Source organism: Chlorogloeopsis sp. ULAP02 (assembly GCF_038404745.2).
In the GTDB taxonomy this organism is placed as follows: Bacteria; Cyanobacteriota; Cyanobacteriia; order Cyanobacteriales; family Nostocaceae; genus Chlorogloeopsis.
Genome location: NZ_JAYKTT020000017.1, coordinates 173015 through 228221, shown reverse-complemented (window position 1 = coordinate 228221; position 55207 = coordinate 173015). Strand labels below are relative to the sequence as shown.

Below are 55207 nucleotides of genomic sequence, written 5' to 3'. Positions count from 1 at the left end.
ATATTTAAATGCATTTTTATTGAAAAGTTTTGATTGTAGATAGGATGAATATTAAAATAAACGGGCGAGTGCCAAAAATATATTGAGCTAGCAGAGCAGTTTGAGCAATTGTTAGTCATTTGCGTGCGAAATTTAACAATAAAATATGATTTTGGACTATCAGTTAGAAGTAGTGAGTTTTATTTGTAACTTGTAACTCCTAACTTCTAAACTAAATTTATGAGCAGTATTTATCCACCCTTAGAAACCGAACGTCTCATTCTCCGAGAGTTTGTAGAGTCAGATTGGCAGGCAGTGCATATCTACGCCTCCGATCCAGCTGTTGTGCGTTATCTACCATTTGGCCCCAATACAGAAGAAGATACCAAAAATTTTTTGCAAGCAGAAGTGAAAATGCGGCGCAAAAAATTGCGTCAGCATTTTGCTTTTGCAGTTACTTTAAAAGCAAACAAACAAGTAATTGGCTCTTGTCGCATTTCCATCACCAACCCAGACAAGCGAGAAGCCTCGATCGGATTCTGCTTGGCTAAAGAATTCTGGGGAAAAGGATATGCAACCGAATTGGGAAGCAAACTCCTAGAATTTGGTTTTAAGCAATTAAATTTACATCGAATTTTTGCAATCTGCGATCCGCAAAACAAAGCTTCAATGCGAGTTTTAATAAAAATTTGTATGCGGCAGGAAGGATATCTGCGAGAGTATGAATTAATTAAAGGTCAATGGCGAGATGCTTTATTATTTGCCATTTTGGAGCGGGAAATGATGCAGATACAATTTCTTAGTCTTGCGTAGGTTGAAGGGTTGCGCTCGCTCCACTTTGGTTAAAAAAAGAGGCTATGCATTGTTGCTACTACTGTGGGGTTACTGTAATCAGCGTCCTTCATTTCATGTGGGGCATTTTTATGCATCTCTTGACGTTTTAGCTCGTACCGTACTTTTGCAAACTTATTGTCCAATCTGTCAACACCTTGGGAGAAATGTATTTACCCCGATCCTTAATGAGTTTATCAGCCATTGCGATCGCTTCTATTACTGTTTTGTGTTCAGTCTCTACCATCTCACCTAATAATCGCAATGTACGGGTATAGGCGATGCGGTATGCTTTACAAGTTTCAACAACTAGCCCGTCATCACTAGCACAAACAAGCAACTGATGACGGGCAATGGCAATTGTAGATCGGTCTGCGACACTCAGAAGAGGTTCTTTGATGCCAAATTCTAGAAAACTGGCAAACATCTCTTCTGTGGAAAGAGCCAGAGGCATTAAGTATTGTTTAGCAGCTTGACGAGTAGGGAGTTCCAGTTGATCTGAGTCTATCAATTCCTGGGCAATGTATAACGGACTATAGTATTGTTGTAGCCACTCCCACTCTTTCAGCCAGTAAAAATCAATGAGTGCTGTTGCGTCAAGAATTGTTCCATTAAGCGACTGCATAAACCTCATTTTCTTGACGACGCACCCGCAGTTTTTCAACAGTTAAATTGAGAAGCTCTGCTGCTTTCATTTCTGAAATCTTGCCCAATTTTAAGGACTGCCAAATTAGAAATTCATAACGTTCATTTTCTGGATAATCCTCCGCAGCCAGTGCAGGTGGTAGTTCCATTGAATTTTGCAAAGATGCACCATCATGTTGCTTTTTATAAATTGCATATATTTTGGCTTTCTCTTTAGCAAAATCAATAATTCCCATTTCTGCTAAACGGTTCAAGATGACTAAGTAACTCACCCGGAAATGCCGCTTAAGTTTGACAATATCTTGGGTAAGTGTATACATTCGTTCAAAATCAGCTTGGGGAACAAGTAGATGACTAGCAAAGTAATTTGCTACTTTTTCTCGTGCTTTTTCTTCTTCTTTGGTTCCCTCCTCAATTAGAGTGTCTTGGTAGTCAACTCGGTGGAAGATTAGGTGTCCAATTTCATGCGCCAGCGTAAATAATTGACGTTCAATGGTGATGTTATAGGTATTTACCAAAACAAAAGCACCTTCAATATCACTACAAGCACTCAAACCAAAGAAACCTTTGATAGGAATTGACTGACGTAAAACTTTTAAGCCGATTTCTTCGACAGATTGAAACAGGTTAGCAATGGGAGCATCTCCCAATCCCAAACGGTGGCGAAACTGAGCAGCAATTGCTTGAATGCGTTTTTCATTGCCTTCTACTTGATGGCAAGGTGTACTTTCTGGCGTGTAGCTCGGTAAGCCAACCGCTTGTTCTAGGGTGTTGTAAGTTTGCAGCATTCGTAACACTTGGGCTACAAACTGGGCATTTTTGAGGCACTGCGTTGGGCGGGTTTCCCGACTTGAAGCAAGTGCCGTGTCAAAGGAAAGATGAGCGCGGAACCGGAAATTGGGTAGTCCTTCGCTTTGCGATCGTAGTAAATCATCGAGTGCAACACCCAAAACACGAGCCAGAGCAGAGAGGATTTTGCTGTCTGGTAAAGTTTTGGCGTTCTCGTAGTTATTGATGCTTTGGCGAGTTACCCCGGCTTGTTCTGCAAGTTGCTCTTGAGACAAGCCTAGACTTTTACGGTAGCGGATCAGGTTCGCAGCAATGATCTCTTTCATGGCTGATTCTTTAGAGCGATCGCTAGAGGTATCAAAAAAATGTCAAACTTGTTGACAATATTATTTATAATTATACTAGAAAATGTAAAAAGACTTTTACATCTGTCTTAAGGAGGTGATAAAGATATGGCAAAAAATACAGGCAAAGGTTATCGCCGTGGTGCTGTGGACAACCGTAGCCAAACTTACAACCCTGTGACCGAACAATGGGTGAAGCGTGATGCTGAAACCGGACGGTTTATGGATGTAAAGCAGAACGGAGAACCTTTTAAAGGTGTTCGTAAGGAAGATTAATACTAAAATTGGGTTCAATCGTGGAGACAACTAATTTTGTCAATGCGTAAGTCCTATTTCATAAGGGTGGGTTGTTCAGGAGACGTTGCGTAGAATTAGCCAACGAGTTATGAGATTCACGCTGATATGTTACGGTTCTAAAAACCTCCATAATTGGAATTAAGCAGCGTTTAGCATCTTCATAACCGCGCTTTTTTAGTTCGGCAATGCGTTCATAACTAAAATCTAAAAAGGTATCAATTTTGCCAATTATCGGAGTATCAGACTTTTCAATTCTCTCTTTGGGTCTAATTTCAATTACAGTTTGTTCAGGAAAGTCATGGCGGCTCCAAGCAGCACCATTATTTAAGTGAATTACAATGACGTTTTTGCAACCACGTTTTGCCAAAGCTCTCAAAGGTACATTATCAGCCAAACCACCATCTACATAGGATTGTCCATTAACTTCCCGACTGGGAAATGCTAGGGGAAGGGCAGCACTAGCCAGAAGTAATTTGTAAACTGTTTCATCATCAGTACAATCCTGAATACAAAGCCAGTGAGCATCTGTGCCAGTACGAGCGCGTATAAAATCAACTAACCAGTCGTAACCCAAACCGGGTATTTTCAAAGAGGGAAAGACCGTTACCCATAACTCAATCCCACGCCGTATTTCATCAGGATTAACAGCTTCTCGTAACAGTTGCTCAATTGGAGCAGGATCAAAAATAGCACTTGAATTTTGCATTAAACCCTCTGCTGCAAGAAAATCAATTAGCCATGCCCGCAGTGTTGGTGTAAAGGTTTGAGCAGTGTAGCTAAGAGTGCGGAGAACAGTACCCGTATTTGGGCGTAAAATTTCTGCTTTACCTAACTGTTCCCAAAGTTGGATCAGACGTTGAACAGCGTAAGGGAAAGGATGATAGCCTGAAAGAGCAGCACCATTGAGAGCGCCAATGCTAGTTCCGGCAATAATTTGGGGTTCTAGTCCTATTTCGGCAATATATTGAAGAGCGCCTGCTTGATATGCTCCTTTAGCACCACCGCCTGTAAGTACAAGTCCAAGTTGAGGATTAGCTGATTTCATATCTATTTTGTCTGTGCAATTTTAATGGGTTGGTAAAACTTATAGATAGAAAAATTCCCAAATTTGCATCAATAATTTAACTGAAATAGCTGAAACTGCTCCTGCAATACTAAAACTAAAAATCAATTTCAGGATGAAGATATGTTTTCTAGCTTCAATCTCACCTAGCTGGGCAATGTTTTCTTGCAACTCAATAGCAAGCCAGATAATGACGAAGCTAATGGCAATAAAATCATCTATAAACCCAATAATTGGAATAAAGTCTGGTAAAAAATCTTCAGGAACAATGAAATAAAAACACAAACCTAGTGCTAATGTTAATGGAAACCAAATAGATTCTGGTTGTCGAGACCATTGAACTAAAGCTTGGTATTTAGACCTAATGTTATTTATTTGTTTCCAATTATTTCTATTTAAAGCAAAACTTAATATTCTTACTGTTCTATTGAACTGACTATAACGAAGTGTTTTTGGGTAAGATTTAATTTTCAAAGATACATATTTCATTAAAGTGTAGGAATCTACTTTTACTGCCCAATGCAAAAAATATATTTGCCAAAATGCGATGCTCTCAAACAGTGCGACATCTTGGATTTGTGACCCTATCTTTTTGATTTGTTTCTGACTTTTTTTATTAATTTTATCATCATTAACTGTTGTATCTTCGGATAAACCAATTTTTGGTTCAATCTGCTGTATTATTTTCTCTGTAAAAGACTGATTTTCTGAATTACGATATAGCCTTTTTCTAATAGCGGTTAATTTCATATTCTTTTAAAGATATTATTTTTTACACAAAACATATTTTTTAGTTAACTATTAGCAATTATTGATATACAATCATTGGCAGTTTCTTCCACCACAGCAGTAATAAACTCCCGTGCATCAGTGGTACGAGAAATAGTGTCAATTTGGGCACGGCATAGTTCTAATGCGCTTTGTGCTGGTTTACTCGGTCTAGCTTCTGTTGGTAGAGTAGCTAATTCCAATGTTGTACCAATAACAAACAAATGTGGTGTATTTACTAAGCGTTGCTGTGGAACTGAGCGAATTTCCAGTAAGGCTGCTATTAATTCCTGATTATCCTTTGTCATTGCCAGCCAGGATTGATCTAATAAATCACTAAGGCTAAAGAAATTATTAGGAAGCTGTTTACTTATGGCAATAATTTTATTAACTAATAGCTGACGATAACGCTTTGTATCGCCAGTTTCTAGTTCATACATCACCACAGAACTACTAAAAACTTCCCGTGCTAACAAGGCAACTTGCACAGCCCAAGGTAATTTAGTATAAGTTTGTCCAGCAGCCCAAGCGGTAACAATATGATCTAAATCTTCATGAGCAGCCACCCGCACTTCTAGCTGACGCATTCGCGCTTCTAAATTGTTGAGTCTAATGCTTACTTGTTCCGCTAATTGATTTAATTGGTTGCTGAGTTCAAAAAGTGCTTCTTCTTGCTTTTGTAACCTTTGTTTTTGATTGCGGATAGCATCACGCGCTTCTAGCAAAGAATTTTGAGTCACTTCCAAAGCAACTTGACTAATGCGAAGTGAATCAGTTAGTTCTAGTACCCATTTGTAAAGTGCTTCTTGACCTGCAATGAAATTTCCATCTAACAGTAATCTGCGTTTATTATCGCTACCGTCAACTTTATCAAATAATTGACCAAACCAACTGCGATTTTTGCGATAGCGGATGATATCTTTGCTAACTTGAATGCCATTAATTAGGTCAATTAAGGCTTTATCACCAACTACAGGTACTTGACGCTGGAGTTCTTCTAGATAGGGAATAGATGGAGTAGGGATATAATTTGATTTGTGTTTATCAGTAAAATTAATCATTTTCTTGCATTAATTGATTTGCTTTATCTTGTTGGCTCTCTAATTTTTTTCTCAATTCTTGAGCTTTCTCAGCCAAATCATCAATTTCTGCCCTGTTTTCCTTTTGTTTAGCTAAAGATAAATCTTGATCTTGTAATGCTTGTTCCAAATTATTTTGATAATTTATTAGATAATTTTCTAATTGTTTGACAAAGGATTTAATGCGATAATTAAAATCCTTTTCAAGGTACTTACTAATTTGATTTTCTGTCTCTTGTATTTTAGCTTCTGTTGCACTATTGAACTGAACAACTGTTTTTTCTAGTGATACTATATAACGTTTTTCTTTTTCTTCTGTATATTTTTTACCGAATAGTGAACGGAAAAAGTTAATTACTGTTTTAATAACGTCAAAAGTTGGGTGTTCTTCAATAGGATCTGTTATTAGCATGTCCAAATTATTTCTGAAATTTTCCGATAATAAAGGTGGTAAACAAAGCTCTATAGAAAAAGCTTGATTTAATCTCTTACGGGCATTCTCAATCACTCCTTTTGTATTGTTTCTTAATGAATCATGTAATTTTTTTTGACTACTATGAATTTCTGCTTCTATTTCTTTTATAGTTTTTTCTAGTAATATTTCTACTATTTGTTTGGCTTCTACTACCAATTGTTCTGCGAAATCTTCAGCTTCTTGTTTAGTTTTAAATTCCAATTCATTCCTGTTACGCAATGCTACTTTATACCTTAAAAGATGAGAAATTGATTTAGGAAAAATTTCCAATCCATCTACAATAGGTATGGCTATATTTTCTAGCAATAATTTTCTAAAAGCTATATCCAGTTGTTCAATTAGCTTAAAAACAATTTTAAATGGATTAGAGTGATTAGCTTCATTGACTCGTTTTGCTATTCCATCAAGAAAGTAGTATTCAATAGATCTAGCTGTTTTGTGATTCAAATCTTTTAATTTTAAATTTAATTTATGATGTAATTCTTCTTTAATTGATTCTAATTCTGACTTTAAATCCTTTAATCTTTTTTTTAGAGTAACTAAATCACGATTTAAAGACTCAATTTCACGTTTTATTTTTCCTGCATCTTGATTGATAGCACTACTTCTAAGTTGCACGTCATTATTTAGTTCTGAAAGTCTGCGACGAGCAATTGTTAGTGCAGATATCATACATCTTGGAGCAGCTTCTGCCATTAGTGCTGAAATTGCACCATTTAAAAATGGATCAAAGCCAGACACTTCTTCCCAAAGATACTTAGCTTCGTCTTGTAAATTGTCTATACTTGCCTTCTTAAGTTTTGCTTCCCATCTGCTACCAAGGGCTTCTTGAGCAAGTGCTTTTGCTGTTTTCATCTCGGCAACATCAATACCTGGTTTCTGCTGTAATTCCAGCAAAAAATTAGCCGAAGTAAATGCACGTCTGGCAGAAATTTCAAAGACATGGTTTTTATCACCCTCATCACCAATACCAAATTCCGCAGCAACAAACTGCTGCACCTGTTCTGAAGTCATATCACCTTCACGGCGTTGATCAACTTTGTTAATCAACACATACAAATTATCTTTACCGCGTAATTCAATTACTTTCTGAACGTCTTTTTTAACTTTCTCTGCAGCTTCATTTTTTAACTGAGTAAAGTCAAGAACAATCAACACTATTGAACTTTTACGAAGCTGTTCTGCTACTACAATCCCTAACTGGAGATTTTCTCCCGCCTCGTTTGGCCCCGGTGTATCGACAATTACTAAATTACCAAGTTCCGGCTGTTGTTCTGCTTTTTGTAAACGCCAAAATGGAGTGTATATTCTAGGAGCATCCGTCAAGTATTGTATCGGGTTTGCATTTGGGTTTAGAATACTGCACAGGCGAACAATATCATTTAAAAAAGTTAAAGTATGAATGATATTTTCACGCCCTTCACTCTTTTCAGGAATTAACTTGCTTACAGGTTGTTGAATTTGTTCTGGCATTTCTGCTAAATGTGGGTACTGAGCAAGCTTTTTTTGCACTCGCTCCATCCCTGAAGTTTTAATCTTATGACACAAAGATAACAGTGTTTCTTGAAAAACTGATAATACTTCGGGACTCAGATATAAAATTGGTTCAGTCAGTTCTGCATTTAAAATAATCTCTGTGGGAAGCGTCGTCATCGCAGAGTTTCGACTTGGCAAAATCTCTTGTCCGATAATGGCGTTTACAATAGTAGATTTACCTGCCTTCATCGGTGCAACAATTGCCATTCTCAACTCAAGATTTTGCACCTTTTTTGCTTCGTCGCTAATTTGTTGCTGATACTGTGTATACTTATTTTCAACGCCATCAGTACCTAAAACTGAACTAGCGCGATACATCAATTTACTAATTTCTTCTAACAGTTCGACAACATCTTTTTGCAAGTCCCGCACATTTGGCTTCAGTACCTCAGCAACCATGTGTTTCTACTCCGCAAATCTTTAATTCACTTATGTTGATTCTGGCTTAATAGAAACATAAGAGGTTCAGTAAAAACACTATTTAGGTTGTTTTTGTAAGCGGTAGAACGTGGAAACTGGAAATGCCTACTCAATTTAAATACCTGGGTACTCAATTTCTTCCAAATGAAATTTGTACCCAGGTATCGGTATATTGAAATTATTTACGTAAATCACACAACTCTCTAAACCAACACAGGTTTGAGCATCTCTTGTGCGGAAATATTCGATTTTCCTTGCTGATATTCCTCCAGCGTAAACGCATCCACTTGAATAGCATCATTACGAGCAATCTCTGCCTCGCACAAAAGTTCAGCCTCTTGGGAACTAATTACTCCCGCCTCTAGTGCTGCTGCAATTAGGCGTTCGGGTTTTTGCTGCGGTAGCTTACCAGCATTGCTCGCTGCTTTGATGGTTTTGAGAATTGACTCGGCTTGGGATGACAACATAAAAGCGTGTTCCAAACGTCCCAATGCTTCATCCACAGTGGTAGGAACATATATACCTGCGGTAAGTCTGTCGCGGCGCTGCCCTGGAGTTTGAAGGCTGCGGGCAACTTCACTGCCAAGCTGATCGGAGGGCAGAGTACCAATGGGATTTAGTCGCCACCACCAAGCGATCGGCCCTTGGAATAAGCTACCGAGTACAGGTATGGGCATATTATTGAAAATACCCTCGAATCCCTGCTGAATTTGAGCAAAGGTATATTGCATTGCCCAGTCAACAAAGGGCAAGTCTTCTGATAAAGATCCTTCCGCCTCGAATCGACGCAGAGTAGCAGTTCCTAGATACATCCACGACAAAATATCAGCAAACCTTCCCGTCAGCTTTTCTCGCCGCTTCAGCGTGCCACCAAAACAGAATAAGGCAACATCAGTGAGAACAGCAAAGGTAGCAGATGCCCACTCTAGTTTGCGGTAATATTTAGCTGTCGCTCCTTTGACGGGAGAACTAGCCAAATACCCACGGGAAATACTGAGAAGACTAGCTCGAAAAGCATTACGTATAGTTAGCCCGATGTGATTCCAGAATACTTGGTCAAAGGCATTGACATCCGACTGATTGAGAGCGGCAATTTCCGAATATACATAGGGATGACAGCGAATCGCTCCCTGACCGAAAATCATCATTGTGCGAGTGAGAATATTTGCCCCTTCGACGGTAATAGAAATTGGTGTAGCTGTATAAATATTTGCCAATAGATTTCTCGGCCCGCGACAAATTCCCGCGCCTCCTTGAATGTCCATGCCGTCATTGATAATTTTGCGAGACAGTTCTGTTAGGTTATACTTGGCGATCGCAGAAATTACTGCTGGCTGTTCGCCTTTGTCTACCGCACCACAGGTATAGGTGCGAGCCGCTTCCATCAGATATGTTAAACCGCCAATCCGCGCCAAAGGTTCTTCAACACCTTCAAAACGACCTATCGGTAAACCAAACTGTTGCCGCACTATCGAATGAGCACCTGTCACTCTTGCTACCAGTTTGGCAACTCCTGCACAACTAGCCGGGAAGCTGATGCCTCGACCTGCTGCTAAGGATTGCATGAGCATCTTCCAGCCCTGTCCCGCCTGTTCCACACCGCCAATAATTTGGTCTATAGGAATGACTACATCATGTCCTTCCGTAGGCGAATTGTAAAAAGGCACACCCATCGGGTCGTGACGCTTCCCTAGAATAACGCCAGGTGTTTTGGTATGAATTAAAGCACAGGTAATACCTACATCTTCGCCCTTACCTAAAAGATTTTCGGGATCTCGCAGTCTAAAAGCTAGCCCTAACAGAGTAGCGATCGCACCCAGAGTAATGTATCTTTTCTTCCAATTTAACCGCAGATAAAGCTTGCCATCTTCACCCTTAAACACCACCCCTTCAGACTTGATACTTGCCGCATCCGAACCCGCATTCGGTTCAGTCAAGGCAAAACAGGGAATTTCTTCTCCTCTAGCTAGGCGTGGCAAATAATGATTTTTCTGTTCGGGTGTACCGTAACGCAGTAATAATTTAGCAGGCCCCAAAGAGTTTGTTACACCAACGGTAGCGATATGAGTAAAAGAACGGGATGCCAACTTTGTCATGACGTTACTGTAAGCGAAGTTGGAAAAGCCTAAACCACCGTACTCTTTAGGAATCATCATCCCCAAGAAGCGCTCTTGTTTGAGATAGTCCCAAACTTCAGGTGGTAAATCCTTGCGGCGATAAATTTCCCAATCGCTTACCATCCGGCAAACTTGTTCAACTGGCCCGTCCAGAAATGCTTGCAGTTCTGGTGTAACTTGAGGATAAGGTTCGCTTCTAATCCTTTGAAAATTAGGCTTACCAGAAAAGAACTCGCCATCCACCCAAACATTTCCCGCTTCAATTGCTGCCCGTTCAGTATCAGAAATTTTCGGTAATATATTGAATGCTTTTATACCTTTAATTAAAGGAGATGTGAGGAGCGATCGCCTCAGAATTGGCACATTCAAAATCGCAATTACTACACCAAACAATACCCAAACCCAAACAGGTGCTTGCCATGCTGCCAACACTACCGCAAAATAGAGCGACCACATCCACAACGGAACACCGATGTAGCCCAGTAAAAGTAATAAAATAGACGCGGTGACGCGGAGAAACAAAGACGCGGGGAAGGATTGTAGGTAATCTGGTACAAGGAAAAGAAGAATCATAGCTTTATCCCAACTCGTTTCGTAGGCAGGTAAATACAGTGATTAAGGCTGACACGGTGAGTTTAAAGTACACAGGGATGCAGTGATATCTTCCCTCACCGCGTCCCACTGTCTCCGCGTCTTCCTAAACCCTGTGAGATGACAAATTCTCAAACACCGCCGCTGCTCCCATTCCACCACCAACGCACATCGTCACGAGTCCGTAACGAACACCGCGCCGTTTCATTTCGTGGAGGATAGTAGCTGTCAGCTTCGCACCCGTGCAACCCAAAGGATGACCGAGAGCGATCGCCCCACCATTTACATTTACAATCTCCTGATTCAGACCAAGTTTGTGAATTACGGCTAGACTTTGGGCGGCAAAGGCTTCATTGAGTTCAATCAATCCGATATCATCCAAAGTTAAACCCACCTGCTTCAGCACCTTTGGCACTGCCTCTACAGGGCCGATACCCATAATTTCTGGAGCTACACCAGCCACCGCATACCCTAACATTCGTCCCAGAGGCTCGATGCCGAGTTCCTTGACCATGCGATCGCTCATCAGCACCGTTGCCGCCGCACCATCTGACATTTGCGAAGAAGTACCAGCCGTAACTGTGCCACCAATACGAAACGCAGGTTGCAACTTAGCTAGAGCTGCCAAGCTGGTATCGGGACGCGGCCCTTCATCGACCTGGAAAACCTTCTCTACCAACTGCGTTTTGCCATCTATGTATAAAGTTTCTCGTACTTGTAGAGGCACAATTTCTTCAGCAAACCGATTTTGTCCAATTGCAGCTAAGGCTTTTTGATGCGATCGCAAGGCAAAGGCATCTTGATCCTCACGGGAAATGTGGTACTGCTGTGCCACGTTTTCTGCCGTAATGCCCATCGTCGAGTAGGCTTGGGGATTCTCTGCCATCATCTCTGGGTTAGGAGCTAAATAATGGCCTCCCATCGGAATCAAGCTCATGGATTCGGCTCCACCCGCAACCATCACGTCTGCTTGCCCTGTCATAATCGCCTGGTTTGCCATCGCAATGGTTTGGAGTCCGGAGGCGCAGAAGCGGTTAACCGTGCTACCTGGTACAGAGTCCGGTAAGCCTGCTCGCTGGGCTATAACTCGCCCCAAATTAAATCCTTGTTCAGCTTCCGGAAAAGCACAGCCAAAGATGACATCATCAATGCGATCTGGATCGAGACCTTTGACTTGTTCAATAGCGGCTTTAGTTGCAACTGCTCCCATATCATCAGAGCGCAGATTACGTAGCGTGCCGCGTGGGGCTTTGCCAACAGCAGTTCTAACGCTGCTTACAATGTAGGCTTCTTTCATGTTTTCTCACCAAGTTTTGAATATTTTTAGGGATATGAACCACAAAGGACACAAAGAACACAAAGAATTCTCACTTTGCGGCGGACACTTGACTCAAGTTGGGAAACCCTTACTTTCGCTTATCCGCTACCTACTTCTATCCGCTCCGCGTCTACGGCAGTGTCCTCCTCTTTGCGCTCTTTGTGCTCTTTGTGGTTCGTTGTTATATTAATTTCGCAGCGGTTTCTTCGTCTTAAGCATATGCATAATCCGCTCTTGAGTCTTGGATTGCTGCAATAGTGGTAAAAACTTCTCTCGCTCCAGCTGCAATAGGTAATCTTCATCAACTAAAGCAGGTGCGCTTAATTCCCCACCAGTCATGACATAGGCTAGGTTTTCAGCGAGATAGCGATCGTATTCACTGATGAAACCTCCTTGCTGCATGATGTAGGCAGCTTGTTCCAGCATTGCCTGCGCCGGACGCCCCAGCACCATAATTGCGTTGCGATTTGGGGGTGGCGTGTAGCCTGTTTTTTCCAGACACACCACTTCTTGTTTGGCAACATCCAACCGCCGATCTGCATTCATCACAATTTTGGTTTTGGGTGAGAGGAAACCCAATTCCTGCGCTTCGTAAGCACTATTAGAAACTTTTGCCATGCCAACGGTTTCAAAAGCTTGGCGTAAGAAAGGCTGAATATGTTGGGGTGATTCGCTTGCTGCCCGCTCGGCTGCCCAAGTCACCATCCGCATAATACCACCTGCGCCCGGAATCAGACCGACGCTGAGTTCTACTAACCCAATATAGGATTCGGCTGCTGCGACAACGTGCGGACAAGCCATTACTAATTCACAGCCACCTCCCAAAGCGCGTCCAACAACCGCGGCAACAATGGGTTTGGGGAAATATTGAATCCGTTGTAGCAGTGACTGATACTTGACGATGAGGTTGGCGATCGCTTGGAAATTTCCCGTCTGTGCCAGCATTCCCATCTCTGCCAAATTTGCCCCAGCTGAGAAATTCGCACTGTCGTTGCCAATTACCAATCCTCGAAATTCGCTCTTTTCAAGGAGATCTAGCACCTCATTGAAGCCATTTACCACCTGCAAGCTTAAGGTATTACCTTTAGAGCGAAACTCGTACAAAACTACCCCATCTCCCAAATCCAGCAACGCCGCCTCTGAATTTTGCCACAGCGTCCTTTCTGGATCTGCTTTTAACACCGTCAAGTTAATTTCATCAACTTTACCTGTCTGTGAAATTACACCTTCATAGAAAACAGATTCCCTACCTGCGGAAGCCGCTTCACGTCTACTGCCCTCTGCCTTCTGCCTCCTGCCTTCCTCTTCCACCCACTCCGGCACCGGAATACTAGCAGCTTTCATATCTGCCAGCACAGTTTCAAATCCAAGCGCATCCCAAATTTCAAAGGGGCCAAGTTCCCAGCCAAATCCCCAGCGCATAGCCTTATCAATATCGGCAGGACTGTCAGCAATTTCGGGAATGCGACGAGCACTGTATGCCAAAATATTTAAGGTTAATTGCCGGAAGAAATCACCTGCACGACCAGGATGTTGATAGAGAATGTGTAGGCGTTTCTTTAAATCGTGAATTTGACTGAGTGCCTCAATATCCCCCAAGTTCATCGGTTTAGCTGGTTCATAAGCCAATGTTCCTGGATTGATAGAGAGAATTTCTTTGCCTTGCTTCTTGTAAAATCCTTGACCTGTTTTTACACCTAACGACCCTGTTTCTACGAGCTTGCGAAGTAGCTGGGGAACGCGGAAAATCTCACGGCTTTCATCTTGGGGAATCGCTGGATAGAGGTTGTCCGCTACATACATCATTGTATCTAATCCCACTAAGTCCGCAGTCCGGAATGTTGCTGACTTTGGTCGTCCCACCAGCGTTCCCGTGAGAGTATCAATTTCTTCAATAGTGTATCCTTGCTCGGTCAATGCCCGCAAACCTAGCATAGTTACATACATCCCGATGCGATTGGCAATAAAGTTAGGAGTGTCTTTTGCTACTACTACTCCTTTGCCTAGATATAGTTCGCCAAACCATTGCATCCTGTTTATTACTTCGGTTGCAGTATTTTTTGTTGGAATAAGTTCAAGTAATTTCAGATAGCGTGGAGGGTTAAAAAAGTGAGTTCCTAAAAACCTTTTGTGGAAAGATTCAGAGCGTCCTTGAGCAATTGCGTTGATGGGCAATCCACTAGTATTTGTAGACACCACTGTATCATCCCGGATAACTTCTTCAACCCGTGCCATCAACTGCTGCTTGATAGCCAGATTTTCTACTACTGCTTCAATTACCCAATCAACATCTGCAATCCTGTGAAAATGCTCGTCAAAATTGCCCAGAATTACCCGACGGGCAGTTTTTTCTGTAAACAAGATTGGTGGAGACTGTTTTAAAGCTTTTTTGAATGCTGTTTCGACTATTTCGTTTTTATTGCTCGTTTTAGCAGGTATATCCAATAGATGTACAGTCAACCCTGCATTAGCGAGGTGAGCGGCAATTTGGGTTCCCATTATCCCCGCACCGAGAACGGCAGCTGTGCGGAACGGCTTAAACATAGTTCCTAAACCCTCCTTATATATTTAGAGATTGCGCGAATGCGGGGCATGAAGCCTGAGGTATAGAAGGACAGGAAGATAAAAGGTTATCCTGTTCATCTGTATTCCCAGTTTTGGCATCTTCGTGTCTTGGCGTCCCCGTGTCTACCCTCCGAGAAGTCGCTGGCGCGTCTTCATAGATGGCATCAATTTCTTTGGCAAAAGCTTCCACTACTTTTGCGCGTTGTACTTGTTGATTGGGTGCGAGCAACCCATTTTCAACTGTGAGGGTAGCATTAATGAGCTGGAATCGCTTCACAGTTGACCAGTAAGGTAAATGACAGTTAGCTTCCTCAACCAATGCTTTATACATGGCGATAATACATGGATGGTTGAGCAACGCATCTGGTGGTAAATCTATGCCAATGGTGAGAGCGTAGGAATGCAGGTTATCTAGATTGGGAAAAATTAGCATGGCGCAGAATTTACGCTCTGCTCCAACAGCAACTGCTTTGGCAACTAGAGGAGATTGTTCTAGCTTGGTTTCAATTGGTTGTGGTGTGACGTATTTACCTGTGGAGAGTTTGAATCGGCTTTTCTTGAGTCCTGTAATCTTGAGAAAACCATCGGCTGTAAACTCTCCTAAGTCGCCTGTGTGCAACCAGCCGTTTACATCAATCAATTTTTGAGTGGCTTCAGGGTTTTTGTAGTAGCCTTGAGTGATGTAAGGACTTTTGGTAAGAATTTCTCCATCGGCGGCGATCGCTATCTCCACTCCTGCTAAAGGCACACCTACTGTTCCGGCACGATTGAATCTTCCCCGGTTACAGGTAAGCGCGGAACTTGTCTCAGTTAAACCATAACCTTGCAGAATAGTCACTCCTGCTGCGGCAAACAAGTTTGCTATCTCTGCTTTTAAGGCAGCACCACCACAAATCAAGTATTTGACTCGACCTCCAAATACCAATCGCCATTGCCAGAACACAAGCTTATCTGCCAACTTCAGCATCAAAGCATATCTTCCTTTTGGTGGATTTCCTAGTTCGTACTGTTTGGCAAGGTTTAGCGCCCAAGTGTAGATGCGCTCTTGAAATGCCATCTCACGGAATCTAGATCCAGAGACAGAGATACGTAAAGGTGGGAACTTCCAACGCAGGGAAGATAAACGAAATCTCTGCATTTTTGGCTGTTCCCTGCGTAGCATCTGAGTTGCAAAAGTGAGGATGCGCGACAGCACGTTATGCTTAACTTCTGTTTGTGTTGCTAGCTTGGTTTGCCTAGTCCCTTCTTCCAAAATCTTGTTGTAGACTCTCTCCAATAACAGTGGTACCGTGGCGAATAACGTCGGTTTCACTTCTTTGAGATGTTTGATTACTCGGTGAGGGGTAGTTAGGTAAATGCTATGCCCATAGCTCATATGTCCGTATAGGAAAACGCGAGCAAAAACGTGCGTCAAGGGCAGATACGAAAGTGCAACCTCCTTTGCACCAAATTCTAGATCGGGAATGCCAGTAAACATGGAGAGTGCATCGCCAGAAAGGTTTTCATGGGTTAGCATTACTCCCTGCGGATCTCCCATCACTCCAGGGATATAGATAATAGTGGCTAAGTCATCTGCTGCTAGTTGGGAGCGCAGTTGCTGGTGTTTGCTTTGTGAATTTAAAGTCCGTCCTTTGGCACGAAGTTCCCAGAGGGAAAAAACTGGGATGTGTTGAGGACATTCAGGGCATATTTGCTCTAGATTTTGATGCTGCTGCCAATTACTCGGAACATCAGCAACTATCACTGCCTTCAGCTGGGGTGTATCTCCCAGGTAAGGTATGACTTGAGAGAGCAAGTCTAAATTAGCAATAATCAATACCTTGGCTTGTGAGTGCCGCAAAATAAAAATAATGTTTTCGAGCGTCTGGGTAAGGTCAATCGGCACATCCACCAAACCAGCCATTAGACAACCCATATCAACTATGCAGAAGTTGACATCGCCATGCATCAATAGGGCGATGACATCACCTTTCTCTAGCACTAAATCTAACAACGAGAGTGACACTTCACGAGCAGCGCTTTGAAATTCCTGATTGGATAGGGGTTGCCAACCTTTTTCCGTCCATTCGTTCAAGGCTTGAGCATTGAAGTAGCGATCGCACGCCTCATCTAGTAAAGAAGGTAATGTACGCCCCAACAATATTTCTCCAGAGTTGGGAGGAGCTTTATAAGTTTGATCTGAGCATAACATTTTGCCTTAAAAGAGCTTGAAACTCTTTCCCTTGCTAATAGTGTTTTTTTAATTATCAGTTAGTTATTTCCTGAAATTTTCCGTTTTGGTTGTTAGTAATTCAAGAAAAATAACTAAACAGCAAAAAATCAGCCGTTATTCCAAGAATAATGTATTTGCTAAAGTAAACTCATACATTTAAAGGTATAAATTTACTTCGCTTATAGGATTTCAAAGGCTCTCAAATTTAGCTAGATAAAATTATCCAAGGATATTTTGTTAAGCTCACATACAAGGATTAGGTATTTAATCTGGATGCTGCCTTTTGATACCTAAGTTCTGATTCTTGCCCAGCCTTTTCTTTAAATATGGTATCTATCCGATGACAGGACTAGAATTTTTTGAGACTTCGGTTTTGTCACACCTAAATGTTTTACAATTTTGTACAAAGTACATAATATTAATTTAGATCATGGTGGGGATCAAGATCCACTTTTGTATCTTTTTCGCAAAAATAAAGTTGTATATTCATAGTTTCCGGTTGCAAAGAGGCAACTTTTATTTGACAAGCTACTGGCTGATGGTTTGTTCCTGCATTCAAATGTCGTTCGAGCCAATTTCCTAAGTCTGCCAATACATCTTGATAGTTGAGGTCTAAATGGAGATCGTGATAGTCTCCCGGATAAACATGACATTCTTTGTCTGGAAAGCTCACTTGTTCAAACAAAGCTAAACTACCCTCAGTTGGTGTGATTAGGTCCTCACAGCCATGCAGAATTAACAAAGGAACCTTTAAATCAGACGCATGGCTTTCCACCCAATTTTTGGCTGCGAAAAATTCTGTAGCCAGTCGAGCGCTTCCGTATTCATGCCGCAATGGATCTTGGGCATAGGCAGTTAGCACCTTAGGATCTCGTGAACTCGAACCACGCTTAATGCCAACTTTGAGGCTAAAGCGTGGCCAGATTTGTGAGAGCATAAGCCCTAAAGCAACTTTAAAAGCAGGCACCCTGACTTTACCTAATGCTGGTGCCGTCAATATCAATCCCTGCAAACTTTCCGGAAAGTGCAAGGCGTAGTCTAAAGCGATCACTGCTCCCAGACTATGCCCCCACACAAAGCAAGCACAGTTAATTGCTCGTTCTTGTATTCGCGTTAAAAAGGTATGCAAGTCTTCTCTAAACTCTGTCCAAGCATTGATATGCCCCCGTTGCCCAGGAGAACGTCCATGCCCGCGCAGATCAAAGGCGTATATGGCATAGCCTTGTGGGATTAAGTACTGCACGGCAGTATCGAATAATCCACTATGCGCTCCTAACCCATGTACTATTGCGATGATTGCCTGTACCTGCCCCTCTGGCAGCCAACCTTGATAGTAAAGGTATAGACCTCCTGCTCCTTCAAAAGTTCCTTCAACATGTGTCATTATTAATTCTCCCCAAGTGTATTTTTATTACTAAGGTCTCAACACTCAGTTAGAAATTTACAACTGAATTTATTCTGATTGAAAAATCTATTTTCTGATGCCAGGTAAAGCTATTTGACCACAGTAACTCAAGCTTTCATTAGCTTGATCTAAGCTTTTATGCTTTTACTTTTACTGTGAGTTCTAATAATTAAGCAAATCAAAAAACTTGGTATCAGTAAACAGTGTTCTGAGACCATTAATACCCAATCGGCAGAGCTATGAGGTTTCAGGGGCTTATACTCAAAAGTCTTTATGCATCCAGATTATCTGGTATATATTATATAACTTATTTAGTTTTTTGATAGCATTAGCAACAAATAATATTTTAAGGTTATAATATAAGATTGTTGTTTCGCATATTTATCCTGGTTAACCTACACTTAAAGTCGGAATTAAAAGATATAAATACAACCAGCGGCATACAACTATTGACAGTATTAGTGTATAGGATCTCAAAGATGAGGATGCGATCGCCTAAGCACGACCAACCTTTTAAACGTAGTGATTTTGTATATAGATGAAATTGCAAGATTTATCGTTATCCGACTTTGTTTAAAGAAGTCGGGAAACTGAACATCTGCGACTTGTGAGAATCAATGTGGTGGAGTCCTAAGAATTAGGAATAAAGAAATCTTATACCCAATCACCCATCTCATCAGACTTAAGACATATTTTTTTGAATCGATAAAGATAAATACTACTTCTGGAGCTTGTTTATCTGATACATTTTTGGCAAACCGATCCGAGATTTCAAATCAGAGTGCATTTATTTAATGCTAAAGGTACAAAATCATGCAACACCCTCAAGAAGGGGCGGGGAAAACGTCTCGACGTAATTTTTTGGGCAAGGCATTAACTACAGCCGGAACAGCCATCGCCGCTCCTTCATTGCTGAATCAAGCAACTGTAGCAAAGGACACTGCTCAAGATTCCAAAGGTGATATGAACATAACACTTAAGGTTAATGGAGAACAGAAAACCCTAACGATTGAGCCGCGCGTGACACTTCTGGATGCTCTGCGCGATCGCCTGGCACTAGTAGGTAGCAAAAAGGGCTGCGATCACGGGCAATGCGGAGCTTGTACAGTTCTGATCGATGGGCAGCGAGTTTATTCTTGCTTGACATTGGCAGTCATGCAAGAGGGCAAGGAGATTGTCACTATTGAAGGATTAGCAAAGGGCGATACTCTTCATCCAGTGCAGGCGGCGTTTATTGAGAACGATGCCTTTCAGTGCGGTTATTGCACGCCAGGACAAATTTGTGCCTCTGTTGCTCTCGTCGATGAGATCAAACGGGGCTGTGCTAGTGCTGTAACATCAGATTTAACTCGTCCTCCCCAATTAGCTGAACTTTCTGAGACTGAAATCAAAGAGCGACTAAGTGGTAATCTCTGTCGTTGCAGTGCTTATAACGGCATCGTGGCAGCAGTACAACAGGTAGCCGGACAAAATCCACCATCTCCGGTTGCAGAGGTGATGCTCAATGAACCTAAGGAAATAACCGCATGAACAACTTCACCTATACCCGCGCCACCTCAGTGAAAGATGCGGCTCAACGGGCAACAGCCGATCAAAATGCAATGTTGATTGCAGGCGGTACAAATTTGGTTGACCGTCTCAAAGTATTCTTAGATGAGCCATCACAACTGATTGACATCTCTCGACTACAAATGCAGCGCATCGAACGCACGGCAAATGGTGGTTTGCGCCTGGGAGCTTTGGTGACAAACACAGCAGTAGCCGACTATGCCGATATTCGTCGCGACTACCCGATGCTGTCTCGTGCAATTTTATCTGGGGCATCCCAGCAAATTCGCAACATGGCGACTGTCGGTGGCAATCTTCTACAACGCACTCGCTGTCCTTACTACTACGATACCGCTTTTCCTTGTAACAAACGTCAACCCGGCAGTGGTTGCCCGGCACTAACGGGCATCAACCGGATGCACGCCATCCTGGGAGCCAGTGATCAGTGTTTGGCGGTTCACCCGTCGGATATGTGTGTTGCACTGGCAGCTTTGGATGCTGTGGTGGAGGTGGAAGGAACCAAGGGCAAGCGGCAGATACCTTTCACAGACTTTCATCGCTTACCAGGAAACACGCCGCAGCGAGACACAAACCTGGAGCCGGGTGAGTTAATTACTGCCGTAGTTTTGCCACCGATACCGTTTGCCAAATCAGGAGTTTACCTGAAGTTACGCGATCGCGCTTCCTATGCCTTTGCTTTGATATCTGTAGCAGCTGCCGTTGACTTGGAAGGAGAGCGGATTAAAGATGCCCGCTTGGCAATCGGCGGTGTAGCCCACAAACCTTGGCGTTCTGTAGAGGCAGAAAAATTTTTGATTGGCAAACCAGCCAAAACAGAAACATTTCAACAAGCGGCAGAAATAGCGCTGCGGGGAGCCAAGCCCCTAACACACAACAGTTTCAAAGTTGACATGGCAAAACGGGCAATTCGCCGCGCACTAGCAGTTTCAGCCAAGGGAGGAGGGGTAGCATGAACAAGGTAATTGGTACTGGCGTCAACCGCAAGGATGGGCGGGCAAAGGTTATGGGTACAGCAACCTACGCCGCCGAACATCAAATTCCAGATTTAGTTCACGGTTATCTTGTTACCGCTACCATCGCCAACGGACAAATTAAAAGTATCGATACCCGCGCCGCAGAAAAAGCACCGGGAGTCATCGCGGTTCTCACGCATCAAAATGCGCCCAAGATTTTTAAGCCCAGCAACGACTTCATGAATTCAAAAATCTACGAAGCTCGACTGCCGTTGGCGGATGATCAAGTTCACTACGCAGGGCAAATTATTGGCTTGGTGGTGGCAGATACCTTTGAGCGAGCGCGGGATGCGGCACATTTAGTAAAGGTGGAGTACACTACCCAAAAGCCACTTGTGGATGGTAAAGGGGCTTCTTTTAAGAAGGCTGCGGGTATGTTTGGGGAGGAAATGAAATTTGAGAAGGGCAGTTTTGCAACCGGGAATGCTGCCGCAGAGATAGCAAGTGCAGCAACGAAGGTTGAAGCCACCTACAAGACTTCTACCGAACTGCACGCGCCAATGGAACCTCATGCCACCATTGCCCACTGGCAAGATGCTAACTCACTCACTGTTTACGAGCCGTCTCAGTGGGTGTTGGGAACTCAGCGCACCTATGCAGAACTTTTTGGGCTTCCGACAGAACGAGTGCGAATTATTACACCATTTCTGGGTGGAGCCTTCGGTTCCAAAGCCTTTCCTTGGCCGCACGGCATTCTTTGTGCAGCAGCCGCTCGCAAACTCCAACGTCCGCTCAGAGTCGTCGTCAGCCGACGGCAAATGACAGCGAATACAGGACATCGTTCCGAAACTGAGCAAACTCTCCGTTTGGCAGCAACCGCAGATGGCAACTTGCAAGCGATCGTCCATGAAGTTAAATCTTACACTTCACCTGTAGATGTGTTCACAGAACCTTGTACGAGCATCACACCAGTTATGTATGCCGCGCCAAATCTGCGACTCAATCAGGAATTGGCAGTGATGAACGTTGGCACACCCACCTTCATGCGCGCACCAGGAGAAAATCCTGGAATGTGGGCGCTGGAATCGGCAATGGATGAACTGGCGTGGGCGTTAAAGATAGATCCAGTAGAACTGCGTTTGAAAAACGAAGCCAAACAACACCAGCGTCAAGGGTTGCCATTTTCAGCCAAGCATTTTGCTGAGTGTTTGCGGGTGGGTGCCAAGGAATTTGGCTGGAAAGACAGAGCCAAACAGCCGCGATCGCTGACACGTGATGGCAAACTCATTGGTTGGGGGATGGCGGCGGCAACTTTTCCTGGCTTGCGTGGTAAAGCATCCGTTAAAGTGCGGTTGTTACCAAACGGTACCGCCCACATCCTCACTTCCGGGAACGACATGGGTACTGGCGCATACACAGTTGTAGCTGCCACTGCCGCAGAAGCACTAGGGTTACCCATCGAACAAGTACGGGTAGAACTGGGCGATTCGTTGCTACCGGATGGTGGCATGGCGGGTGGTTCAATGATGACAGCATCCCTTGCCCCAGCAGTGATGTTAGCCTGCCAGGAAGTTCTGAAAACTGCGAAAACTAAGACTGCCCAGGAGGCATTTGCAACTCTGCGTCAGTCTGGGCGAGCAGCTTTTGAAGCGACAGCATCCTCTGCTCCCGGCGCTGAAGCGAAAAAATGGGCATTTCAATCCTGGGGCGCACATTTTTGTGAAGTCAGCGTCGATGAAGAAATTGGACGTCTGCGGGTGACGCGCTGGGTATCGGTGATGGATATCGGGCGAGTTATCAATGCCAAAACAGCAGCTTCTCAGGTGCGGGGTGGGGTAATTATGGGTATTGGGCAAGCTTTAATGGAAGAATGCCACTTCGATCCTAATATTGGTTATCCCGTAGTTTATGACCTCGCCACCTATCACTTTCCCGCCCATGCCGATATTCCTCGCATTGAGGTAGCCTTTGTGGGTGAACCCGATCTCAACTTTAACCCAGTTGGTGCGCGTGGTGTAGGTGAGATTGGAATTACAGGTGTTTCAGCAGCGATCGCCAACGCAGTTTACCATGCCACAGGTAAACGCATCCGCGATTTACCGATTACACCAGAGAAGTTGTTGTAACAACAAAGCGATCGTTTCCACTCTGCGATATTGCAAAAGTGTAGGCGATCGCTTGACACTATTGTTGGACTCGATACCAGAATATTGCCTTGCCCCGATGACAAAGCCCGTAGATGTCAGCACGAAAAGATTAATTAGTCTCGCACCCGACACCTGGGTTAGATGGGTAACACAGATCCCCGATGTTGTAGCTAGTGAAATTCTCAACTCAGAATTTCAATGGATATCCAGAGAAAGTGATGTTTTAATCCGTGCTAACAGTTCTCAATATGGAGAATTTCTGGTTCTTAACGAATTACAATTACGCTATCAATCCCAAATGCCCCGTCGGATGCGTGCATACGCCGCTTTGGCAGAAGAGAAATATAATTTACCAACATACCCTGTACTCATTAATATTCTTCCATCAAGTAACGCAGAAATACCGACAAGTTTCGTCTCAACTATTGCAGGTTTGCGTGCCATTCAAGATTATCGCGTGATAAACCTGTGGGAAGTAGATGTGAATATTGCCTTTGAACAACCGTTAGCATCGTTACTACCATTTGTACCCATCCTCAAAGGTGGAGAGAACGAGTTTATCATTCGAGAAGCATTGCAAGTTCTTCGTGCTGATGAGCAATTAAATCAACTGGAAACTGTTTTGGCGTTTTTTGCTACGTTTGTACTAGATAGTGAATTAGTCCAACAAATCATGAGGTGGGATATGGCCATATTGCGAGAGTCACCCTGGTATCAGGAAATTTTACGTGAGGGAGAAGCACGCGGAGAAGCACGTGGAGAAGCACGCGGAGAAGCACGCGGAGAAGCGCGCGGGCGGAGAGAGGAATTACTTTCAGGTATTGAATTGGCGCTAGAAATTAAGTTTGGCAATACAGGTTTAGAATTAATGCCAATTATTTCTCAGGTCACAGATTTACAAAAATTAAAAGCAATTCAACAAGCTATTAAAACTGCAAAAACTGCTGAGGAATTGCGGCATCTGCTGTAGTACAAATTCTAAAAAATTAATCACTTTTTTGCGAAATTTGATTGCCATGTTTCACTCAATTAGTCAGATCAACTGGTTCATCATCAGATATTCTGACGGTGAGTCAGACTCGGCTTCAAGTTTGCGTTTTCTCATCCTTACTAAGATAAGGAATAAGAATTTGATAGAGACAAAGTCTTTCTTATTTTAAAAATTCACGCATGGTTTCTTTTTCAATGTTTTTAATTCTTGAATTTCACGCTCGTTCTTCGTATTTATAGTTAAATATATATTTAACCTAGCTTAAGTTTTTAGAAGTGGGATTTGGGCGAAATTTAGTAGATAATTCCTCTTAGTTAAAGGTGATTATACGAACGATAAATTAGGAGTAACTGGTGATGAAAGAGCTACAAGCAATTTTAAAAGCATTTGCAGAAAGTCACCAAAATGCTGAACCAGTATTCCTTGCCACGGTTGTAAATGTGAAAGGTTCTAGCTATCGCCAGCCAGGTGCGCGGATGCTGATGACACAAAGTCAAATTGTAGGAACAATCAGCGGTGGTTGTTTGGAAAATGATGTATTTCAGTATACTCGCTCTTCTATGGCAGATGGACAACCAATAGTTGTCACATACGACAATAATGCCGATGAGGATATTGTTTGGGGATTTGGGCTTGGCTGTAATGGAGTGGTGCAAGTCTTGATTGAACGTCTCTATCAAAATGATCCACTTAATCCCTTGGCTATTATTAATCAATGTTTCTGTAACCAGCAACAAGGGATGATTGCAACCGTTTTTGGCGTAGAGGGTGAGGCAAATATTAAGGTTGGAACACGCTTAATTTTAAATCCCGATCATAGTGTAACTACTAATATTGAAGAATCTTTTTTAAAAGTTGCTTTAATCAAAGATGCTCAAGTTAATCTGCAAAATCAACGTTCGAGCGTCATCAAATACCAACTTTCATCAGGCAGTGTTGATGTCTTACTCGAAGTTATTCAGCCAGCCACACGCCTAATCATTTTTGGTGCAGGGCATGACGCTGTACCTGTAGTACAGTTTGCTAAAGCTTTGGGTTGGCACGTAACGATTATTGATTGTCGAGCTAGTGAGGCAACAAAAGAGCGTTTTTCAATGGCTGATGAAGTGTTTATTACCCATCGAGAAATTTTACATAAACAAATATGTGTAGATGAACACACAATTGTCGTGGTGATGACTCATAATTATCTCGACGATTTAGAAATTTTGAAAATTCTTTTGCCATCATCTATAGAATACTTGGGTGTTTTGGGGCCAAAGCATCGGACTGAAAAATTACTTCAAGATTTACGTATTCAAGGAATAAATTACAGCACAGAACATCTACAAAAATTATATGCTCCTGTTGGCATAGATATTGGAGCCGATACACCAGAAGCCATAGCTTTATCCATTATTGCTGAGATGCAAGCAGTGCTGACAAATCGTTGTGGTGGCTTTTTGAGAAACCGCAGCGAACCAATTCATCCACGCCATGAAGTCAAACAAACTGAAATTGAGCAGTTAGAAAAATGCTACTAGCTACCTTGTATCTTGTAGGCAACATATTTGATTTAGCGAAGTTACCATTAACCACTACGCAGAGCGCTGCACAAATCATTATACTTTCAGCAATGCTCTAATACTAACAACCAACAACGATCGCAACTATGACAACAATACCTGTGAAATCATTCGATTTAGAAGCTTTGATTAATTCTGTGCAAGGAATTGAAATTATTACTGATTCTACCCAAGTAGCAAAACTATCTCAAGATTACCATACCTTTAGCCCGGTTCTAGTTCCCAAATTGGCTGGAAAAGTCGGGGATGTAGTCGTGCGCCCTGCTAATGAGCAAGAAGTATTAAAAATAGCTGCAACTTGCGTGAAGTATCGAGTTCCGGTAACTATTCGAGGTGCAGGAACAGGAAATTATGGGCAATGCGTACCGCTGCATGGTGGTGTAATTATCGATATGACGCGCATGCATGAAATCTGCTGGGTAAAGCCGGGAGTAGCGCGAGTTGAAGCTGGGGTGAAATTAGCAGCTCTGGATAAAAAAGCACGGGAAAGTGGCTGGGAAATGCGGATGGCTCCCTCTACCTACCGTACAGCAACAATTGCTGGATTTGTGGCTGGGGGTAGTGGGGGAATTGGATCGATACAGTATGGGTTGTTAGGCGATCGCGGTAATTTGATCGCGCTAAGAGTCGTGACTTTGGAAGATGAACCACGTGTAATTGAGTTGCGTGGCGATGATGTACAAAAGGTAAACCATGCTTGGGGCATTAATGGTATTATCACTGAAGTAGAAATACCACTTGCACCAGCTTATCCTTGGGTAGAGGTAATTCTCACCTTTCCAGAATTTATGGCAGCAGCAAAATTTGGGCAAGCTTTAGCTGATGCCGATGGCATGATCAAAAAAGAAATTGGTATCTTTGCATCCCCGATTCCTCAATACTTTACTCCGCTGCGGCAGTACATTCCTGATGACACTCACGCCGCTTTATTATTAGTTGCAGAACAGAGTTTAGAGTTCTTGCCGGGGTTCGTGCAGCAATACGGTGGCAAAATTACATATCAAAAACAAGCACAGGAAGCTGGAAAAGGTGCGAACTTATTGGAATTTACCTGGAACCATACCACTTTGCACGCTCGCACGGTTGATACTTCTATTACCTACTTACAAAGTATTTTTCCCGCAGATAAAAGTCTGAAACTAGTAGAGCATATGTATCATCATTATGGAGATGAAGTGATGATGCATTTGGAATTCATCCGGGTGAACGGTACAGCCATACCTGCGGCTTTACAACTCGTGCGCTATTCTTCTGAAGAACGCCTAAATGAAATTATCCGCGATCACGAAGAGAAAGGTGTGTTTATTGCCAATCCCCACACCTACATTATTGAAGATGGCGGCAGGAAAGTTATCGATCCGGAGCAGTTAAAGTTTAAGGAGATGGTTGATCCTTATGGGTTGATGAATCCGGGTAAGAGCAAGGCATTGGAATTACAAGTTAAAAATTAAAACAGTAAGGGAGTAACAGAAAATAAATTATCCAATTATGTAGGGGAGGCAAAAAGCGGTGTGGATATTCCTCCCGCTTTATTGCCGTTGGGTTAGACGCACGACAATCTTGGAATTTATGCAAGAACTTGAATGCGTCGTAACCCACCATCGTTTTTGATGTATCACAAATTGGATATTTTTTTAATTGGAAGTCCCTAATCTTCAAGCCCCATTCGCTCTTAGGGTGGGGTTAATTCACAATCCAAAGTTGGTTGGCTATTATTGCGATCGCTGATTAATTCGCTGCTCTAGTTCTTTGCAACTAAGCCTGATTTATCAATTACGGTAGCTGAAATACCCATTGTCTCGTCAAATCATAAGCTGCCTTTATAGGGTGCTTCGTAATATAACATTTACGACAAATCAAAACAGGTACAAAGACGCTAAGGCACTTATATTTATTAACGTGAGCTTCAAAGATACTGTTTTAAAACTTCAACCGTCGCCATTCCAGTCTTCTCCCAACTGAAATTACTTGCCCTGCTGATGGCTGCGGCAGAAAGGCGATCGCGTAATTGGGCATCAGTTGCCAATTTATCCATTGCCTCTGTAATTTCTTCTACCTTGTAGGGATTGACAAGAATTCCAGCATCGCCAGCAACTTCTGGTAGAGAAGAAAGATTCGAGGTAATAACGGGTGTACCGCAAGCCATTGCTTCTAATACAGGCAAACCGAAGCCTTCCCAAAGACTGGGGAAAACAAGAGCGATCGCCCTACTGATGATTTTGGGTAATTCGCGATCGGGAACGTAGTTCAAAAATTTTACTTGCTCGGTTATGCCTAGTTCTTCAACTTGCACTTGCAATAAAGGAGTATAGCGCTTGTCTTTTGGCCCCGCAAGCCACAATTCGCGATCGCGGTGACTCGGTAATGCAGCAAAAGCAGAAATCAGTCTGTGGAGGTTCTTGTAAGGATCGTGTCTACCAATGTAGAGAAAGTAAGGGCGCTGCATTAAGGTGGAGACAACAAGACGCCGAGAATCTCTCTCCCCCTCTCCCCCTCTCCCACTCTCCCACTCCTCCTCTACAAAGGGGCGAAACAGGTTAGCATCATAAGCTAGCAAAATCGGTGTGATTTTCTGAGCAGGAATTTTGTAAAAATCAGTAATGTCTCTAGCAGTAGCTTGAGAATTGCAGATAATATGTTGTGCTTGCCGAAGCACTTCAGGAATGTAGTAGCGTTGGTAAGTAGTTAGCGGTGAGAAGCGTTTAGGAAAGCGTAACGCAATTAAGTCGTGAACCATGACGACAAAACGGCAGTTGGAATAGAGGGGCGCTTCTGGTACTGGGGAAAATATGAGCTTAGATTTGAGCTTTTTATAAATTTTTGGTAGCTGAAACTGCGTCCACAAAATTCTGTCAAAATGTCCTTTAGTTCCTTGAGCAGGAGTAAGATTGCCTGGAATTGAATAGCAGTTAAAGTCAGGGTAATTTTGAGCAGTTAAAAGAGTAGGGTGAAGAGATTTGAAATAAGGGAAAAGATTTTTGGCATAGTTACTTATACCTGTAGGTTGAGAAAAAATAATTGATAAATTAATTAATAATTCGCTCATTTATTCAAACTTAGATTGCCAATAATTTAATACACCATAAATTTTACCTAGTCCAATTTGAGGTTTGATGAATATCAAAACAAAAGCATACAAAATAAGTCTAATTAATCTAAAAATAAAAATTAACTCATTTGTATATCTTTCCAAGGTCAATAAATAACTATAAGTGCTGTGTCTAATTTTTCTAAAAACGTACCTATTAGTAATTGAGGAGGATTCGTGCAATACACCAAATTGTTTAGTGACTGCAATTAAATGTCCTTGCTGGGCATAGCGTTGACAAAAGTCAAAATCTTCATAGTAAAGAAAGTAAGCATGATCAAATATAGGACACTCATAAAATTTTTGCAGATTAACTATCATGCTACAGCCCGAAACCCAATCACAAATAATATAATCTGCGTCTGTATTTGTTGTTAAATCTTGAGTTAGTATAGTTCCTGTTTGAGAAATAAAATTGCCACCTGCAAACCAAACTTTATTTGCAGGGGTATAAATAATAGTACCGAGAATTGAAAGTTCAGGATGAGACTCAAAAAACGGATGAACTTTGTCTAACGCATTTTCTAATAAATAGGCATCTGGATTGACGAGCCAAACAATTGCCTGTGGATCTTGAGCAAAAATAAACTTTAAACCAAGATTGCAAGCACTACCAAAACCTAAATTCTCATTAGCGTTGAAAACAAGTACTGAGTCAGATTTAAGATGACAAATAGAATCATCATCAAGAGAATTATTGATGATAACGGTTTTGTATTTTATATTTGTGCTGGTTGATAGAGAACTGAGTAATTTGGCGATTAGATTTGTAGAATAATAATTGACTGTTAACAAATAAATCACGTTAGCTCGATTTGACAATCATCACCAATCATAAACCGTAAGGCTTTAGGACGACGAGGTGCCACTGTCAATTGCGCCCTTTGTCCAATCACGCTATCAATAATACGTTGATGAATTCCGACAATTTTAGCACCTTCTAAAACCACACTATGCTCAATGTCAGTATCGATAAGTTTACTATTATCGGCAATGCTAGTATAAGGGCCGATAAAGCAGTTTTCTAAATAACAATTTTTCCCGATTACTGCCGGGCCACGAACTGTGCTATTAATCACTTTAGATCCAGTTTCAATTTGGACACGTCCGATCGCCTGACTTTGACTATCGATTTCCCCAAAAATTTCTGTACTTAGGTAAGTATCAAGAATCAAACGATTTGCCTCTAACAGATCGTCTTTTTTGCCAGTATCTAACCACCATCCATCTAATTGGCAGGCTGCAACTTGCTTTTGCTTGTCTATCAGACATTGAATAGCATCAGTAATTTCTAGTTCGCCTCTAGCAGAAGGTTGGATACAGGCGATCGCATCATGAATAATATGCGAAAAGAAATAAACTCCTACCAACGCCAAGTTAGAGGGGGGAATTTTAGGTTTTTCAATTAGCTGTAAAACTCGCCCTGTTTCATCTACTTTGGCGACACCGAAAGCACTAGGATTGCTAACTTCACGCAAGAGAATCAATGCATCCTGTTGTTGAGTAGTAAATTGTTTGAGAAAATAACTGAGGTCGCCTTGTTGAATCAAGTTATCACCCAAGTACATTACAAAAGGCGAATCTCCTAAAAAAGCAAGAGCAACTTTGACAGCGTGGGCAAGCCCGGCAGGTTTATCTTGCAAAATGTAAGTGATTTTTGCTCCGAAGCGATCGCCATTTCCAGTTTTGGCTTTTACCTCTGCACCTGTTTCCGGACTAATGATGATACCAATATCAGTTATTCCTGCGCCTACCATCTCTTCAATGCCATACCACAAAATCGGCTTATTGGCAACAGGTACAAGTTGTTTCGCTCCAGTATAGGTGAGGGGGCGAAGACGAGTGCCTTTACCGCCAGAAAGAATAAGTGCTTTCATAATATAGGTTGGTAGATAGTGGATAGTGGTTAATAGTTAATCGCAATTAACAATTAACTCCCCAAGCATTTTTCTAAGTCTTTGTCGCCAATGTGGCGCATGAGTTCCTAAAATTCCGGCTATTTTGGTACAAGCAAGAACAGAATAGGCAGGGCGACAAGCTGGGGTGGGATATTCGGGAGTTGTGATGGGAATAATGCGCTGAACTTTTAAGGGTAAACCAAGTTGTTGAGCTTCTTCAAAAATGGCAACAGCAAAGTCGTACCAACTGGCAACACCACTGTTGGTATAGTGATAGATACCAGAAATTTCTGAATTCAACTTGGGGATTAACTCGGCTATAGTGTCTGCAATATCTCTTGCCCAAGTGGGGCTGCCAATTTGATCGGCAACAACACGAATTTCTTCTCTTTCTCCTCCCAAACGCAGCATAGTTTTGACAAAATTACTTTTGCCAAAAGCTCCATAAACCCAAGCCGTGCGAAGGATGAGATAGCGATCGCTCTTCTGAATAACAGCTTGCTCTCCTGCTAGTTTAGTTTTGCCGTACACACTCAAAGGGTTAGTCGCATCAGTTTCTTGATAGGGGCGGCAATTATTGCCATCAAAAACGTAATCGGTAGATATATGAATCAGGAAAGCCCCTTGTTTTTCCGCTTCTTCTGCCAGCATCGCTGCTGCCGTCGCATTAATAACTTGGGCTAATTCAGGTTCGCTTTCGGCTTTATCAACAGCTGTATAAGCGGCAGCGTTAACAATAATTTGGGGTTGTTTATCTCTAATTACTTGACGCAGCGTATCGGGTTGACTGAAATCTATCGTCGGTCTTGCAACCGCTACGATATTTCCATATGGTTCTAGAGTTTGCTGTAATTCTTTGCCTACTTGACCGTTGCTGCCGATGAGCAGGATCAATTTACTCATACTGTTCACTTTAAAATTTAACAGTGGCGAACTTAGTAACAATTGCAAAAGTAAAAACAAAACTTTATCGAAAGTTCATAAAAAAAGTCACTATATAGTGTAAACAGTTCAAGTAAATACCTCAGCTTCCTGGAAAGGCTTACCTGCTTTGTCTTTTGCAGATAGGATTGGTTCTGCGGTAAGATGCCAGTCTATCGCTAAGTAGGGATCGTTCCAAAGAATGCACCTTTCATGTTGAGGGGCGTAGTAGTCTGTGGTTTTATAAAGGACTTCGGCAACTTCTGAAAGGACAACAAACCCGTGTGCAAAGCCTGGTGGTATCCAAAGTTGGTGTTTGTTCTGAGCGCTAAGTTCGCAACCCACCCATTGACCAAAAGTAGGAGAGCTTTTTCTAATATCTACCGCTACGTCAAATATACTACCAGTAATTACTCTAACTAATTTGCCTTGTGCTTGCTCGATCTGATAATGTAAACCTCGCAAAACATTTTGTTTAGAGCGAGAATGATTGTCTTGAACAAAGTTAACTATATGACCAGTTATATCAGTAAAATTTTGCCGATTATAACTTTCAAAGAAAAACCCCCGCTCATCCTGAAAGATTTTAGATTCAAGGATGAGAACGTCGGGGATTTTTGTAGGAATAACATTCATACCAATGGTAAATGACTGACTGGTGTATATATCAATATATTGCTGGTTATGAATAAACTAAATATAGGCTAAATATAAGAGTTTTATTTATTTTTTGAGACAACCCGTAGATATGAAGTTTCAACAAAAGTGAGAATCCTGGGAAATCACTTAAAAAAAGTAATTTTAATTTCTAAGTATTTACTATTGTATTTGCTCTTACTAAATCTGAGATAGATTTATAAATTTACCTAATACAAACTATGACAATGCCTTGGTATTGGCGATCGCTACCACTTGAACATCGTACTGGTTCTGATATTTTTGCAGCTCTATTTTGTAATATTTATACACTGGAAATTGCAACTTTACTAGAAAGTCCTTATCCAACACCTACAGATAATCCCCAGCTAGCTAGGTACTCTATCTGTGCAGGTGCTCCCAGATGTGTGAATGGACACCTCCAAATCTGGACACCACCACTGGGTGAAATTTTACCCTTCTTAAATCAATTGCTGAAAATAAGGGGACAAGAGGACACGGAGACACGGAGACACGGAGACAAGGAGAAGGATTTTCTCTCCCACTCTGCCACTCTCCCTCTCTCCCCCTCCTCTTATCTTCCCTTCACTGGTGGTTGGCTGGGTTGGCTAGGTTATGACGTTGCTTGGGAAATAGAACAGCTACCCTACACCAAATCCGATCGCTTGCCATTTCCAGTAGCTTTTTGGTATGAGCCGGAGTGTTTTGCTGTTTTAGATCACTGGGATCAAGTTTTATGGCTAGCTGCCAGTGATGAAGCTGGGCTGGATGAGTTGGAGATGAGGTTGGAGAAGGGGACAGGGGACAGGGGACAGAGAACAGGGGACAGGGGACAGGGGGATGTGATTAATAATTGCTTCCCATCTTTTTCAAGTTTCCAAACTTCTCAAGCGGAATACGAAGCAGCAGTTAACCGTGCGAAAAAATATATTCAAGCCGGGGATATCTTTCAGGCAAATCTCTCGCTTAGATTTGAAGCCCAAACAAATGCTTCCGGTTGGGAAATTTATCGTGCTTTGCAGCAGATTAATCCTTCTCCTTTTGCTTGTTATTTCAAGACGCCTTGGGGAGATATAATTAGCTGTTCACCAGAAAGATTGGTACAATCACAAAGATGTACAGACAAGCATTTTCGCGTCTCTACAAGGCCGATCGCTGGAACGCGATCGCGCGGGATCACCTCAAAACAGGATCAATTACTAGCAGCAGAATTACTTAGCAACATCAAAGAACGTGCCGAACACATCATGCTCGTAGATTTAGAGCGTAATGATTTAGGGCGGGTATGTGAATGGGGAAGTGTCAGCGTTGATGAATTGCTGACAATTGAGCGATATAGTCACGTTATGCATCTTGTCAGTAACATCAAAGGTACTTTAAGAAGTGAACTCAATGCCGTTGATTTAATTCGCGCGATGTTTCCTGGCGGCACAATCACAGGTTGCCCCAAAGTCCGCTGTATGAAAATTATTGAAGAACTAGAACCAGTGCGCCGTAGCTTGTTCTACGGTTCCTGTGGCTATTTAGATTGGCAAGGTAACTTGGACTTAAATATCTTGATCCGGACTTTGCTACTTGCTCCTACTCCTACTTTCAACACTGTATGGGGACAAGTGGGAGCGGGAATTGTCGCAGACAGCGATCCCACGAGAGAATGGCATGAATCTCTGCACAAAGCCCAAGCACAACTCAACGCTCTAGCAAAGGTTTTACATCAAAAGTCTACATTCTGAGCCAATCTCTATTATGCAACTCTCATTGGGGACTGGGTATGAAGATTTCTTTATTCCTAGCCCCTAGTCCCTAGTCCCTAATCCTTAGTCCCCTTTACTCGCAACTAACTCTTGACTGTTGACTGTTAGCTGTTAACTATTGAGTATGAATAAGTATAGACAACAGGAGCAATGGAAAAATCTGAATGGGTAAGTTGTTTGTCAATTTGTGCAACAAAACGGCGGCAATTATGGCAGCATTGGTAGAAGGAAGACAAGGAGAAGATGAGAGTGAAACAGAGGAAGAGTTGACAAATTCTGCTTCCGTATCTCTACCTCCCTAGTTTTCCCGTTGTTACTTGCCCCATGATCACAGTTTAAATCTAGCTGTGCTGGCAATTATGCCTGAGCTACTACCATCTTCAAAACCTAATTGCCAACTGTATCAACATTTTTACCAATGCTATTTTGGCAGAAGTTGGCTTTTATGCATTTTGAGCAAATATTTTAGCTCAATCAAATTTATTAGCCTCACCAATTTTGGCATTCAACTGCGAAAACATATATCTATTATTACCTTCAAGTATTAAATGAATCCAGAAAGCTCAGAAACTTACATAAATCATCCAACTTGGGGTTTGCTCTATAGAATCTGTATGGTGGATGATCGACAGGAATTATTCACTACACTGTATGCTCAACGCCTATTTTTTTTGGTAGCAACTGATGCTAAAGGTTTAAAGTTTCAACCCATAGGACGCACTGAGGCAAGAATGTTATTGGAAAACCGCTTGCGAAATTTACGCCGCACCGGACAAAGCCACGAGTACGATCAGCTTCAAAGTATTTTTCAACGCACCTTCCAATGAGCAGTTCGATTCACGAACGTATTGCTACTGTTAAGGCACAACTACCACCATCAGTTCGATTAATTGCAGTTACTAAGCAAGTACCAACTGATGCAATTCGTGCTGCCTATGCAGCAGGAATTCGAGATTTTGGTGAAAATCGCATTCAAGAAGCGATCGCTAAACAAGCTGAGTTACAAGACTTATCTGATGTTACTTGGCACTTTATCGGGCATTTACAAAGCAACAAAGCTAAAAAAGCCTTAGAAAATTTTAGCTGGCTTCACTCCATGGACAACTTGAAGTTGGCGGGGCGTCTCAACGAGCTAGCACAACAACTAGGTGTGTCTCCTCATGTGTGCCTGCAAGTAAAAATTCTTCCCGATCCCAACAAATCGGGTTGGAGCGTACCTGAACTTTTAACTGACTTATTAACACTAAATCAATACAAAAATTTACATATCCAAGGGTTGATGACGATTACGCCATTAGGGTTGAAGGATGTGGAGATTTTAGATGTGTTCAACCGCACACACGAATTAGCACAAGAAATTAACGAACAGAAATTGTCTCACATTCACATCCATCAACTTTCTATGGGAATGTCAGGCGACTACCAGCTAGCAGTGCAAGCAGGTGCAACAATGGTACGCTTGGGAACTATCTTGTTTGGAGAACGCCCCACGTAAGTACGTGGACATTAAATATACTCCCATAAAAATAAACTCAATGACAAGCGATCGCTTGTCATTTCATATTAAAAAAAATTGCTCTTGTTGCAACCTATCTCCAGGAAAGGTTTCTAGCCCGACTTGAGAATAGGTCATTGAATTAGATATTTGGATCTATCATCTGTGTCTTAACGAATAACTGCTGTTAAATAGCGTGAAAAATAGAGTCAGAATTTTCATTATTTTGTTATGGGCAAATACCTAGACAAGTTAAAAACACATCTTTTTATTTACGTAATAATATGCAACTTCATTGGGAATTGATGGTCTTTACTAGTTAAAGCAAAAAAATCTAAAACATACTGGTTGATCCGTAGACAAATGATTATAGTATTGACAAAAGTAAACATGAAAAAAATTTAGGGGTGCCAGCAACTTTGCATACAAAAATAGTTAGGCTATAATCTTGACTCAATTGTTGCGTGCAGGCTATGTGCAGACGTTATAGGGGGCATCTGTATCATGAGCAATAGCCGTAAAATATGCTACAGACAACCATAAAATTGTTAGACTATCCGCCCTGTGTATGGGCTTAAGGTGGTTGCATCAATTGTTGCCATATCAAAAAAGGTGATTTGCACCAGGAGCGTAAACAAAATGAACAATATCTTTTCCAAATTAAGAGACTTCGTAGGTTTAAACGAACCAGTAGAATATGAGTATTATGAAGAAGAACCTGATGCAGAAACTTATCAAAATCTGTATCAAGAACAAAATCCGCAACAAGTACCTCCAGAAGCTACCAGTCCAAATCGTCGTTGGCGCGAACCTATGGCTACTATGAATCCTGATGTAGCAACAGCTTCTTCAAAAACAATCAGCAATGTTATTGGTATGCCAGGCGCTCTTAACGGTATTTCAGAAGTATTAGTACTAGAACCACGTACATTTGAAGAAATGCCTCAAGCAATTCAAGCTTTACGAGAGCGCAAATCAGTTGTCTTAAATTTGACAATCATGGATCCAGATCAAGCGCAACGGGCAGTCGATTTTGTCGCAGGTGGTACCTACGCTCTCGACGGTCACCAAGAGCGCATAGGTGAAAGTATATTTTTATTCACGCCTAGTTGCGTACAAGTTAGCACCCAGTCAGGTGTTCTACACGAAGTACCTCAACCTCCACTACGTACTCCGCGTCCAGCTAGTGGAAGTGGAAGTGGAAATGCTGCCTGGGGAAATGAACCTAACCGGATGGCACAATAAATTAAAATTTAGTCATTAGTCATTAGTCATTAGTCTAAACCTAATGATCAATGACCAATGACCAATGATGAATTTACTAATGACTACTAAGTTTGGCTTAATTGGTGGCGGGGTAATGGGAGAAGCGCTCTTATCCCGCCTTATTGATCGAGGAATTTATCAAGCATCAGAAATTATAGTCAGCGAACCACAGATCACACGAGCGAATCTTTTAGCCCAGCAGTACAATGTGGCGGTAATAGCTGATAACTGCCAAGCTTTTATGCAAGCAACGGAAGTTGTTTGTTTGGCAGTCAAGCCTCAAGTATTCAGCGCGATCGCCCAAGAATTAGCAGACGTGATCGACAAAAGACATAAGCCCTTAGTAGTTTCCATTTTGGCGGGTGTACCTTTAAGTCATCTGGAAGCAGCTTTTCCCCAAATGCCAGTGATTCGAGCCATGCCTAATACCCCAGCAACGGTAGGGGCGGGCATGACTGCTATTACACCAGGTGCTTATACCCATGCCAATCATTTACAAACAGCATGGCAATTGTTTTCAGCAGTAGGCGAAGTTGTAGAAGTTCCCGAAACGCTGATGGATGCAGTGACAGGATTATCGGGAAGTGGCCCTGCCTATGTAGCACTAATGGTAGAAGCTCTGGCTGATGGCGGAGTTGCAGCAGGTTTGCCCAGAGCGATCGCCAATCAACTCGCTTTACAAAGCGTACTCGGAACAGCCCAGTTACTGCATCAAACCAAACTCCATCCCGCAGAGCTCAAAGATCGCGTTACCAGCCCTGGTGGTACAACTATTGCTGGCATTGCTCAATTAGAAAAAGCCGCATTCCGTTCAGCTTTAATTGAAGCAGTCAAAGCTGCCACAACGCGATCGCACGAATTGGGGAAGTAGGATAAGAGGACGCAAAGAGGGGAGACACGGGGACACGGGGACACAAAGACGCGGGGACAAGGAGAGTAATAAAGATTTCCCCCAACCCTATTCTCTGTTCCCCGTTCCCTATTGCCTTTTAATAGTGACTATTTCTCATTTCATGGTAAAATCAAATATTTACTAATACCTCTCTAGCTTGATATGTAGAAGTGATAGTAGATGATTCCCAATCGGGGATTGAAATAATATATAGTAAACAGTCTGGTTGCAATTGTGATTGAGTGAATTATTCTGCGCTGTCTCCAGAAGTTGATCCCAGTTCCATATTTCCTTTTGAACTGGATAAATTCCAACAAGATGCGATCGCTTCCCTGAATGCTGGACGCTCTGTAGTGGTTTGTGCGCCTACAGGTTCGGGCAAAACTTTAGTGGGAGAATACGCCATCTATCGCGCCCTTGCGCGAGGAAAACGAGTTTTTTACACTACTCCTCTCAAAGCTCTTTCCAATCAAAAATTACGCGACTTTCGTGAGCAATTTGGATTTGACTGCGTTGGACTTTTGACAGGAGATGCCTCTATCAACCGAGATGCGCCGATTTTGGTGATGACTACGGAAATTTTCCGGAATATGCTCTACGGCACACCCATCGGGCAAGTTGGGATCTCCTTGGTTGATGTAGAGGCAGTAGTGCTAGATGAGTGCCACTACATGAACGATCGCCAACGAGGAACGGTTTGGGAAGAATCTATTATTTATTGCCCTCGTGAAGTACAACTGGTAGCCCTATCAGCCACAGTTGCTAACAGTGAGCAACTTACCGATTGGCTCAATCAAGTTCATGGCCCTACCGATCTCATTTACTCAGATTTTCGCCCTGTTCCGCTAGAGTTTCATTTTGGTAATCTTAAAGGACTATTTCCGCTTTTAAATCACGAAAAAACCCAAATTAACCCCCGCCTCCTCAAGAGGGGAAAAAAGAAAGAGTTTGAAAAAGGTAAAGGTAATCGTAGACCAGAAGCACCTAGTATAAATTTCATCCTCAGTCATCTCCAAGAACGGGATATGCTTCCGGCAATTTACTTTATTTTCAGTCGTCGGGGATGCGATAAAGCGGTTGCGGAAGTGGGCGAAATGTGGTTAGTGAATGAGCATGAAGCGCAGCAGTTGCGGCGACAAATTGATGAATTTTTAACCCGCAACCCAGAAGCAGGACGCTCAGGACACATCGCCCCCTTGTACAGAGGTATTGCAGCACACCATGCCGGAATTTTGCCAGCCTGGAAAGTGTTGGTAGAAGAACTATTTCAACAGGGATTAATTAAAGTAGTATTTGCTACTGAGACACTGGCGGCGGGAATTAATATGCCTGCTCGAACGACAGTGATTTCTAGCATCTCCAAGCGCACCGACACCGGACACCGAATGTTGACGGCTTCCGAGTTCTTGCAAATGGCAGGCAGAGCTGGGCGTCGAGGTATGGATCTTGTCGGTCATGTGGTAACATTGCAAACACCCTTTGAAGGAGCAGAACACGCAGCAGCTTTGGCGATCAAGAAACCAGATCCTTTGGTAAGCCACTTTACACCAAGTTATGGTATGGTACTGAATTTGCTGCAAATTCATACACTTGATGAAGCCAGAGAATTGGTAGAGCGCAGTTTTGGACAATATTTAGCCAATTTACATTTAAAGCCAAAACAACAATACATAGATGAACGAAAAGCAGAATTTAGCCAAATTCAGGAGCAAATTGCTGCCATTGAAGAAAGTGAAATTGCTAGTTACGAGAAGTTGCGACAGCGCCTGAAGGTCGAACAAAAATTATTAAAAACGCTGCGAGAACAAGCTCAACAAGCCCGACAAGAAGAATTGGCAATGATGCTGAGTTTTGCTGTTTCAGGAACATTGCTGAGTCTCAAAGGTAAGAATATTACAGTATCTACTCCTGTAACCGCAGTTATAGTTGGAAAAACTCAAGGTTCTGGTCAATTTCCTTACTTAGTATGTTTGGGAACAGATAATCGTTGGTATGTCGCGACAACAGCAGATGTAGTAGATTTGTATGGAGAATTGCCCCGACTTGATGTACCTGCTAGCTTGCTGCCACCTGCTGAAATGCCCTTGAAACCCGGACAATCACGTCGCGGTAACGAAGAAACGGCAGCGATCGCTCAACAAATTCCCGAACCAGGCGAGTCTTTACATATGCCTGCCGAAGTAGCAGAACAACTTCATCGCGTTGTCGCTTTACAAGAACAATTGGAAGCTCACCCCCTACATCAAGCGGGTAATGCTGCTACAGTCTTCAAACGCAAAGCGCGGGCTATTGAACTAGTATCTGAAATCGAAGAGTTGCAAGCGCAAGTAGAGCAACAATCTCAACGTCATTGGGAAGAATTTCTCAGTTTGATTGAAATTTTGCAGTACTTTGAAGGTCTTGACAATCTTGTGCCAACACAATTAGGGCAAGTTGCAGCTGCAATTCGGGGTGAGAATGAATTGTGGCTGGGTTTAGCATTGGCAAGCGGGGAATTTGACAACCTCGATCCGCATCACTTAGCAGCAGCAGTTGCGGCTTTAGTAATAGAAACCCCACGTCCAGACAGTAAAGTACGTTTCGATGTCAGCAATGAAGTGGCAGAAGCCTTAGCAAAATTGCGAGGAATTCGCCGCAAAATGTTTCAACTGCAACGTCGATATGATGTGGCTTTACCCATTTGGTTGGAATTTGAGCTAATTGCTCTCGTAGAAAAATGGGCGTTAGGAATGGATTGGAACGAACTTTGTGAAAATACTAGTTTGGATGATGGCGATGTAGTGCGAATTTTACGTCGGACTTTAGATTTACTATCGCAAATTCCCCATGTACCTTACTTATCAGAAGCTTTGCAGCGCAATGCTTACCGTGCTACACAGTTAATTGATAGGTTCCCAGTCAATGAGGTAGTTGAATAGTTTTCTATAACTTCTTTATCGTTGCCACTTTCAAGCTAAAGGGCTGTAGACGCGGTAGATGCGGTAGATGCGGAGCAGCTTCCGTAAGTACAGCTACTTACCCTGCACCGAACCCCTACGGGGAACAGAAGTCGCTACGCGCAAGAGCTTAGGTACGGCGTATCCGTTGGTAGGCAGAGGGCAGAAGGAAACAGCAAGAGGATTGACTTATTTACTCCATTCGTAACGGGTAGTGTACCGCCTATGCAACTGCTCCTAAATTTGTCCACTCCATCCTAAAAAATGCCTAAGAGCGAACGAGAGCAGTAACTTTCCACGCCTTCAATTCTTTTAGATCAGCTTAGGAGAGAGTTTAAAATAGGCTCTGTTGATGTCAATTTTGGCAGAGCTTAGGGATAAGGACAGAATTTGTATTCATAAAAAAAGTCTATAAGTAGATTATTCATTTTGGTAGACAATCAAATTACGTTCTACCATTTTTTGACACCAAAATAATATTGCAAACAGGCTCGTGGATAAAGTTGAGCTAATCAGGTAAAAATTTAATTAATTACTACAGTAAAAAATGACCGAAAATACAAGCATTATTGCTATTAAACAAGATTGACGAATAAATTTCTACAACGATATATTACAACAAGGGTGAATGTATGACTTTCAATACCGCAACTTACGTAATTCACGACCGAAATGCACGCGGTCATACTCAAATAGGTTGGCTCGATAGTTACCACACTTTTTCCTTCGGTGGTTTTTACGATCCAAGCCGGATGGGATTTCGTTCTTTACGTGTAATAAATGATGACCGTGTTGCTCCTGGTGCGGGTTTTGCAACTCACGGGCATAAAGACATGGAAATTTTTACCTACGTGCTGGAAGGTGCTCTAGAGCATAAAGACAGCTTGGGTAACGGTTCGGTAATTCGTCCGGGAGAAGCACAAATAATGAGTGCTGGTACTGGTATTTTGCACAGCGAATTTAATCATTCTCAAACCGAACCCGTCCATTTTCTACAAATTTGGATTCTTCCTAACGAACAAAGACTGCAACCAAGGTACGAGCAAAAAGCTTTTCCACTTGAAGAAAGGCGTGGTAATTTACGCTTAATTGCCGCCAAAGATGGACGCGATGGTGCTGTGAAAGTTTTCCAGGATGTTGATTTGTACACATCTGTTTTGGAAACTGGTGATGTTGTGAATTATCACCTTTTGAGCGATCGCTACGGTTGGTTGCAAATTGCTCAAGGCGAAGTCAAGCTAAATGGTGAAGAACTCAAAGCCGGGGATGGAGTGCAAATAAGTGGAGAAGAGCAACTTGAAATCAGCACAGATGTAGGTGCAGAAATCTTGCTGTTTGATTTAGGATAATCTCTCGTTAATGGTGGAGTAGCTTGAGGTAGAGACGAATCTACCCGCAAGGAGAAGTGAAAGCAGCTAAAAACCCGCTAATCTATCAATCATTCGAGGTGGACGTGATACAGTCCTGATAAGCCCGCACCCTTAAGGGTGTCGGCTTCCTTTTCATCTCATATTCAAGAAACGAAATATCAGAGGAAATTTATACCTATGTCTCAAGCAAGTGTGAAAGAATTTTTAGCAACCGCTAAACAAGACGACGCGATCAGACAGCAACTCAAATCCGCCATGACTGTTCATGGCTGCATTGAAATTGCCAAAGACAGTGGCTACGACTTCACAGCCGAAGAATTACAATCTCAACTTAACGAAATGTCCGAAGAAGAAGTGGCAGAAATTGTCAATCCTGGTGTTGCTCCTCGTCGACATATTCAACCCCAATAAGTCTTGGTTGTAATCTCGATTTGCGTAGATTCTTCAGCTACTGCAAATGTCAAACAAAAGTGTGGGCAAGTGAGAGAAGAATATAATCTTTTGTCAGGCGATCGCTCTCATCAAACTCTATCAAAATGGTTTGCCCTTGCCCATTACTTGTTGAGCTTCTCTAAAGCATGCGATCAACCAAATCGTCAGAGTGTCAAAATGGAGCAAGAGAGTAGTTGATTAGCATGCCGCCTGTAATTACATACACCCAACAGCCTTGGAAAGAAACCTACAGTGAAATTATTGACGTTCGTTCTCCCAGTGAATTTGCGGAAGATCATATTCCTGGTGCAATAAATTTACCAGTTTTGAATGATGCCGAACGCGCCCAAGTAGGAACAATATACAAACAAGTTAACCCCTTTGAAGCCAAAAAAATCGGCGCGGCTTTGGTAGCAAAAAATATCTCTCTCCATCTCAGTCAACACCTCGCTGACAAACCAAAGAGTTACTATCCCCTTGTATATTGTTGGCGAGGCGGACAGCGTTCTTTTAGTATGGCTTCGGTGCTGAATCAAATTGGCTGGCGAGTCACTCTACTCGAAGGCGGCTACAAGACTTATCGTGCTTACGTGCGCCAGCAAATCGAGCGTTTACCAGAAACATTTACCTACCAAGTATTGTGTGGATTAACTGGTAGTGGCAAGACTCACATACTCAGGCAAATGCGCGATCGCGGTGCTCAAATTTTAGATTTAGAAGCTTTGGCTAACCATCGCGGTTCTTTGTTGGGTGAAGAGTGGCAAGGTAAACTTACACCTCAACCTTCACAAAAATACTTTGAAACACTGCTACTGCAACAACTACAAAGCTTTAATCCTCATCAGCCAGTGTGGGTAGAATCAGAAAGCTTCAAAATAGGTAAACTTTATTTGCCGCAGTCTTTGTGGAAGAACATGAAACAAAGTAGCTGTGTAGAAATTTATCTTCCTATTACTGCAAGAGTGCAATTTCTCTTACAGGAATATCAGCATTTAGAAAAGTATCCAGAGATTTTGAAAGCAAAGCTAGAAAATCTAAAATCTTGCTGTGGCTGGAAAAAATTAAATGAATGGTACCAGTTAATTGATAATGGCGAGCTAGGAGAATTTGTACGAGATATTCTAGAGTGTCATTACGATCCAACCTACAGTAAGTCGATCCAACGTGACTTTAGCAAAGTTGAGCGAGTGCTATCCATACCAGATTTATCTGATAGCAGTATCAAGAATTTATTAGATAATTTATTGCCAAATAATTTCTCAGAACTAACGCTAGTTTCGTCACAATAACATTCCCTCCTTTTTAAGCAGAGTTAAAGATGATTTACAAAGTAAACCTTTTGTAGTGGTATGACACGACTAAAATGATGCACTATAGTTTTCTTGTCGATGAGTTTCTAGCTCGTCCGATGCGGACAAGACGTCCACACCACAAGATTTATATCAATAGTTTAATTTTCTAGGAGCGATACACTTAAATTTGGACGCGGTGACGCAAACAAGGGGAGATGCGGAGATTCGATCAAGCTCAAAACCTTGTCATCCAAATTCAAAACCTCATCACAGAGCTTCAGAACCTCAATGTTCAAGTTCAAAGCCTCATCATCCAGGTTCAGAACTTCAACGTTCAAGCTCAAAATCTTGTCATTGAGCTTCAAAACCTCAACGTCCAACCTTAGATCCTCATTATCCAAGTTTAAAGACTCAAACAACGCGATCGCTCTCTTGGCGTCTGTGCTTTTTAAAACAGTGATTTTGCTCTTATGCTTTCAGTCTTCATTGAACTGTATTGGCTTATGTGCCAGTGATTGGCAAAAATATAATAGACATCTGGTGAAAAAAATGGCGATCGCTTCCTACAAATTGCGCCACCCATAACTTACAATCTGCGTTATCGTAAAAAGCCTTTTGTTATAAATCCCCGACTTTTTAGAAAAGTCGGGGATCTGAACACCTGGAGTTGTCAAATCAATATGGTGGAGTAGTAATCCGGGGGGTGTAATTTGGAAATTAATCAACGCCACAGTTGGACTTTAACTGTAGAGGAAGCTATAGCTATCCAAGAACAACTACAAGCAGAAGTCATCACCGTAGATCAACTCAAGCAACCTGTGCAGTATGTGGCTGGGGTAGATATGGGTTTTGAAGCCGATGGCACTATTAGCCGTGCCGCCGTAGCAGTACTAAGCTTTCCTGACTTGCAACTACAGGAGACGAGCATAGCACGCCGCCCAACGTCGTTTCCCTACATTCCCGGTTTCCTTTCTTTTCGCGAAATACCCGCAGTTCTTGATGCATTAGAAAAGATAAAATTAACACCAGATATAATTTTGTGTGATGGTCAGGGAATAGCTCATCCACGCAGATTTGGCATAGCTTGCCATCTAGGAGTCATCGTAGATATACCAAGTATTGGAGTAGCTAAATCATTATTAGTCGGCAAGCACCAAGACTTGTCAGATATACGAGGTAGCTGGCAACCATTAGTATATAAAGGTGACACTGTTGGAGCAGCATTAAGAACACGTTCAGGTGTTAAGCCTGTATATATATCTAGCGGTCATCGTATTAGTTTACCTACAGCAATTGATTACGTATTGCGCTGCACAACTAAATATCGATTACCAGAAACTACACGCATTGCGGATAAATTGGCGTCTAATAAGTAGAGACGCGATATGAGCGATCGCCTACAAAATTAGTTGTAGTCGTTTTTTAATGGCGCACTACTACCCCGCTTTACCAGAACAGGCGATAAAACGCGGTTTTCTACACTTTTTTCTTCTAATAAATCGAGTAACATTTGCATAGCAAAGCGACCAATTTCTAACATTGGCTGACTGACTGTCGTCAGGGGTGGCGTAACGTAACGCGATAAAGCAATACCATCAAATCCGACTAAACTTAAATCTTGTGGTACCAAAATCCTTAGTTCTTGACAAGCCAACAGAGCGCCAACTGCAACCATATCGTTATAACAGAATATACCAGTTACCCCAGCAGTAACTAGCTTAGATAACATCCGTTGCCCAGTCACAACATCGCTGCTTCTTTTACTATCTTCATCATTAATTGCAACCCAATCTGTCTTTTGTGGTAAACCAGCTTCACTCAGAGCCATTCGATATCCTTCTAGACGCTGCTGATTTGATCTACTGCGATCGCCCACACCTAGATAACCAATAGAGGTGTGTTTAAGACTGATAAGATGCTCTACAGCCAATCGCGCACCTAAGCAGTCGTCTATTGACACTGAGTGAATCATTTCGGGTTGATTTTCTGTTTGGCTGTTTATAAAAACTGTTGGTACAGCAATTTGCGCTAGTTGCTTGGTATGGTGTTTACTAATTCGCGAGTCGGCTACCAAGATACCGTCCACTCTGCGGCAATGAAAACTATTAATAGCTGCTATTTCTTGCTCTAAATCTCGGTGTGAAGCACTTAATAAAACACTTAAACCTGCTGTTCTGGCTATCTGTTCTATTCCCTCCACTACCTCAGCAAAAAAGGGATCTGCTATTGAAGTTACTACTACGCCAATGGTGTTAGTGCGTTGATTTTGTAAGCTTTGAGCAATACCATTAGGCACATAACTCATCTCCCGCGCCAGTTGCTTAATTTTCTCTCGCACCTTAAGGCTAATTAGAGGACTATCTCGTAAAGCACGTGAAACTGTGGTATGAGAAACGCCTGCTCTTCGAGCAATATCTTCTATCGAAGTTTTTCGTTTACCCATTGATTTTTTACATTATTTTACAATAATCATGCACACGTGTGCATAATAACAATTATTATTAGAATAATATAGGTAGTTGTCAAATCATTATTTTCATTACAGATATTTTTGTAATTGGCAAAAATATTGAAAAAACTATTAAAATCTAATCTGGAAACTAAATTGTATCAGATATCAATTTAATAGCCTATCAACACGAGCGCACAATTCCGGTCGTAGAGAAAATTAGATTAAGGCATTTAATTCAATTTTGAGGTGATTATTTAATATGTAAAATTAAATACTGCCAATTGAGGTAAAATTCTAATTCAAAGCAAAGCATTTGCTCTATCTATATGAATATTTAGATATTTTAAGTAGAACTGTATCTACCTCGCAAATAAACTTAATATACGTTTAATGCACACGTGTGCAAAAATGAAAATAATTTCAGATATATCTATGATATATGTGTGCGAATGAAAGTACAAAACCACAATTTAATAAATTAATATCAAAAAGTATCAGGATCTGTCTCCAACTTAAATAATTACATCAACAAGACTGAAAAGTTTCACTTATATTCACAAGCAGAATAGGGTGAATAATTACTCAGACGATTTTATTTTCGGTGGCTTTGACTGAAAGCGGGAATTCGGCAATAAATCGAAAATTTCATTCTGACATATTAACTGAATCAGCCTCAGTACTGTTGACAATAAAACAAGAATAATTTAAGGAATAGTTGAATGTGAAAAAGATTGCGATTGTAGCTAGCGTATTAAGTATCGTCGGTGGTACTTTGGTAGGCTGCACAAATACCTCTCCAAATGGCAGCACTACTAATAGCGCTAATACTTACACTGCTACTAACACAGCTACACAAGAGCGAGAGGTAAAATTGCGATCGGTTGGTGTCACCGTTGGCGATTTAGGTAACCCTTTCTTTGTGCTAATGGGGCAGGGAGCCGAGAAAGAAGCAAAGAAAATTGGGGGTAGTGATGTCAGAGTTACTGTAGTTTCCAGTGGCTATGACTTGAACCAGCAATTCAACCAAATCGAAAATTTTGTTGCTGCCGATACTGACATAATTATCCTCAATGCTGCTGACAGTAGAGGAATTCAGCCAGCAGTTGAGAAAGCAAGACGTGCAGGTACGATAGTGATAGCGGTAGATACCGCCGTTGATGCAGAGGTAGATGCTACAGTTACCACCGATAATCTACAAGCCGGAGAGGTTGGTTGCCAATATATTGCCGATCGCCTCAAGGGCAAAGGCAATGTAGTAATTGTGAACGGGCCGCCTGTAAACTCAGTCATCCAGCGAGTTGATGGTTGCCAAAAAGTATTATCCAAATATCCCGATATCAAAATACTCTCTAAAGACCAGAACGCAGAAGGGAGCCGGGATGGAGGACTCAGAGTCATGAGCGATCTGCTGACAACCTTTCCCAAAATTGATGCAGTCTTTGCCATCAACGATCCGAGCGGTGTAGGAGTAGATCTTGCCGCAAGCCAAGCAAAACGTAAGGAATTTTTTATTGTTGGGGTTGATGGTGCGCCAGAAGCAATCGAAGCGATCGCATCCCAAGATAGCCTCTATGCTGCAACAGCCACTCAAAATCCTAGAGGCATGACTCAAACAGCAGTTCAGGTTGGTAACGACATCCTGCATGGCAAAAAACCTTCCTCACCTAACATTCTGATTCCAGTCAAGCTGATTACGCGAGATAACGTCAGTACCTTTAAAGGCTGGTAAGTAGTAGGGGCGAGGAAGAGGACATGGGGACACGGAGAAAAGGAGAAAAATTTTTCCTTACTCTCCCACAGTCTCCAACCCCAGAGGAGTCCCTTAGCCCCCAATCACCGCATCACCTTGTTCTCTTCAATACCCGATCACCAATTCCGAATTGTTTTTGCAAAAGCCACTTATGACAACAAATAATGAAACCTTCTTGGCGAATGCATCAATTGCCACCCCTGTATTAGAAATGCGAGGGATTACAAAAAGATTTCATGGTGTGCCTGCTCTCCAAAATGTCAACCTCACAATTTATTCAGGAGAGGTTCACGCCCTGATGGGCGAAAACGGGGCAGGCAAAAGTACATTGATGAAGATTCTGGCTGGGGCTTACATTGCCGATGAAGGTGAGATTCGCATCAACGCTCAACCTGTGAAAATTACCGATCCGGGTACAGCACGCAGAGCGGGCATTAATCTCATTTATCAAGAACTGAATGTCGCACCCAATTTAACCGTTGCTGAAAATATTTTTATGGGTAGCGAGTTACGGCGGGGTCAGTTTTTAGACCGCAATGGGATGGAGCATGAAGCACAGCAAGTGCTAGCAAGCTTAGGAGCCAGTTTTACCGCCAATGATATTGTTGGTAACTTATCAATCGCCGAACAGCAGCAAGTAGAAATTGCGCGGGCGCTGAAGGACAAAAGCCGCGTTTTAGTTATGGATGAGCCAACAGCAGCACTGTCTGACCGCGAAACAGAGCGTTTATTTCAGGTAATTCACAAACTGCGCAATGACGGCATTGCCATCATCTATATCAGTCATCGGATGGAAGAAATATATGCTCTAGCCGATCGGATTAGTGTGCTGCGCGATGGTCAATACATTGGCAGCCTTACCCGTGATGAAATTTCTCCCCATCGATTGGTGCGGATGATGGTTGGTCGCTCAATGCAGGACTTTTACGAACACCAACGGCAAACAAATCTCGGCCCAGTGATGCTAGAAGTCAGAAATATCAGTGACGGACGCAAGGTTCAGCCAACTAGTTTTCAACTTCATGCTGGAGAAATTCTCGGACTGGCAGGGTTAGTTGGTGCAGGACGCACAGAGGTATCCCGGCTGATTTTTGGTGCTGATCCTAAGGCAAGCGGTGAGGTATTCCTGAATGGTAAAAAACTGGAAATTAATTCGCCTAGTGATGCCATTGCTGCCGGTATTGGCTACGTTCCCGAAGACCGTAAAGATCAGGGTTTATTCTTAGAGATGAGTTCCCGTAAGAACATTGCCCTCAACAGACTCAAGCAGGAGGCAAAGGCTGGCATTGTTAATTGGGGTTCCGTTAATCGGACGGCAACGGAAGCAGTCGAAAACTTTAATATCAGGCTTGCGAATTTAGAAATCAGAGCAGTGGATCTTTCTGGTGGGAATCAGCAGAAGCTACTGCTAGCACGTTGGCTAGCCATTAAGCCAAGAATATTGATGTTGGATGAGCCGACACGCGGTGTAGATATCGGTGCCAAAAGCGAAATTTACCGAATTATGAGCGATTTAGCAGCACAAGGTGTTGCGATTCTCATGGTTTCCAGCGAACTACCAGAGGTTGTAGGGATGAGCGATCGCGTCTTGGTGATGCGAGAGGGGCAACTGGTGGGCGAACTTGACGGCAGCCCTGACAAAGAAATTACCCAAGAAAACATCATGCACTATGCCACAGGAGCATCGGAGGTACTAGCATCATGAGTCAAACTTTAAGACCTGTCAACAATAGACCAGGAGAACATCCCAAGTCACGTCAGCGTCAATCAATTAACAATTTCCTTCAGGTTGCAGGAATTCTGCCCATCCTGGTGCTAATTTGCATCATGTTTGCGTTACTTAGCCCCAACTTCCTGACACCAGGTAATGCCATCAATATATTGCGGCAGGCATCAATTAATATCGTGCTGGCAACAGGGATGACATTTGTAATTCTGACCGGAGGCATAGACCTTTCAGTGGGGTCGATATTAGCTGTTTCTGCGGTAGTTGCAGTGCTGGTGTCGCTTCTACCTGGTTTAGGTTGGGCGGCTGTGCTTGCTGGGTTGCTAACAGGATTGGCTCTGGGGTTAGTTAACGGCGCTCTTATCACCTTTTTAGATGTACCGCCTTTTATTGTCACGTTGGGTTCATTGACTGCCTTAAGGGGTGTTGCCTTTTTAGTTGCCAATGGTACAACGGTCATCAACCGTAACTTGAACTTTGCTTGGATAGGCAATAGTTATTTAGGCCCTTTGCCGTGGTTAGTAATCATTGCACTGCTGACTGTTGCAGCGAGTTGGTTTGTCCTCCGGCAGACAGTCTTGGGAGTACAAATCTACGCTGTTGGTGGTAACGAGCGGGCAGCACGACTGACTGGCATCAAAGTTGATCGTGTGTTGCTATTTGTCTATGGCGTCAGTGGCTTGCTGGCAGGATTGGCAGGAATTATGAGTGCCAGCCGTCTTTATAGTGCCACTGGAATGTTAGGTCAAGGCTATGAATTGGATGCGATCGCTGCTGTGATTCTTGGTGGAACCAGCTTCACAGGTGGGATTGGTACTATTGGGGGAACCCTTCTGGGTGCATTAATCATTGCTGTTCTCAACAATGGTTTAACCCTATTGAATATGTCTTACTTCTGGCAACTAGTCGTCAAAGGACTAGTAATCATTGTGGCGGTGATGATTGATCGGCTCCGCAGACGTTCCAGACGTTGAAAAATCAGCAGATTTGTACACAGAGCAAGTTTTATACCAATTATTCAAATTGGAGCTATGCATAGTTTGTAGTAAGCACGCTTTGTGCTTACTACAAGCAGATGACATCTGTAGCCATTTTTTGGAGAAACGGTATTAGGATACTTAATTTTTGATTTCATATCCAAAATTTAGCAACACCCTGCTAAAAGCTATGCTTAAAAAATTCTTATACAGTTTTCCACTTCTTTTATTGATGTGTCCAGCAGTATCGGCTGCTCCTTTAGAGGATGCAGATGTTAACCTTGGCAGCTTGCAGGCACAGTTAACATCTGTCTCCGAACTCAGTGATGTCAAACCAACCGATTGGCCATTTCAAGCACTGCAATCGCTTGTCGAACGCTACGGTTGTATTGCGGGTTATCCTGACTCTACCTATCGTGGTAACCGTGCTCTCAGCCGTTACGAGTTTGCGGCTGGTTTAAATGCTTGCCTTGACCGAATTAATGAGTTAATTGCTGCACGTTCTAGCGAACTACTCAATCAAGAAGACTTGGCAGTACTGCAAAGATTGCAAGAAGAGTTTGCGGCAGAACTAGAAACCCTGCGTGGGCAAGTGGATAGCCTGGAGGCACGCGCATCAACTTTAGAAGCACAGCAATTTTCTACAACTACCAAGCTGAACGCTCAAATTATTACTGCTGTTAGCGACACCTTTGGTAATGGGGTGGCTGATGATCGCGATCGCTCCACAACCTACTTTGGTAATCGAGGTCGTCTCAACTTAGAGAGTAGCTTCACAGGCAAAGATTTATTGCGAGTCCGTCTGGAGTTCGGCAATTTCTTGAATTCCAATGGTAGAAGCCAGATTGCATCGGTAACGGGTACCGGGATGACACGGCTAAACTTTGACACCAGTATTGACAATAACCTCAGTATTCCCCACATCCGTTACTACTTTCCAGTTAGTGATTCTGTTTCTTTTGTAGTCGGCCCCACAGGTATTGGCTACACCGATATTACGGATACCGTAACTCCTGCCACTATTGCTGATGACGGTAACGGCATTCCCTCACTATTTGGAGAATACAGTCCCCTATTCCGACGAGGTGGTGGCGGTGCAGCCGTTAATTGGAAACTCACTGACGAACTAGTTCTCACCCTGGGCTATTTGGCAATTAATCCTAATTTTCCATCTGAAAAAAATGGATTATTTGATGGTGGTTACAACGCTTTAGCACACTTGGTGTATTACGGCAAGCAAGGAGCAGTTGGCATTGCCTATTCTCATGGCTATAGCCCTGGTGGCAAAGTCGATCTCACAGGTGGAACGGGTAGCAACTTGTCAATTTCTCCCTTTGGCAATAACATTGCCACTTCCAACAACATTGTGGGCGCACAAGGATACTATCGTTTCTCTGAAAATTTCCAAATCCACGCCTGGGGTGGATATATCTGGGCAAATGCCGAGAACTCTGGCTTGAGCGATATTTCAAATGGCAGGAACGGAACGGATGCACTCTTTGTGAACAGTGGTGACAATGCCAATGCCTGGTATGGAGCGATCGGGATGTCGTTTCCGGATGTGGGAGGTAGAGGCAACCTACCAGGAATTCTCTTTGGTATACCGCCGCGCGTATCCAATAGTGACGTGCGTTCAGAAAGAGACAACGCTTACCACATAGAAGCATTTTATCGCTGGCGACTAAATGACCATATTTCCGTGACTCCTGGTTTTTGGGTAATTCTCAACCCAGAAAATGACAGCAGAAACGATCCCCAGTATGTAGGCTTGGTTCGCACAACCTTTGATTTCTAAATCTAAAGCGATCGCAAATTTTACTCCAGCTTCAACCCAGCCATTCACCAGTGAAGCGCAGACAAGAGGGGGAGAGTGGAAGAGAAAACCCTTCTCCTTGTCTCCGTGTCTCTATGTCCTCTTGATTCCCCGTGTCTCTCCTTCTTTGCGTCCCCGCGTCTATTTATCAAGCCAGTCTCAAAAACACTCTCACTACACATACGAGATCTAACTATGTCTTCTACTACTACTCGTCGTCAAGCCAACACATATTATGTCATCTTGATAGCTGGTGCTGCTGCTCTCGGCGGCTTTCTGTTCGGTTTTGACACTGCCGTAATCAACGGCGCGGTTGCAGCTCTCTCCAAAGCCTTTAATGCCAGCAGTGTACAAACTGGTCTTGCCGTGTCTCTGGCGTTACTAGGATCGGCTGTAGGAGCCTTTTATGCAGGCAAGATTGCCGATCGCTATGGTAGAGTTAAGGCAATGGTGGTAGCTTCGGTATTGTTTACCATTAGTGCCGTTGGCTCTGGGATTGCCATTACCATCTGGGATTTTATCTTTTGGCGGGTTTTGGGTGGACTAGCAGTTGGTGCTGCTAGCGTGATTGCGCCAGCTTACATTGCCGAGTGTTCTCCCAGTCATTTGCGAGGAAGGTTGGGTTCTCTTCAGCAATTAGCAATTGTAGTTGGTATTTTCATTGCACTGCTATCCGACTACTTTATCGCTGTATCAGCAGGTTCAGCTGAGTTGCCATTTTTATTCGGAATTGCCGCTTGGCGCTGGATGTTTTGGACAGAAATCCCTCCAGCCGTGCTTTACGGAATGGCAGCTTTGACAATTCCTGAATCGCCCCGCTACCTGGTTGCCCAAGGACGAGAGCCAGAAGCTGCTAATGTTCTGACTAAGATTTTAGGGGGTAATGTTCTGGCAAAAATCGAAGAAATTCGACAAACAGTGCTGCGAGAGCGCCAGCCTAAATTTTCTGACCTTTTGAGCAGAAGTGGTAGACTCCTGCCTATAGTTTGGATTGGAATTGGCTTATCTGTCTTCCAGCAATTTGTTGGTATTAATGTCATTTTCTACTACAGCAGCATTTTATGGCGGGCAGTCGGATTTTCAGAAAAAAATTCTTTGACGATCACGGTAATTACAGGAGCCGTCAACATTATTACTACGCTGATCGCGATCGCCTTCGTAGATAAATTCGGTCGCAAGCCCTTGCTCATCTTAGGGTCAATTGGCATGACTGTAACCTTAGGGACGATGGCTTCTATTTTTGGAACTGCTCAGGTGGATGCTGCGGGCAATCCCACTCTTAGCACAAGTGCGGGTATTGTGGCTCTCATTGCAGCTAACCTTTATGTATTTTGCTTCGGTTTTTCCTGGGGGCCAGTGGTTTGGGTGCTGCTGGGAGAAATGTTTAATAATAAGATTCGAGCTGCTGCACTTTCACTTGCTGCGGCTATGCAATGGGTTGCAAATTTTGTCGTTTCCACGACATTTCCTCCCATCTTGCAATATTTCGGACTAGGTACTGCCTACGGTCTTTATACAACTGCGGCGGCGATCTCAATCTTTTTCGTTTGGTTCTTTATTAGGGAAACTAAAGGAATTGAGTTAGAAGATATGTAATTGACATTGATTTTTGCTGTGCAACAACCCCACTTATTTGTCTGTAATACCTAAAACTTTAATGCAGACACAGAAGAGGTTTTAGATTTAGCGTACCAACATCCCAAATCTGCACGGATAACTTTATATTTAGCTCAACTTCTTCCAGAGGCTCGTTAGAAATTCACTGTGGATTCATTTAAATATTTTGTAAATAGTTGCTTGCACCTACCTAATCATGTTAGGAATCGCACAGGGAGAAGTTGTAGCTAAATTAAGAATGAGGGGGTTGGAACAATGAATGCACTAACTTTACAATGGCACGATGCTGGACAAGCCAAAACTCAGAAAATTCACGAACATCAGCCAAGTAAAAATCTTGGTACTATCCGTATAGGTCGCGATCCACTCAGGTGTGATATTGTTCTGAGCAACCCTACCGTTTCAGGTTTGCATATAGAAATATTTTTCAATTCTCAGCAGCAACGCTTTTTAATTAGAAATTTACGAGAACAAAACCCTCCCTTAATAGATGGACGTAAATTGACTCAAGGTGAAATGCCTTTAGGTGAAGGTAGCACAATATATTTAGGACAACAACAACTCAAGGTGATTGCTATTTCAAGCCCCGCAGCTAGCAGCGTTCCACCCACAATTTTGACACCACCTCAACCAGTAACGCCAATAGCAAAACCACAACCCCAAGCACATCCAGGACATTATTTACCTATACCTCCAACACCACCACAAGGAATTTATGGGTTGCAGTGTCCTAGATGTCAGAAAATTTCTTCCTACAATGACTTATTACTGGGTTGTCACCACTGTGGTCATTCCTTACAAGATGCACAAAGCGTTTTAGTTCCACCAACAAATTATTAATTCTTCAGGTTATAAGAAAGAAAATAATAAATTGAAAGGTAACAACAAAGTTGTTATGCTAGTCTTTTTTAAGTATTTTCTATACCAATTTTCTAGACCAATAATTCCTTGCTATGGTGCAGAGCAAGCTGATTCATCTGTAGCGTCAATCCAAAATCCAAAATCCAAAATCGATTGACCTTTTTACTTGAGCTTGCTTTGCTCTCATTTATTATCTGGATAACAATTTTATAATTTCCAAGAATTATGAATAGTGGTTCTATAGAAATTCAATTATTTTGGCAAGAACCAGTCACCGGAGAACAACGAGAACCAAGATTGAGAGCACCAATTGCATTCGGTAGAGAATTTGCAAGAATGCCTGCTGAACAT

General features: G+C 42.5%; 46 protein-coding genes (1 of these 46 only partly in view). 29 read left to right on the top strand and 17 right to left on the bottom strand.

The features are described from left to right. Positions 1-219 precede the first annotated feature (219 nt). Entirely contained in the window at positions 220-792 is a 573-nt protein-coding gene (locus U2718_RS09530; RefSeq protein WP_341997642.1) for a GNAT family protein, read from the top strand. Positions 793-919: 127 nt separating this feature from the next. Here U2718_RS09530 and U2718_RS09525 read toward each other — a convergent pair whose 3' ends face one another. Next, positions 920-1435 carry a hypothetical protein gene (locus U2718_RS09525; protein WP_341997640.1) on the bottom strand — a complete coding sequence of 172 codons (516 nt, stop codon included), beginning with the start codon at positions 1433-1435 and terminating at the stop codon, positions 920-922. Then, complete coding sequence (locus U2718_RS09520) at positions 1422-2570, bottom strand: XRE family transcriptional regulator (RefSeq protein ID WP_341997638.1); 1149 nt, start codon at positions 2568-2570, stop codon at positions 1422-1424. Before U2718_RS09520 ends, U2718_RS09525 begins: the two co-directional genes overlap by 14 nt. Positions 2571-2696: 126 nt before the next feature. Between U2718_RS09520 and U2718_RS09515 the strand changes: the two genes are divergently transcribed. Then, positions 2697-2864: a hypothetical protein gene (locus tag U2718_RS09515; RefSeq protein WP_143168401.1), complete on the top strand. Its 168-nt coding sequence runs from the start codon at positions 2697-2699 to the stop codon at positions 2862-2864. Between the two features lie 58 nt (positions 2865-2922). Here U2718_RS09515 and U2718_RS09510 read toward each other — a convergent pair whose 3' ends face one another. The 9 genes from U2718_RS09510 to U2718_RS09470 form a co-directional block, all read right to left on the bottom strand. After that, the gene (locus tag U2718_RS09510) at positions 2923-3930 is read right to left on the bottom strand and encodes a patatin-like phospholipase family protein (RefSeq protein ID WP_341997633.1); all 1008 of its coding nucleotides are present in this window, start codon (positions 3928-3930) and stop codon (positions 2923-2925) included. Positions 3931-3969: 39 nt separating this feature from the next. Next, positions 3970-4698 carry a YkvA family protein gene (locus U2718_RS09505; protein WP_341997631.1) on the bottom strand — a complete coding sequence of 243 codons (729 nt, stop codon included), beginning with the start codon at positions 4696-4698 and terminating at the stop codon, positions 3970-3972. A gap of 44 nt (positions 4699-4742) precedes the next feature. Then, on the bottom strand, positions 4743-5777 hold the full coding sequence (locus tag U2718_RS09500) for a diguanylate cyclase regulator RdcB family protein (RefSeq protein ID WP_341997629.1): 1035 nt from the start codon (positions 5775-5777) through the stop codon (positions 4743-4745). Next, positions 5770-8205: a dynamin family protein gene (locus U2718_RS09495; RefSeq protein ID WP_341997627.1), complete on the bottom strand. Its 2436-nt coding sequence runs from the start codon at positions 8203-8205 to the stop codon at positions 5770-5772. The genes U2718_RS09500 and U2718_RS09495 overlap by 8 nt, the downstream gene beginning before the upstream one ends. A gap of 224 nt (positions 8206-8429) precedes the next feature. Continuing rightward, a complete protein-coding gene (locus U2718_RS09490; RefSeq protein WP_341997661.1) occupies positions 8430-10799 on the bottom strand; it encodes an acyl-CoA dehydrogenase in 2370 nt (789 codons plus the stop codon). 241 nt (positions 10800-11040) lie between these two features. Then, a complete protein-coding gene (locus U2718_RS09485; RefSeq protein WP_341997625.1) occupies positions 11041-12231 on the bottom strand; it encodes an acetyl-CoA C-acyltransferase in 1191 nt (396 codons plus the stop codon). Between the two features lie 207 nt (positions 12232-12438). Beyond that, complete coding sequence (locus U2718_RS09480; RefSeq protein WP_341997623.1) at positions 12439-14796, bottom strand: 3-hydroxyacyl-CoA dehydrogenase/enoyl-CoA hydratase family protein; 2358 nt, start codon at positions 14794-14796, stop codon at positions 12439-12441. A 16-nt stretch (positions 14797-14812) separates the two neighbouring features. Next, a complete protein-coding gene (locus U2718_RS09475) occupies positions 14813-17008 on the bottom strand; it encodes an AMP-dependent synthetase/ligase (RefSeq protein ID WP_341997621.1) in 2196 nt (731 codons plus the stop codon). 439 nt (positions 17009-17447) lie between these two features. Beyond that, entirely contained in the window at positions 17448-18413 is a 966-nt protein-coding gene (locus U2718_RS09470) for a lysophospholipase (protein WP_341997619.1), read from the bottom strand. An 834-nt stretch (positions 18414-19247) separates the two neighbouring features. Between U2718_RS09470 and U2718_RS09465 the strand changes: the two genes are divergently transcribed. The 6 genes from U2718_RS09465 to U2718_RS09440 all read left to right on the top strand — a co-directional run bounded on the left by U2718_RS09465 (position 19248) and on the right by U2718_RS09440 (position 27110). After that, a complete protein-coding gene (locus U2718_RS09465) occupies positions 19248-19964 on the top strand; it encodes a 2Fe-2S iron-sulfur cluster-binding protein (protein ID WP_341997617.1) in 717 nt (238 codons plus the stop codon). Beyond that, positions 19961-20956 (top strand): xanthine dehydrogenase family protein subunit M, encoded by a 996-nt coding sequence (locus U2718_RS09460; RefSeq protein WP_341997615.1) that lies wholly within the window; start codon positions 19961-19963, stop codon positions 20954-20956. The genes U2718_RS09465 and U2718_RS09460 overlap by 4 nt, the downstream gene beginning before the upstream one ends. Then, complete coding sequence (locus U2718_RS09455; protein WP_341997613.1) at positions 20953-23082, top strand: xanthine dehydrogenase family protein molybdopterin-binding subunit; 2130 nt, start codon at positions 20953-20955, stop codon at positions 23080-23082. Before U2718_RS09460 ends, U2718_RS09455 begins: the two co-directional genes overlap by 4 nt. Positions 23083-23179: 97 nt before the next feature. Further along, positions 23180-24073: an Rpn family recombination-promoting nuclease/putative transposase gene (locus U2718_RS09450; protein ID WP_341997659.1), complete on the top strand. Its 894-nt coding sequence runs from the start codon at positions 23180-23182 to the stop codon at positions 24071-24073. A gap of 377 nt (positions 24074-24450) precedes the next feature. Next, a complete protein-coding gene (locus U2718_RS09445; protein WP_341997611.1) occupies positions 24451-25617 on the top strand; it encodes an XdhC family protein in 1167 nt (388 codons plus the stop codon). 128 nt (positions 25618-25745) lie between these two features. Continuing rightward, entirely contained in the window at positions 25746-27110 is a 1365-nt protein-coding gene (locus U2718_RS09440) for an FAD-binding oxidoreductase (protein WP_341997609.1), read from the top strand. A 455-nt stretch (positions 27111-27565) separates the two neighbouring features. On the opposite strand, the gene U2718_RS09435 is transcribed toward U2718_RS09440, so the two are convergent. The 5 genes from U2718_RS09435 to rfbC all read right to left on the bottom strand — a co-directional run bounded on the left by U2718_RS09435 (position 27566) and on the right by rfbC (position 32202). Continuing rightward, positions 27566-28705, bottom strand: a complete 1140-nt coding sequence (locus U2718_RS09435) for a glycosyltransferase family 1 protein (RefSeq protein WP_341997607.1) — start codon at positions 28703-28705, stop codon at positions 27566-27568. Next, positions 28706-29551, bottom strand: a complete 846-nt coding sequence (locus U2718_RS09430) for a glycosyltransferase (RefSeq protein ID WP_341997606.1) — start codon at positions 29549-29551, stop codon at positions 28706-28708. Continuing rightward, entirely contained in the window at positions 29548-30624 is a 1077-nt protein-coding gene (locus U2718_RS09425) for a glucose-1-phosphate thymidylyltransferase (protein ID WP_341997604.1), read from the bottom strand. Before U2718_RS09425 ends, U2718_RS09430 begins: the two co-directional genes overlap by 4 nt. Positions 30625-30660: 36 nt before the next feature. Further along, positions 30661-31548 (bottom strand): dTDP-4-dehydrorhamnose reductase, encoded by an 888-nt coding sequence (gene rfbD / locus U2718_RS09420; RefSeq protein WP_341997602.1) that lies wholly within the window; start codon positions 31546-31548, stop codon positions 30661-30663. A gap of 108 nt (positions 31549-31656) precedes the next feature. After that, positions 31657-32202: a dTDP-4-dehydrorhamnose 3,5-epimerase gene (gene rfbC, locus U2718_RS09415; RefSeq protein WP_016877777.1), complete on the bottom strand. Its 546-nt coding sequence runs from the start codon at positions 32200-32202 to the stop codon at positions 31657-31659. A 242-nt stretch (positions 32203-32444) separates the two neighbouring features. Between rfbC and U2718_RS09410 the strand changes: the two genes are divergently transcribed. From U2718_RS09410 to nfi, 14 genes are all read left to right on the top strand, one after another. After that, positions 32445-33956: an anthranilate synthase component I gene (locus U2718_RS09410; protein ID WP_341997599.1), complete on the top strand. Its 1512-nt coding sequence runs from the start codon at positions 32445-32447 to the stop codon at positions 33954-33956. Positions 33957-34141: 185 nt separating this feature from the next. Next, positions 34142-34279 carry a hypothetical protein gene (locus U2718_RS09405; protein WP_341997597.1) on the top strand — a complete coding sequence of 46 codons (138 nt, stop codon included), beginning with the start codon at positions 34142-34144 and terminating at the stop codon, positions 34277-34279. Between the two features lie 246 nt (positions 34280-34525). Then, entirely contained in the window at positions 34526-34804 is a 279-nt protein-coding gene (gene pipX, locus U2718_RS09400; protein ID WP_341997595.1) for a transcriptional coactivator PipX, read from the top strand. Next, positions 34801-35472 (top strand): YggS family pyridoxal phosphate-dependent enzyme, encoded by a 672-nt coding sequence (locus U2718_RS09395; protein WP_341997593.1) that lies wholly within the window; start codon positions 34801-34803, stop codon positions 35470-35472. Before pipX ends, U2718_RS09395 begins: the two co-directional genes overlap by 4 nt. 639 nt (positions 35473-36111) lie before the next feature. Then, positions 36112-36717, top strand: coding sequence for a cell division protein SepF (locus U2718_RS09390; protein ID WP_341997591.1), 606 nt, complete (start codon positions 36112-36114; stop codon positions 36715-36717). A gap of 79 nt (positions 36718-36796) precedes the next feature. After that, positions 36797-37609 carry a pyrroline-5-carboxylate reductase gene (proC, locus tag U2718_RS09385; protein WP_341997657.1) on the top strand — a complete coding sequence of 271 codons (813 nt, stop codon included), beginning with the start codon at positions 36797-36799 and terminating at the stop codon, positions 37607-37609. 263 nt (positions 37610-37872) lie between these two features. Continuing rightward, positions 37873-40548, top strand: coding sequence for an RNA helicase (locus U2718_RS09380; RefSeq protein ID WP_341997589.1), 2676 nt, complete (start codon positions 37873-37875; stop codon positions 40546-40548). Positions 40549-40615: 67 nt separating this feature from the next. Then, the gene (locus U2718_RS09375; RefSeq protein ID WP_341997587.1) at positions 40616-40774 is read left to right on the top strand and encodes a hypothetical protein; all 159 of its coding nucleotides are present in this window, start codon (positions 40616-40618) and stop codon (positions 40772-40774) included. 424 nt (positions 40775-41198) lie between these two features. Next, entirely contained in the window at positions 41199-41915 is a 717-nt protein-coding gene (locus U2718_RS09370; RefSeq protein ID WP_341997585.1) for a pirin family protein, read from the top strand. A 198-nt stretch (positions 41916-42113) separates the two neighbouring features. Beyond that, positions 42114-42347 (top strand): Nif11-like leader peptide family natural product precursor, encoded by a 234-nt coding sequence (locus tag U2718_RS09365; protein ID WP_341997583.1) that lies wholly within the window; start codon positions 42114-42116, stop codon positions 42345-42347. Between the two features lie 3 nt (positions 42348-42350). Further along, positions 42351-42566, top strand: coding sequence for a hypothetical protein (locus tag U2718_RS09360; protein WP_341997581.1), 216 nt, complete (start codon positions 42351-42353; stop codon positions 42564-42566). Between the two features lie 5 nt (positions 42567-42571). Next, the gene (gene mnmH, locus U2718_RS09355; protein ID WP_341997579.1) at positions 42572-43657 is read left to right on the top strand and encodes a tRNA 2-selenouridine(34) synthase MnmH; all 1086 of its coding nucleotides are present in this window, start codon (positions 42572-42574) and stop codon (positions 43655-43657) included. Positions 43658-43875: 218 nt separating this feature from the next. After that, a complete protein-coding gene (locus tag U2718_RS09350) occupies positions 43876-44046 on the top strand; it encodes a hypothetical protein (protein ID WP_341997577.1) in 171 nt (56 codons plus the stop codon). 324 nt (positions 44047-44370) lie between these two features. Then, positions 44371-45036 (top strand): deoxyribonuclease V, encoded by a 666-nt coding sequence (gene nfi, locus U2718_RS09345; RefSeq protein WP_341997575.1) that lies wholly within the window; start codon positions 44371-44373, stop codon positions 45034-45036. A gap of 29 nt (positions 45037-45065) precedes the next feature. Here the strand turns inward: nfi and U2718_RS09340 are convergent, their stop codons facing one another. Next, positions 45066-46103, bottom strand: coding sequence for a LacI family DNA-binding transcriptional regulator (locus U2718_RS09340; protein ID WP_341997573.1), 1038 nt, complete (start codon positions 46101-46103; stop codon positions 45066-45068). Positions 46104-46827: 724 nt separating this feature from the next. On the opposite strand from U2718_RS09340, the gene U2718_RS09335 reads away from it, so the two are divergent. The 7 genes from U2718_RS09335 to U2718_RS09305 form a co-directional block, all read left to right on the top strand. Then, positions 46828-47841 (top strand): ABC transporter substrate-binding protein, encoded by a 1014-nt coding sequence (locus tag U2718_RS09335; protein ID WP_341997571.1) that lies wholly within the window; start codon positions 46828-46830, stop codon positions 47839-47841. Between the two features lie 172 nt (positions 47842-48013). Then, positions 48014-49567 (top strand): sugar ABC transporter ATP-binding protein, encoded by a 1554-nt coding sequence (locus tag U2718_RS09330; RefSeq protein WP_341997569.1) that lies wholly within the window; start codon positions 48014-48016, stop codon positions 49565-49567. Next, on the top strand, positions 49564-50562 hold the full coding sequence (locus U2718_RS09325) for an ABC transporter permease subunit (RefSeq protein WP_341997567.1): 999 nt from the start codon (positions 49564-49566) through the stop codon (positions 50560-50562). The genes U2718_RS09330 and U2718_RS09325 overlap by 4 nt, the downstream gene beginning before the upstream one ends. 193 nt (positions 50563-50755) lie before the next feature. Then, the gene (locus U2718_RS09320; protein ID WP_411813255.1) at positions 50756-52360 is read left to right on the top strand and encodes an iron uptake porin; all 1605 of its coding nucleotides are present in this window, start codon (positions 50756-50758) and stop codon (positions 52358-52360) included. A 213-nt stretch (positions 52361-52573) separates the two neighbouring features. After that, on the top strand, positions 52574-53974 hold the full coding sequence (locus U2718_RS09315; protein ID WP_341997564.1) for a sugar porter family MFS transporter: 1401 nt from the start codon (positions 52574-52576) through the stop codon (positions 53972-53974). A 276-nt stretch (positions 53975-54250) separates the two neighbouring features. Continuing rightward, positions 54251-54835, top strand: coding sequence for an FHA domain-containing protein (locus U2718_RS09310; RefSeq protein ID WP_341997562.1), 585 nt, complete (start codon positions 54251-54253; stop codon positions 54833-54835). A gap of 246 nt (positions 54836-55081) precedes the next feature. Further along, on the top strand, positions 55082-55207 hold the 5' end (the start) of the coding sequence (locus tag U2718_RS09305; RefSeq protein WP_341997561.1) for an FHA domain-containing protein. The gene runs 1857 nt beyond the window's last position; the window shows 126 of its 1983 coding nt (coding positions 1-126); its start codon is at positions 55082-55084; its stop codon lies beyond the right edge, outside the window.

Bases quoted from the DNA above. Each gene is read 5' to 3' on its own strand.
- U2718_RS09530 (WP_341997642.1), top strand. From the start codon at position 220: ATGAGCAGTATTTATCCACCCTTAGAAACCGAACGTCTCATTCTCCGA.
- U2718_RS09525 (WP_341997640.1), bottom strand. From the start codon at position 1,435: ATGCAGTCGCTTAATGGAACAATTCTTGACGCAACAGCACTCATTGAT.
- U2718_RS09520 (WP_341997638.1), bottom strand. From the start codon at position 2,570: ATGAAAGAGATCATTGCTGCGAACCTGATCCGCTACCGTAAAAGTCTA.
- U2718_RS09515 (WP_143168401.1), top strand. From the start codon at position 2,697: ATGGCAAAAAATACAGGCAAAGGTTATCGCCGTGGTGCTGTGGACAAC.
- U2718_RS09510 (WP_341997633.1), bottom strand. From the start codon at position 3,930: ATGAAATCAGCTAATCCTCAACTTGGACTTGTACTTACAGGCGGTGGT.
- U2718_RS09505 (WP_341997631.1), bottom strand. From the start codon at position 4,698: ATGAAATTAACCGCTATTAGAAAAAGGCTATATCGTAATTCAGAAAAT.
- U2718_RS09500 (WP_341997629.1), bottom strand. From the start codon at position 5,777: ATGATTAATTTTACTGATAAACACAAATCAAATTATATCCCTACTCCA.
- U2718_RS09495 (WP_341997627.1), bottom strand. From the start codon at position 8,205: ATGGTTGCTGAGGTACTGAAGCCAAATGTGCGGGACTTGCAAAAAGAT.
- U2718_RS09490 (WP_341997661.1), bottom strand. From the start codon at position 10,799: ATGTGGTCGCTCTATTTTGCGGTAGTGTTGGCAGCATGGCAAGCACCT.
- U2718_RS09485 (WP_341997625.1), bottom strand. From the start codon at position 12,231: ATGAAAGAAGCCTACATTGTAAGCAGCGTTAGAACTGCTGTTGGCAAA.
- U2718_RS09480 (WP_341997623.1), bottom strand. From the start codon at position 14,796: ATGTTTAAGCCGTTCCGCACAGCTGCCGTTCTCGGTGCGGGGATAATG.
- U2718_RS09475 (WP_341997621.1), bottom strand. From the start codon at position 17,008: ATGTTATGCTCAGATCAAACTTATAAAGCTCCTCCCAACTCTGGAGAA.
- U2718_RS09470 (WP_341997619.1), bottom strand. From the start codon at position 18,413: ATGACACATGTTGAAGGAACTTTTGAAGGAGCAGGAGGTCTATACCTT.
- U2718_RS09465 (WP_341997617.1), top strand. From the start codon at position 19,248: ATGCAACACCCTCAAGAAGGGGCGGGGAAAACGTCTCGACGTAATTTT.
- U2718_RS09460 (WP_341997615.1), top strand. From the start codon at position 19,961: ATGAACAACTTCACCTATACCCGCGCCACCTCAGTGAAAGATGCGGCT.
- U2718_RS09455 (WP_341997613.1), top strand. From the start codon at position 20,953: ATGAACAAGGTAATTGGTACTGGCGTCAACCGCAAGGATGGGCGGGCA.
- U2718_RS09450 (WP_341997659.1), top strand. From the start codon at position 23,180: ATGACAAAGCCCGTAGATGTCAGCACGAAAAGATTAATTAGTCTCGCA.
- U2718_RS09445 (WP_341997611.1), top strand. From the start codon at position 24,451: ATGAAAGAGCTACAAGCAATTTTAAAAGCATTTGCAGAAAGTCACCAA.
- U2718_RS09440 (WP_341997609.1), top strand. From the start codon at position 25,746: ATGACAACAATACCTGTGAAATCATTCGATTTAGAAGCTTTGATTAAT.
- U2718_RS09435 (WP_341997607.1), bottom strand. From the start codon at position 28,705: ATGAGCGAATTATTAATTAATTTATCAATTATTTTTTCTCAACCTACA.
- U2718_RS09425 (WP_341997604.1), bottom strand. From the start codon at position 30,624: ATGAAAGCACTTATTCTTTCTGGCGGTAAAGGCACTCGTCTTCGCCCC.
- rfbD (WP_341997602.1), bottom strand. From the start codon at position 31,548: ATGAGTAAATTGATCCTGCTCATCGGCAGCAACGGTCAAGTAGGCAAA.
- rfbC (WP_016877777.1), bottom strand. From the start codon at position 32,202: ATGAATGTTATTCCTACAAAAATCCCCGACGTTCTCATCCTTGAATCT.
- U2718_RS09410 (WP_341997599.1), top strand. From the start codon at position 32,445: ATGACAATGCCTTGGTATTGGCGATCGCTACCACTTGAACATCGTACT.
- U2718_RS09405 (WP_341997597.1), top strand. From the start codon at position 34,142: ATGGGTAAGTTGTTTGTCAATTTGTGCAACAAAACGGCGGCAATTATG.
- pipX (WP_341997595.1), top strand. From the start codon at position 34,526: ATGAATCCAGAAAGCTCAGAAACTTACATAAATCATCCAACTTGGGGT.
- U2718_RS09395 (WP_341997593.1), top strand. From the start codon at position 34,801: ATGAGCAGTTCGATTCACGAACGTATTGCTACTGTTAAGGCACAACTA.
- U2718_RS09390 (WP_341997591.1), top strand. From the start codon at position 36,112: ATGAACAATATCTTTTCCAAATTAAGAGACTTCGTAGGTTTAAACGAA.
- proC (WP_341997657.1), top strand. From the start codon at position 36,797: ATGACTACTAAGTTTGGCTTAATTGGTGGCGGGGTAATGGGAGAAGCG.
- U2718_RS09375 (WP_341997587.1), top strand. From the start codon at position 40,616: ATGCGGAGCAGCTTCCGTAAGTACAGCTACTTACCCTGCACCGAACCC.
- U2718_RS09370 (WP_341997585.1), top strand. From the start codon at position 41,199: ATGACTTTCAATACCGCAACTTACGTAATTCACGACCGAAATGCACGC.
- U2718_RS09365 (WP_341997583.1), top strand. From the start codon at position 42,114: ATGTCTCAAGCAAGTGTGAAAGAATTTTTAGCAACCGCTAAACAAGAC.
- mnmH (WP_341997579.1), top strand. From the start codon at position 42,572: ATGCCGCCTGTAATTACATACACCCAACAGCCTTGGAAAGAAACCTAC.
- U2718_RS09350 (WP_341997577.1), top strand. From the start codon at position 43,876: ATGCGGAGATTCGATCAAGCTCAAAACCTTGTCATCCAAATTCAAAAC.
- U2718_RS09340 (WP_341997573.1), bottom strand. From the start codon at position 46,103: ATGGGTAAACGAAAAACTTCGATAGAAGATATTGCTCGAAGAGCAGGC.
- U2718_RS09330 (WP_341997569.1), top strand. From the start codon at position 48,014: ATGACAACAAATAATGAAACCTTCTTGGCGAATGCATCAATTGCCACC.
- U2718_RS09325 (WP_341997567.1), top strand. From the start codon at position 49,564: ATGAGTCAAACTTTAAGACCTGTCAACAATAGACCAGGAGAACATCCC.
- U2718_RS09320 (WP_411813255.1), top strand. From the start codon at position 50,756: ATGCTTAAAAAATTCTTATACAGTTTTCCACTTCTTTTATTGATGTGT.
- U2718_RS09315 (WP_341997564.1), top strand. From the start codon at position 52,574: ATGTCTTCTACTACTACTCGTCGTCAAGCCAACACATATTATGTCATC.
- U2718_RS09310 (WP_341997562.1), top strand. From the start codon at position 54,251: ATGAATGCACTAACTTTACAATGGCACGATGCTGGACAAGCCAAAACT.